The sequence below is a fragment of the Massilia sp. W12 genome, assembly GCF_037300705.1.
In the GTDB taxonomy this organism is placed as follows: domain Bacteria; phylum Pseudomonadota; class Gammaproteobacteria; order Burkholderiales; family Burkholderiaceae_D; genus JACPVY01.
Genome location: NZ_CP147776.1, coordinates 2533765 through 2591435 on the forward strand (window position 1 = coordinate 2533765; position 57671 = coordinate 2591435).

General features: G+C 55.2%; 52 protein-coding genes and 1 pseudogene. 17 read left to right on the top strand and 36 right to left on the bottom strand.

Annotation, left to right across the window (positions count from 1 at the left end; genetic code table 11):
- The first annotated feature begins 283 nt into the window (after positions 1-283).
- The 9 genes and pseudogenes from V8J88_RS10240 to V8J88_RS10280 all read left to right on the top strand — a co-directional run.
- On the top strand, positions 284-2137 hold the full coding sequence (locus V8J88_RS10240; RefSeq protein WP_338849380.1) for a thiamine pyrophosphate-binding protein: 1854 nt from the start codon (positions 284-286) through the stop codon (positions 2135-2137).
- A 59-nt stretch (positions 2138-2196) separates the two neighbouring features.
- Complete coding sequence (locus tag V8J88_RS10245; protein ID WP_338849382.1) at positions 2197-3003, top strand: citryl-CoA lyase; 807 nt, start codon at positions 2197-2199, stop codon at positions 3001-3003.
- Position 3004: 1 nt separating this feature from the next.
- On the top strand, positions 3005-3805 hold the full coding sequence (locus V8J88_RS10250; protein ID WP_338849383.1) for a hypothetical protein: 801 nt from the start codon (positions 3005-3007) through the stop codon (positions 3803-3805).
- 111 nt (positions 3806-3916) lie between these two features.
- Positions 3917-5176 (top strand): sulfotransferase, encoded by a 1260-nt coding sequence (locus V8J88_RS10255; RefSeq protein WP_338849384.1) that lies wholly within the window; start codon positions 3917-3919, stop codon positions 5174-5176.
- Positions 5177-5247: 71 nt separating this feature from the next.
- Positions 5248-5883 (top strand): adenylyl-sulfate kinase, encoded by a 636-nt coding sequence (gene cysC, locus V8J88_RS10260; RefSeq protein WP_338849385.1) that lies wholly within the window; start codon positions 5248-5250, stop codon positions 5881-5883.
- Positions 5884-6024: 141 nt separating this feature from the next.
- Positions 6025-8163: a TonB-dependent receptor gene (locus V8J88_RS10265; protein WP_338849386.1), complete on the top strand. Its 2139-nt coding sequence runs from the start codon at positions 6025-6027 to the stop codon at positions 8161-8163.
- Positions 8164-8466: 303 nt separating this feature from the next.
- The gene (locus V8J88_RS10270; protein WP_338849387.1) at positions 8467-9615 is read left to right on the top strand and encodes an ABC transporter substrate binding protein; all 1149 of its coding nucleotides are present in this window, start codon (positions 8467-8469) and stop codon (positions 9613-9615) included.
- 271 nt (positions 9616-9886) lie between these two features.
- Positions 9887-11065: a cytochrome P450 gene (locus V8J88_RS10275; RefSeq protein WP_338849388.1), complete on the top strand. Its 1179-nt coding sequence runs from the start codon at positions 9887-9889 to the stop codon at positions 11063-11065.
- Between the two features lie 352 nt (positions 11066-11417).
- Positions 11418-11728, top strand: a pseudogene (locus V8J88_RS10280) (transposase); the annotation flags it as partial.
- A 262-nt stretch (positions 11729-11990) separates the two neighbouring features.
- Here the strand turns inward: V8J88_RS10280 and guaA are convergent.
- From guaA to guaB, 3 genes are all read right to left on the bottom strand, one after another.
- Complete coding sequence (guaA, locus tag V8J88_RS10285; protein WP_338849389.1) at positions 11991-13589, bottom strand: glutamine-hydrolyzing GMP synthase; 1599 nt, start codon at positions 13587-13589, stop codon at positions 11991-11993.
- Positions 13590-13625: 36 nt separating this feature from the next.
- Positions 13626-14651: a diguanylate cyclase gene (locus V8J88_RS10290; protein WP_338849390.1), complete on the bottom strand. Its 1026-nt coding sequence runs from the start codon at positions 14649-14651 to the stop codon at positions 13626-13628.
- A gap of 86 nt (positions 14652-14737) precedes the next feature.
- Complete coding sequence (gene guaB, locus V8J88_RS10295; RefSeq protein ID WP_338849392.1) at positions 14738-16198, bottom strand: IMP dehydrogenase; 1461 nt, start codon at positions 16196-16198, stop codon at positions 14738-14740.
- A 53-nt stretch (positions 16199-16251) separates the two neighbouring features.
- Here guaB and V8J88_RS10300 point away from each other — a divergent pair, with 53 nt between their 5' ends.
- Complete coding sequence (locus V8J88_RS10300) at positions 16252-16902, top strand: DUF4124 domain-containing protein (protein WP_338849393.1); 651 nt, start codon at positions 16252-16254, stop codon at positions 16900-16902.
- A gap of 3 nt (positions 16903-16905) precedes the next feature.
- Here V8J88_RS10300 and V8J88_RS10305 read toward each other — a convergent pair whose 3' ends face one another.
- Positions 16906-17250: an RnfH family protein gene (locus V8J88_RS10305; protein WP_338849395.1), complete on the bottom strand. Its 345-nt coding sequence runs from the start codon at positions 17248-17250 to the stop codon at positions 16906-16908.
- A gap of 14 nt (positions 17251-17264) precedes the next feature.
- Positions 17265-17696, bottom strand: coding sequence for a type II toxin-antitoxin system RatA family toxin (locus V8J88_RS10310; RefSeq protein ID WP_338849396.1), 432 nt, complete (start codon positions 17694-17696; stop codon positions 17265-17267).
- A gap of 194 nt (positions 17697-17890) precedes the next feature.
- On the opposite strand from V8J88_RS10310, the gene smpB reads away from it, so the two are divergent.
- Positions 17891-18340 carry an SsrA-binding protein SmpB gene (gene smpB / locus V8J88_RS10315; protein ID WP_338849397.1) on the top strand — a complete coding sequence of 150 codons (450 nt, stop codon included), beginning with the start codon at positions 17891-17893 and terminating at the stop codon, positions 18338-18340.
- 66 nt (positions 18341-18406) lie between these two features.
- Here the strand turns inward: smpB and V8J88_RS10320 are convergent, their stop codons facing one another.
- The 3 genes from V8J88_RS10320 to ppsA form a co-directional block, all read right to left on the bottom strand.
- Complete coding sequence (locus V8J88_RS10320; protein WP_338849399.1) at positions 18407-19315, bottom strand: stomatin-like protein; 909 nt, start codon at positions 19313-19315, stop codon at positions 18407-18409.
- A 46-nt stretch (positions 19316-19361) separates the two neighbouring features.
- Entirely contained in the window at positions 19362-19811 is a 450-nt protein-coding gene (locus tag V8J88_RS10325) for an NfeD family protein (RefSeq protein WP_338849401.1), read from the bottom strand.
- Between the two features lie 122 nt (positions 19812-19933).
- On the bottom strand, positions 19934-22342 hold the full coding sequence (gene ppsA / locus V8J88_RS10330; RefSeq protein WP_338849402.1) for a phosphoenolpyruvate synthase: 2409 nt from the start codon (positions 22340-22342) through the stop codon (positions 19934-19936).
- A gap of 173 nt (positions 22343-22515) precedes the next feature.
- Here ppsA and V8J88_RS10335 point away from each other — a divergent pair, with 173 nt between their 5' ends.
- On the top strand, positions 22516-23355 hold the full coding sequence (locus V8J88_RS10335) for a pyruvate, water dikinase regulatory protein (RefSeq protein WP_338849404.1): 840 nt from the start codon (positions 22516-22518) through the stop codon (positions 23353-23355).
- A gap of 45 nt (positions 23356-23400) precedes the next feature.
- Here the strand turns inward: V8J88_RS10335 and V8J88_RS10340 are convergent, their stop codons facing one another.
- Both V8J88_RS10340 and V8J88_RS10345 read right to left on the bottom strand, forming a co-directional pair.
- Positions 23401-23589 (bottom strand): hypothetical protein, encoded by a 189-nt coding sequence (locus tag V8J88_RS10340; RefSeq protein WP_338849405.1) that lies wholly within the window; start codon positions 23587-23589, stop codon positions 23401-23403.
- A gap of 95 nt (positions 23590-23684) precedes the next feature.
- Positions 23685-23879 carry a hypothetical protein gene (locus V8J88_RS10345; protein WP_338849406.1) on the bottom strand — a complete coding sequence of 65 codons (195 nt, stop codon included), beginning with the start codon at positions 23877-23879 and terminating at the stop codon, positions 23685-23687.
- A 560-nt stretch (positions 23880-24439) separates the two neighbouring features.
- Between V8J88_RS10345 and V8J88_RS10350 the strand changes: the two genes are divergently transcribed.
- Positions 24440-24655 (top strand): hypothetical protein, encoded by a 216-nt coding sequence (locus tag V8J88_RS10350; protein ID WP_338849407.1) that lies wholly within the window; start codon positions 24440-24442, stop codon positions 24653-24655.
- A gap of 328 nt (positions 24656-24983) precedes the next feature.
- Here the strand turns inward: V8J88_RS10350 and V8J88_RS10355 are convergent, their stop codons facing one another.
- From V8J88_RS10355 to V8J88_RS10370, 4 genes are all read right to left on the bottom strand, one after another.
- Positions 24984-25712 (bottom strand): ABC transporter substrate-binding protein, encoded by a 729-nt coding sequence (locus V8J88_RS10355; protein ID WP_338849408.1) that lies wholly within the window; start codon positions 25710-25712, stop codon positions 24984-24986.
- 106 nt (positions 25713-25818) lie between these two features.
- Positions 25819-26835, bottom strand: a complete 1017-nt coding sequence (gene ilvC, locus V8J88_RS10360; protein ID WP_338849409.1) for a ketol-acid reductoisomerase — start codon at positions 26833-26835, stop codon at positions 25819-25821.
- A gap of 51 nt (positions 26836-26886) precedes the next feature.
- On the bottom strand, positions 26887-27378 hold the full coding sequence (ilvN, locus tag V8J88_RS10365; protein ID WP_338849411.1) for an acetolactate synthase small subunit: 492 nt from the start codon (positions 27376-27378) through the stop codon (positions 26887-26889).
- Positions 27378-29105 (bottom strand): acetolactate synthase 3 catalytic subunit, encoded by a 1728-nt coding sequence (locus V8J88_RS10370; protein ID WP_338849412.1) that lies wholly within the window; start codon positions 29103-29105, stop codon positions 27378-27380. The genes ilvN and V8J88_RS10370 overlap by 1 nt, the downstream gene beginning before the upstream one ends.
- Before the next feature lie 613 nt (positions 29106-29718).
- Here V8J88_RS10370 and V8J88_RS10375 point away from each other — a divergent pair.
- Genes V8J88_RS10375 through V8J88_RS10390 form a run of 4 tightly spaced genes read left to right on the top strand, consistent with a single transcriptional unit; the run spans position 29719 to position 32264 of the window.
- The gene (locus V8J88_RS10375) at positions 29719-30285 is read left to right on the top strand and encodes an RNA polymerase sigma factor (RefSeq protein ID WP_338849414.1); all 567 of its coding nucleotides are present in this window, start codon (positions 29719-29721) and stop codon (positions 30283-30285) included.
- Positions 30282-30689, top strand: a complete 408-nt coding sequence (locus V8J88_RS10380; RefSeq protein WP_338849415.1) for a DUF3619 family protein — start codon at positions 30282-30284, stop codon at positions 30687-30689. Before V8J88_RS10375 ends, V8J88_RS10380 begins: the two co-directional genes overlap by 4 nt.
- Before the next feature lie 27 nt (positions 30690-30716).
- Positions 30717-31727 carry a DUF3106 domain-containing protein gene (locus V8J88_RS10385; protein ID WP_338849416.1) on the top strand — a complete coding sequence of 337 codons (1011 nt, stop codon included), beginning with the start codon at positions 30717-30719 and terminating at the stop codon, positions 31725-31727.
- Positions 31728-31733: 6 nt separating this feature from the next.
- A complete protein-coding gene (locus V8J88_RS10390; protein ID WP_338849417.1) occupies positions 31734-32264 on the top strand; it encodes an RDD family protein in 531 nt (176 codons plus the stop codon).
- 11 nt (positions 32265-32275) lie between these two features.
- Here V8J88_RS10390 and V8J88_RS10395 read toward each other — a convergent pair whose 3' ends face one another.
- The 22 genes from V8J88_RS10395 to leuC form a co-directional block, all read right to left on the bottom strand.
- Entirely contained in the window at positions 32276-32626 is a 351-nt protein-coding gene (locus V8J88_RS10395) for a YnfA family protein (protein WP_338849418.1), read from the bottom strand.
- A gap of 2 nt (positions 32627-32628) precedes the next feature.
- Positions 32629-33999, bottom strand: a complete 1371-nt coding sequence (gene ppnN, locus V8J88_RS10400; protein WP_338849419.1) for a nucleotide 5'-monophosphate nucleosidase PpnN — start codon at positions 33997-33999, stop codon at positions 32629-32631.
- Positions 34000-34036: 37 nt separating this feature from the next.
- Positions 34037-35011, bottom strand: coding sequence for a peptide ABC transporter ATP-binding protein (locus V8J88_RS10405; RefSeq protein WP_338849866.1), 975 nt, complete (start codon positions 35009-35011; stop codon positions 34037-34039).
- Entirely contained in the window at positions 35011-36015 is a 1005-nt protein-coding gene (locus V8J88_RS10410) for an oligopeptide/dipeptide ABC transporter ATP-binding protein (RefSeq protein WP_338849420.1), read from the bottom strand. The genes V8J88_RS10405 and V8J88_RS10410 overlap by 1 nt, the downstream gene beginning before the upstream one ends.
- A gap of 13 nt (positions 36016-36028) precedes the next feature.
- Complete coding sequence (locus V8J88_RS10415; RefSeq protein WP_338849421.1) at positions 36029-36937, bottom strand: ABC transporter permease subunit; 909 nt, start codon at positions 36935-36937, stop codon at positions 36029-36031.
- Positions 36934-37944 (bottom strand): ABC transporter permease subunit, encoded by a 1011-nt coding sequence (locus V8J88_RS10420; RefSeq protein WP_338849422.1) that lies wholly within the window; start codon positions 37942-37944, stop codon positions 36934-36936. Before V8J88_RS10420 ends, V8J88_RS10415 begins: the two co-directional genes overlap by 4 nt.
- Positions 37945-38013: 69 nt before the next feature.
- The gene (locus V8J88_RS10425) at positions 38014-39621 is read right to left on the bottom strand and encodes an ABC transporter substrate-binding protein (protein WP_338849423.1); all 1608 of its coding nucleotides are present in this window, start codon (positions 39619-39621) and stop codon (positions 38014-38016) included.
- Positions 39622-39884: 263 nt separating this feature from the next.
- Positions 39885-41402, bottom strand: coding sequence for an amidophosphoribosyltransferase (purF, locus tag V8J88_RS10430; RefSeq protein WP_338849425.1), 1518 nt, complete (start codon positions 41400-41402; stop codon positions 39885-39887).
- 18 nt (positions 41403-41420) lie between these two features.
- Positions 41421-41909, bottom strand: a complete 489-nt coding sequence (locus tag V8J88_RS10435) for a CvpA family protein (RefSeq protein ID WP_338849426.1) — start codon at positions 41907-41909, stop codon at positions 41421-41423.
- 8 nt (positions 41910-41917) lie between these two features.
- Positions 41918-43066 (bottom strand): SPOR domain-containing protein, encoded by a 1149-nt coding sequence (locus V8J88_RS10440; protein ID WP_338849427.1) that lies wholly within the window; start codon positions 43064-43066, stop codon positions 41918-41920.
- A gap of 24 nt (positions 43067-43090) precedes the next feature.
- Positions 43091-44455 carry a bifunctional tetrahydrofolate synthase/dihydrofolate synthase gene (gene folC / locus V8J88_RS10445; protein ID WP_338849428.1) on the bottom strand — a complete coding sequence of 455 codons (1365 nt, stop codon included), beginning with the start codon at positions 44453-44455 and terminating at the stop codon, positions 43091-43093.
- A 70-nt stretch (positions 44456-44525) separates the two neighbouring features.
- Complete coding sequence (accD, locus tag V8J88_RS10450; RefSeq protein WP_338849429.1) at positions 44526-45401, bottom strand: acetyl-CoA carboxylase, carboxyltransferase subunit beta; 876 nt, start codon at positions 45399-45401, stop codon at positions 44526-44528.
- A gap of 121 nt (positions 45402-45522) precedes the next feature.
- The gene (gene trpA, locus V8J88_RS10455; protein ID WP_338849430.1) at positions 45523-46320 is read right to left on the bottom strand and encodes a tryptophan synthase subunit alpha; all 798 of its coding nucleotides are present in this window, start codon (positions 46318-46320) and stop codon (positions 45523-45525) included.
- A gap of 11 nt (positions 46321-46331) precedes the next feature.
- Positions 46332-47576: a tryptophan synthase subunit beta gene (gene trpB / locus V8J88_RS10460; RefSeq protein ID WP_338849432.1), complete on the bottom strand. Its 1245-nt coding sequence runs from the start codon at positions 47574-47576 to the stop codon at positions 46332-46334.
- Between the two features lie 43 nt (positions 47577-47619).
- A complete protein-coding gene (locus V8J88_RS10465; protein ID WP_338849434.1) occupies positions 47620-48270 on the bottom strand; it encodes a phosphoribosylanthranilate isomerase in 651 nt (216 codons plus the stop codon).
- Positions 48267-49106: a tRNA pseudouridine(38-40) synthase TruA gene (gene truA / locus V8J88_RS10470; RefSeq protein ID WP_338849436.1), complete on the bottom strand. Its 840-nt coding sequence runs from the start codon at positions 49104-49106 to the stop codon at positions 48267-48269. The genes V8J88_RS10465 and truA overlap by 4 nt, the downstream gene beginning before the upstream one ends.
- Positions 49107-49188: 82 nt before the next feature.
- Positions 49189-52365 carry a FimV/HubP family polar landmark protein gene (locus tag V8J88_RS10475; RefSeq protein WP_338849437.1) on the bottom strand — a complete coding sequence of 1059 codons (3177 nt, stop codon included), beginning with the start codon at positions 52363-52365 and terminating at the stop codon, positions 49189-49191.
- Between the two features lie 343 nt (positions 52366-52708).
- A complete protein-coding gene (gene asd, locus V8J88_RS10480; protein WP_338849867.1) occupies positions 52709-53830 on the bottom strand; it encodes an aspartate-semialdehyde dehydrogenase in 1122 nt (373 codons plus the stop codon).
- A gap of 136 nt (positions 53831-53966) precedes the next feature.
- Complete coding sequence (leuB, locus tag V8J88_RS10485) at positions 53967-55046, bottom strand: 3-isopropylmalate dehydrogenase (protein WP_338849438.1); 1080 nt, start codon at positions 55044-55046, stop codon at positions 53967-53969.
- Positions 55043-55699, bottom strand: coding sequence for a 3-isopropylmalate dehydratase small subunit (leuD, locus tag V8J88_RS10490; protein WP_338849439.1), 657 nt, complete (start codon positions 55697-55699; stop codon positions 55043-55045). The genes leuB and leuD overlap by 4 nt, the downstream gene beginning before the upstream one ends.
- A 36-nt stretch (positions 55700-55735) precedes the next feature.
- The gene (locus V8J88_RS10495; RefSeq protein ID WP_338849440.1) at positions 55736-55867 is read right to left on the bottom strand and encodes an entericidin A/B family lipoprotein; all 132 of its coding nucleotides are present in this window, start codon (positions 55865-55867) and stop codon (positions 55736-55738) included.
- Between the two features lie 14 nt (positions 55868-55881).
- On the bottom strand, positions 55882-57288 hold the full coding sequence (leuC, locus tag V8J88_RS10500) for a 3-isopropylmalate dehydratase large subunit (RefSeq protein WP_338849442.1): 1407 nt from the start codon (positions 57286-57288) through the stop codon (positions 55882-55884).
- Between the last annotated feature and the right edge of the window lie 383 nt (positions 57289-57671).

Genomic DNA, 57671 nt, shown 5'->3' on the forward strand with positions numbered 1-57671 from the left:
GTGACTGCGCGCAAGATAGAAAATGAAGCCGGAACGCAATGCATCAAGTGGATCATGCAAAGCGCGACCGGCTCTGACGCAGCTGCATTGTAAGTGACATCGATGCTGACGAGAGTGATGTTCACAGCAGTACCGGTAGCACAGGGTAGGTGGCTCCGTTGTAACGGCATGCCAACCGACGACCTGCGGCAGCAGTGTACAGTCGCAGCCGGTGGCGTAACGTATAGCAAGGCAAGGCCGAACCCGCTGTTTGCAATGCATTTTATACGTGAAAGGTTTCATCATGAGCAGCCAAGTCACGCCTGCGCCCGCGACCTTGCCATTGACGCTGCCCGCTCCGGCTATCCATGGGGACATCGCCGATTTGCTGGTGTCATATCTTGAACAACTCGGTATTGAGTACATTTTCGGAGTCCCGGGAGGCTCCATTGAACCGCTCTACAACGCCATCGCCCGCAGCACCCGGCGCGGTGGTTTGAAACAGATTCTGGCCCGCAGTGAAGCTGGCGCCGCCTACATGGCCGACGCCTATGCGCGCGAAACCGGTAAAGTCGGGGTCTGCTGCGCCACTTCCGGCCCCGGCGCCACCAATCTCATCACCGGCGTGGCCTGCGCTTTTGACAACAATATTCCGATGCTGGTGATTACCGGCCAACCTGCCCTGCCCTCTTTCGGCAAACATCCATTGCAGGAATCATCCTGCACCGGGGTGAACGTGATCGGCATGTTCCGACATTGCACCCAATACAACTCCCTGGTTTCACACGCCAAGCAGATGGAACCGAAGTTGATCACCGCGCTGCAACGCGCCACCCGTTCGCCCTGCGGCCCTTCACACCTGTCCGTGCCGCGCGATTTATGGCTGGAGCCGAATCCCGACCCGGCCCCGGCCTATGATTTGCCAACGCTGTTGCAACCCTCCTCGCTGGTGGATGATGAAGCGATTGAACGGCTGCGGCAAATGTTGGCCAGCGCCCGCAATCTGGTGTTGCTGATTGGCGGCTGGTGCGGCGAGGCGATCAACGCCATTATGCAGTTTGCTTCCATCAAAGGCGCCGTCTTTGTCACCACGCCGGATGGCAAAGGCCTGGTCAACGCCAATCACCCGCTGTTTCGCGGCGTTTTCGGCTTTGGCGGACACGCAACTGCTGAAGCCACCTTGCGCGACGACTCGGTGGATTTGATTCTGGCCATCGGCGCTTCTATGGGTGAGTGGAACACCAGCGGCTGGTGTGACAGCCTGCTCAATGACCGCCTGGTGCACATTGATGAATCGGAAGACCATCTGGCGCGCACGCCGATGGCGCGCTTTCATCTGCGCGGCAGAATTTCCGCTATTTTCAACCGCTTGCTGGAGCGGATTTACAATGTGCGGCAAGACGCCAAGGTGGAAATTGAACGCCGCCGCGTCAACCGCGAGCAGATCAACGGCCCGTGGGATCCGGAAAGCATCTTGGCTGCGCCAGACAAATACATCAGCAATGACGCACCGATGAAGCCGCAACGCTTGATGCGCGAGCTGGGTTTAATGTTCCCGCCGACTACCCGTTTCCTGGCCGACGCCGGCAACAGTGTGGCCTGGGCCGTACATTATCTGCATCCCTTTGATCGCCGTATTTGCGAACGGCGCATGGGTGGCGGTAATCGCAAACGCACGCAGGGGCGGCGCAAATCGCATGGCGGCTGGCTGCGCATCACCGCCAATTTTGCCCCCATGGGCTGGGCCATCGGCGGCGCCATCGGCACCGCCGCCGGCAATCCACATGTGCCGGTGGTATGCATTACCGGCGATGGCAGCTGGCTCATGAATGGCCAGGAAATTTCCAGCGCAGTGTACGAAAAGCAAACCATTATTTTTATCGTCTTGAATGACCAGGCGCTGGGAATGGTAAAGCACGGCCAACGCCTTGGCGGCGCCGAACAGATTGCATTTGAACTGTGTCCGACAGATTTTGCGCTCATGGCGCGCGCCATGGGCGCACAAGCCTTCACCATTCGCGGCCCGCAAGACTTAGCCGCGCTCGATATGCAAGAAATCTGCAGCCGCAAAGGCCCGACCTTGCTGGATGTCTATATTGATCCGGATGAAGTGCCGCCGATGAATGCCCGGATGCGGGTGTTGGGGGGGAATCAGTAAAGGCGGCTGGTGAAACTACATTATCTTCGCGCTCTGGCGTGTCCAGAAAAGGGATAAAAATGGGCGACATGAAGTTCAAGACAGAAATCTGGAAGGAAAGTGCAGCCGCAGACAATCCATTCACTGCGGAGACTGTGCTTTGCTGCGGATATGACGTGTATGGCGATTTATTGGAAAAAATCGGCTTTTTGGAATACTTATATTTGTTGGTGCGACGTCAAAAACCAAGCCCTGTCGATATTCAAGTATTGCAAATACTATCTGTTGCACTGGGAAACCCTGGCCCGCGCGATCCCTCTGTACATGCCGCAATGTGCTCGGGAGTCGGGAAATCGCCAGCCAGCGCAACGATGTTTGCCGCATTAGCTTGCGGTTCAGGTCAATATGGTGGTGGTCATGAGATACTGCTTTGCATGCAACGCTGGCAGAAACTTGGGCAAGACCTGACAGCTTGGCAAAACCAATTAAGCGCCCCTCCGCCGCGCGCACGCGAATTGGTATGGCCCGATCCTGAGCACCCGCCAGGTTTTTGCGCACATGATAAAACATGCGCTAAACCGGTATTGCAAACAATGCAAGCATTGTGCAAACACCTGCCGCAGGGAAATCTTGCCTGGCTGGCCGTTCATCAGCAAACACTCGAACAATCTGCGCAACGTGCATTTTCAATGTCAGGAGTAGCTGCCGCGACTTTCCATGATCTGGGCTTTGATCAATTTGAAGCAGAAATGATCTATATGCTGCTCCGCTTGCCAGGCGCAATGGCTCATGCACTAGAGCAAAGTCGCCTGACATTCCGTCAATTTCCGTATTTTGAGCTCGAATTGCTCAATGATCCAGGCAATACAGCAGTTCAGGAGAATTGATATGTCACAACATCCACTTGAAGCATGGTGCGGAGCGATTCCGACCAAGATGGGGCAAGCATTTCCTGGTGAGCGCGTGGTTTTTCGAGGGTTTGACTTACATGTTGATTTATTTGACATGTCATGGCTGGAACTCAATCTGTTTGGCATTACTGGAAAGCGCTTCACACAGGCCGAACTGAAAGTTCTGGATTATGTGCTGGCTTGCACCAGCTACCCTGAACCCCGTATTTGGAATAATCGCGTTGCAACCTTGGCAGGAACAGCTCGCACCACCAGCACGCAAGCTATGGCTGCCGCCTGCGCAGCTTCTGAAGCACAATTATTTGGCTTACAAATTCAACATATGTGCGGCGATTTTTTATTCCGCTGCCTGGCCAATAAAAATGCTGGCGGTGATTTGAAAACTTTTCTGCAAGATGAAATTGAAAAGTTTAAATATATTAAAGGATATGGGCGGCCGATTGCCGCGATGAAATTAGATGAACGTATACCTGCGGTGTTTCGTAAAATGCAAGAAGTGGGAATTTCGCCCGGACAATACACCAATCTCGCATACGAAGTCGAAGAATGTCTGCAATCTATCTCGCCGGGCTTTAAAGCAAATTATGCCATTATTGCCTCAGCCATTGTGATGGATCTTGGACTCTCAGTGCGCGAGTTAACTTGTTATATGTTTATAATTTTTGTAGCAGGAATGAGCCCTTGCTATTTAGAAGCACTGGAAAGACCAGAGGGCGCAACGTTTGCTATGAAATGCGATCAAATTGAATATACTGGACCGGGATTAAGGTCGTGGTGACTGCATAAAAACAATTATTGCAATTCTGTTGCAGAATCACATGCTGCCACACTTTTTCAAAAATGCAACCATCGCATGGTTTGCTTCATTTTCTTCTGGACAGGATAGATCATGGATACCACACCCAGCAGCCATTACCATACTGAGGCAGTAAAAAATTTCAACCAGGATGCAAGAAGCAAGGGTTGGATTCCACATCAATTCCAACTTGATGCGCTCATGCAAAAAGCTAGAAATGAAACTGGTCTTCAAAAATTTGAGGATGAAAGTTTTATACCAACGTTGGAAAAATTAATCTACTCACTGAATAAAAGTGCGGAGTTGAATCCATTCGGCGAAATGGTTGTGCTAAGCAGCATCATTGAACCATTAAAAACAAGATTACGCGCAGACGATTGCTTTAAAAAACATCCGGAAATATTGGACTACCCGATTCAAAATCCTATATGCATCATTGGGCCACATCGCTCTGGCACAACCCGCATGCATAGAATGATGGCGACAGATCAGCGCTTACAATTTCTCGCCACTTGGGAAGGCATGAGTCCAGCGCCTTATTTGGATTCTCCCGACCTTGGTCGCGCTCAGCGTTATCAAGAGATCACTCAAGCACTCGGCGGTATGCTCCCCTGTTATGGTGAGGCATTTATTGCTCATCCAATGCACCCTGACTGGCCAGAAGAAGAAATGCTCCTATTGAATACCAGCTTTTTAAGCTTCTCATTTCTTGGTAACTCCTATATTCCTGAATTTTATCAATATTTCTTGCATGCAGAAAAAGACCATGCTTATGCTTACATGGTAAAACTAATGAAACTGATTTCCTGGCAACGCAAGGATCCACCATCCAAACGTTGGCTTTTAAAAAATCCTCAGCATATGTTGGATCTGTGTACAGTTAATAAGTTCTTACCAGATATCAAAATGATATTTCCGCACCGTGATCCATTGAAAACAGTTGGATCAGTTATTTCATTAATGTGGCTTTTTTGCCGTCAAAATACGGATGCGCCACGCCGTTGGCAAATGAAGGAGGTTTGGTGGGATTACTGCCAGCAAAGTGCCCGCCGAGCCATCGAGGCACGTGAAAATTTACCCGCCAATCAACAGTTGGATGTTTATTATCAGGATATCAACCACAATTGGAAAGATGTAATGCATAGGGTATATGAATTTATAGATCTTCCCTTCGATGGCAAAACAGAGGCAGGTTTGCAAGCTTGGTTGCATGAAAGTGAAAAGGAAGCCCATCATGTTGGGCACAGCTACACATTGGAAGAATTCGGCTTAAGTACTGCTGAAGTCGAGTCAGCCATGCAATTTGTACGTACGCGCTACAACACTGCCTATGAAGCTAAAAAAAATCCGTAACAACAGGCGTCCCTCCTGAAAAGATAGGCATACTTGAGCTGTCTCAGTTATGTCCCCAGGGATAAGGAGCAATGAAAATGGATAAAAAACTAACAGATCAAATTCTGGAACAACATGTCAGTCAAGATGTCACATGGCAGCAAAGCAAGGTGCATGCAGAAGAACGCGCCAACCTGCTGCATGTTGAACCTGCGACTGTGTGGCTGACTGGCTTATCTGGCTCAGGAAAGTCAACCCTTGCGTTTGAGCTGGAGAGAAGATTGATTGCTGGCGGGCACTTGGTCTATGTACTGGATGGAGACAATATACGCCACGGTCTCAGTCGTGATCTCGGCTTCTCCCCCCAAGATAGAACTGAGAATATTCGTCGGGTTGCTGAAGTGGCCAAACTTTTCAACGAAGCTGGCATGCTCATTATTACTTCTTTCATCTCCCCATATCGGGAAGATCGCGAATTGGCCCGTGCAATTATTGGTCGGGAGCGTTTCATTGAAACCTATTTGTGCACCAGCTTACAGGTTTGCGAGCAACGTGATCCCAAAGGCTTATATCAAAAAGTGAGGGATGGTAAGATCCAGGAATTTACCGGCATCAGTGCACCATATGAAATTCCAGAATCCCCAGAAGTTACATTGGATACTGGCCGGCTCAGCATAACAGAGAGTGTTGCATGCATTATGCAACAGCTCACTCCCCGTCTACATTGATTCGCTTTCTGTAAGGAGCAATTTTTGCCGGCTTGCAGGCCGGCTTCTTGTTTTATGTTGCAAAAAACCAGCACTGTTGCCCCTTGTATCACGATTCAAGGATACACTGGTCACTTGTCCAACCCCGCCCGGAAGACGATCATGCAGACCCTGACCTACACTAGATTTGCGTTTGCGGTACTTCTCCTGACTCAGTCATATTCTGTGATTGCCCAGCAAAATGATAAATTAACACAGAAAAATGACGAAGAAGAGTTAAGCTTGGTATATGGAGATAAATCAACAGTTTCGATTGCAACCGGCAGCAAACAATCTATCAGGCGGGCGCCAGCAGTCGCATCAGTCATTACAGCTGAAGACATAGCTGCTATGGGGTACCATGAGTTGTGTCAAGTCCTATCAACTGTGCCGGGCATCAGTTGCCAACTTGATGGTTTGGCAACTGCAAACAAAATTGGACTGCGTGGTTTAGGCTTAGGATCTGCAGTAAATACATCAACCTTGCTGCTGCAAAATGGCGTTAACCTTGCCACACAATATTCTGGAGATCGAAATTCGATGGCAGCAGAAATGCCTGTCCGCAGCATAAGCCGTATTGAAATCATACGAGGCCCCGGCTCAGCTTTATATGGTGCAGACGCATATGCCGGCGTCATCAATATTATTACAAAAACAGCTGCAGAAATTCCTGTTGCTGAAATTGGGGTAAATGTCGGCTCTCAAAAAACAAGAGAATTTTGGTGGTTACATGGTGGAAAAATCGGAAAAGTTGAAATTGGCACTTATATTCGAGCAAAAAAAACTAATGGCAATTCTGAAGTCATTACAGCAGATGCAGCAACAAGGAATGATACAATTTTTAAAACTAAAACCAGCAACGCTCCAGGATCATTAAATAATCAATACAAGTCCATGGATCTCGGACTTGATATGGTATACAGTAATTGGCGCGTCAATGTTCAATATCAACTTATAGATGATTTAGGCTCTGGCACAGGCTATAGTTATGCATTGAATAAGCCGAATGAATCAAAAGCCAGAGTTGATCGATTGATTGCCCAACTAAATTGGAATAGCTTAAATTTATTCAATGATTTAACAATAAATACCAATATATCTTATCAAAATTTAAATAATGCATTAACCAGTCAACAGATTAACCTGCTGCCACCTGGCACCAGATTCCCAACCGGCTTGTTCCCTGACGGCATGATTGGTGGCCCGCAGCGCTTTGAACGTCATCTGCGTCTGTCAGCATATATGAATTACACTGGCTGGAAAAATCATTTGCTGCGGATTGGTGGCGGCTGGGATGATCTCGATTTATATAAAACGATTACATTCAAGAATTTCCTGCTCAGCCCGGCTGGCGTTCCGATTCCTACCGGGGAGTTTAAAGATTACGGCTCAATTCAACCGCACATTCTGCCAACCCGCCGTAAGCTTGGCTATTTATACGCTCAGGATGAATGGGAGTTTGCAAAAGATTGGGTATTAACTTCCGGGATCCGCTACGATAATTATTCTGATTTTGGAAAAACAATCAATCCCCGTTTGGCGCTTGTGTGGGATACGACACCGACTTTGACAAATAAGATACTTTTTGGCCGAGCTTTCCGCGCGCCAACATTTAATGAATCTTACGGCATCAATCCGGTCGCCAATGGCAATATCAATCTGAAACCGGAAACTATCAGCACGCTGGAGTGGGCAGGCTCCTGGCAGGCAAGCAATTCCCTGCTCCTTAACATGAATGTTTACCGCTTCAAGCGGAAAAACATCATTGTTGCGATTCCCAATGTAACTGCAGGAACCGGATCGACCTACACCAACTTTGGAAATCAAAATGGCCGCGGTATGGAGCTGGAAGTAAATTGGGACTTCAACCGCAGTTTCCGTCTCACTACCAACTATTCCTACCAACGCACCACCACCGGCGACAGCTTGGAACGTGACATCGGCTATGCGCCGCATCACAAAATTTATGCCCGTGCGGATTGGCGTTTTTCAAATAATTGGCAACTGAATACGCAATTAAATTGGGTGGCTGATCGCGCGCGCGCGGCTGGCGACAACCGCGCGCAAATTGCTGACTATAAAACCGTGGATATGATCTTGCGCACCACACGGCCATTAAACCAATGGGATTTCTCTCTTTCGGTACGAAATTTATTTAATACGAATGCACGAGATCCCAGCTTAGCGCCTGGTTTGGCTTTGCCGAATGACTTGCCGCTGCCACGTCGCACTGCGTACCTGGAAGCTGTTTATAAATTTTAAGGGTCATCACAAAAAGTTTCCCATCGGAATCTTTTTTGCCACATATACTGAAGAAAGCATATAGAGTGCTTGGCGGAAGTCTTGTATTAAAGCCAGTTTGTTGAGGTGGCTTCAATCAGATTGGTGCGATCCCTCACCTTAAATGGAGTGATATGAACACATTCTAGAAACCAGAAAACTTAATTAACAAGAAAAAAACACAGTAGAATAATGATTTTTATCAATGCGGAATATTCTGCGAATGAATCAAATCGGCGTCTCCACTGACCATGAGATGTTTTGACGACAATATGACAGGCGAAAATGGATAAGAGTAATCAAAGATCCAGCTTTTTATGGCTGTTTCTGACAGTTCTCTGCCTGCTGTATACATCTTCCCAAGCGGAGGAATCAAAAACTTTATCCAACATGGTAGCACTTTCCGCTACTGGAATTGATTCGTATTTCATTAATAGCGTAAGACATACTCAACAGCAAAATTCAGTCAACACTGAAAGCACAATCAACATACTTAATTTATTTCCAGCGAAGTATGCCAAAGTTGACTACCAAATAGCACAAGCTGACATAAAGCGACAAATCAATCCAGAAGCGATCGCCGTTGTTTTTCCAGATATCGGCGAGCCGTATCGCTCTATTTTTCTGAAAATTATTGAAGGAATAGAGGATCAATTAAAAACAAAAGTAAAATCTGTTCCTATTCCTGCAAATATGGAATCCGCTGAGCTGAATAATCAATTAAAGCGCAGTGGCGTCAAAGTGGTCATAGCCCTGGGGCAGCGCGGCTATAAATTGGCCACAGGCTTGGATCGGGATATCGGTATTGTGGTGGGAGGCGTATTGACTGTACCTGAGTCAGACCACAATCAATATACTGTTATAAGTTTAACACCAGACCCTAATCTATTATTTTCACAATTAAAAAAATTAATCCCTGGCATTAAACGTGTAATCGTCGTTTATAATCCAAACAATAGCGAATGGTTAATGCGTTTAGCACGTCTTGCCGCCAAAAATCAAGGATTGGAACTGCTTACGATTGAAGCGAAGGATCTTGCTACTGCCGCGCATCAATACGAATCTGTGTTTGCCACAGCCGATGGCCGGTTTGACTCTGTTTGGTTACCACAGGATTCGACAACTGTTGAAGAAAATACTATCATGCCCCTGGTTCTAAAAGAGTCGTGGAATAAAAGTGTCCCCATTTTTTCCAGTAACTTCCTTCATGTAAAAAAAGGGGCCTTATTCGCCTTATATCCAAACAATTTAGAAATGGGAAAATATCTGGCGCAAAATGCGCAGATACTACTTTCTGGAGATAATAGCAAACGAGGCTTGATTCCATTGAAAGATGTGCAAGCTGCTCTCAATACACGAACAGCCACTCGGATTGGCTTGGCAATCGGTCAACAAAAACAAAGAGCATTTGATTTTATTTTTCCTGAACAATAATACTCTCCTCCGCCTTTGCAAAAATTGCTTCATGCAATCCATTCTTTTAATCAATACACATTCATTTCGCCTCAAGCAGTTTGAGGCGTTTTTATCCGCCTCATGTTTGTAGAAAGAACCATACTGAACTGCATATTCGAAGAACGGCTTGTGACACATACACTGTTTACATATCGCAAAAAAGCGGGCTTGACAAGGGAAGACTGTATGATAATAATCAAGATTGAAAAGAGTATTTTCACGCCGCTTATTTCTCATAACAGGATTCACCATGGAAAATTATTATGAAAAAGATGCACCGCTGTATCCTCACTATCAAGTCATGCGGAACAGCAACCCTGTTTTTCTGAATCCAAATGGCAGGGTTTGGGAAATTTATACTTACAAAGAGTGTCTTGAAGTTTTTACCCGTCCCGATCTTTTTTCATCTGAAGTTTATACCGCGCTCGGCTATCCTGAACTACAAACTGTTGCAATGATGGATCCACCGCGCCACACAATGTTACGTAAGCTGATATCAAAAGCTTTTAGTTTAAAATTGGTCAACCAACAAGCGGATCAAATTCAGAATATGACAGACCGCTTAATTGATAAGGTAATCAGCACAGGTGAGATGGATATCGTCAATGACGTGGCGTTTCCACTACCAGTTTCAGTCATTGCCGAGATGCTGGGAATTCCAGTAAATGATCATGATTTATTCAAAAAATGGGCAGCCGCCTGCCTGGTCGTGATCGAAAAAGCCATGGGTCGGATCAAACCGGAACAACATTTGCTCGATATGGTCAAGCAAATGACCGACTACTTGTCTGCAATTGCAATTGAGCGCAGAGCATCGCCACGTGCTGATTTGATCAGTGCACTGGCAAGCGCCATTGTTGACGATGAGTGCTTAACCATTGATGAAATCGCCAATACATGCAAAGTTTTGGTAAATGCCGGTCATGATACAACAAAGCTATTGATAGGCAATGCCATGAATATGTTTTTACAGAATCCGAAGTTAGTGGATCAGGTTATGGCAGATTCTCAGGTTTTCGATATGGCCATTGATGAAATATTACGCTATACATCACCCTCACAATTCATGGCGCGGGTTGTCACCACGGATACTGAGTTGGCGGGACAACAGTTAAAAAAAGGGGATTGGGTCAAACTGTTCCTTGGATCTGCTAACCGCGATCCTAGTTTTTTCTCTGAACCGGATGTCTTTGATATCAATCGCAATCCTAATCGGCATCTGGCATTTGGCTACGGCATTCATTATTGTCTTGGCGCACCATTGGGACGTCTTGAAGCTCGAATTTGCCTGCAAACAATGTTGCGCAGATTGAAAAATATCCGCTTTAATCCGGATAAACCAAAAACACGGTTGTCGGCGCCAGTGCAATTCGGCTGGCAAGTGTTACCGGTTTTATTTGAACCGGCCGCGCCGATTTATAAAGATTAAACTTCTATACCGCCAGTTTGGGCTGTGCTCGTGGCAGTCAAAACAGGAGCATCGTTCCCGTTAATACGGGGACGATGTGAATTGAAAAATCTATATAACAAACATGCTTTGCATAATTGTGTCGTTCATTTGATTGCAGCAAAGATACTGTACGCTTGAACTCCCGAATTCGACAGTTTCCGCCATTTTCCTTTTTTTCCTCAGTCCTTCCTTTAAAAATCAATGATTTAGCTTTTTGAAAGTATGCGTCCAACCGCCCCATCTCCCCAAGCCATCAAAACCCGCGCATGCTGTGTCCATCAAACCGGAGGCGCAAGACGCACAGCAAATCACGCAACACCCGCAGGGAAGAATGGCTCGCACACATACATGCGTGGCGCTTGAGCGGGCAGACACTAACCGCGTATTGCCGTCCTCCGGTTTGCAAAAAGCCGTGATGTATAGCCTGTGCCGTTCGGCTTCGAGGGTGCGCTATGCGCGCAGCGGTGATTTGCCGATTGACAACAATGCGGCGGAAAACGCCTTGCGCCCGGTCGACATCGGACGCAAGAACTGGCTGTTTTACGGCACAGAGCGCGCCGGCCATCACGCCTCCAGCATTCTGTCATTACTCAACACAGAGAAACTCAACGGCCTTGATCCTTACGCCTGGTTGCTTGATACGCTCAACAAATTGCCTACTTGGCCAGCCAGTCGTCTGGATGAGTTATTGCCGCTTGTGCCGCACCTCAAATGTAAGCAAGTAGATGTGGGCGCATTGGGCGCTTACCTTACCTTAATAGCATGTAACCCTGTTTCAATCCCAGTTTTACCTGCGTGGACACAAAAGCGCGCCCACGCTACCTATTTCTCAAGGAACGCTAATTTACGTCGCCTGTGGCAGACTAAATTTCAGAGGAAGTTCATCTTTTTACACAATGCAAAATCACTCCCACTCAATCGTCGCCGGCGGCTTGCCCGAGATGTCATACACCACGCGATTAATCCCCCGCACTTCATTAATGATGCGATTCGACACGCGGCCAAGCAATTCATGCGGCAGGTGCGCCCAGTGCGCTGTCATAAAATCTTGCGTTTGCACCGCGCGCAGCGCCACCACGTATTCGTAAGTGCGGCCATCGCCCATCACGCCGACGGATTTCACCGGCAGGAAGACGGCAAAGGCCTGGCTGGTGGCGTCGTACCAGTTTTGCGGCAGGCTCTCGCCGCCCAGCGGCAAATCCACCTTGGTGTTGCGCAATTCCTGGATGAAAATCGCGTCCGCTTCGCGCAGCAGGTCGGCGTATTCTTTTTTGATTTCGCCCAGAATGCGCACGCCCAGACCCGGGCCGGGGAATGGATGGCGGTACACCATTTCATGCGGCAGGCCCAGCGCCACGCCCAGTTGGCGCACTTCGTCTTTGAACAGTTCGCGCAGGGGTTCCAGCAATTCAAATTTCATGCCTTCCGGCAGGCCGCCGACATTGTGGTGGCTCTTGATGGTGTGGCCTTTTTTGCCCTTGCCCGCGCTTTCGATCACGTCCGGATAAATCGTGCCTTGCGCCAGCCATTTGGCGTCAGTCAGCTTGGCGGCTTCGGCATTGAAAACTTCAACAAATTCGCGGCCAATGATTTTGCGCTTTTGCTCGGGGTCGGAAACCCCGGCCAGCTTGCCCAGGAATTGCTGTTCGGCGTCAACGTGGACGATTTTCACGCCCAGGTTTTTGCCAAACATATCCATCACCATCTTGCCTTCATCTTTGCGCAGCAGGCCATGATCGACAAAGACGCAGGTGAGTTGGTCGCCGATGGCGCGGTGGATCAGGGCCGCCGCCACTGAGCTGTCCACGCCGCCGGACAGGCCCAAAATGACTTGATCCTTGCCGACTTTGTTGCGGATCATGTCCACTGCTTCGCTGATGTAATCCGGCATATTCCAGTCGGATTTGCAGCCGCAGATTTCATGCACAAAACGGCTCAGCATGGCTTTGCCCTGCACCGTGTGCGTGACTTCCGGGTGAAATTGCACGGCGTAGAAGCGGCGCGTTTCATCCGCCATTGCGGCGATGGCGCAGCTCGGGGTGGAGCCCATCAGTTTGAAGCCGGGTGGCATTTGGGTGACGTGATCGCCATGGCTCATCCAGACTTTCAACATGCCATGCCCTTCCGGCGTGACGAAGTCGTTGATGTCTTTCAAGAGTGCGGTATGGCCGTGGGCGCGCACTTCAGCGTAGCCGAATTCGCGCACTGTGCCGTGGTCGGCGGCGCCGCCTAATTGCTCGGCCATGGTCAGCATGCCATAGCAGATGCCCAGCACCGGCACGCCCATTTCAAACACCGCTTGTGGCGCGCGTGGCGAGTCGCCTTCCTTGGTGGAGGCCGGGCTGCCGGAGAGAATGATGCCGGCCGCGCCGTAGTTGCGGATGTAATCATCATCCACATCCCATGGCGCCACTTCAGAAAACACGCCGGCTTCGCGCACGCGGCGCGCGATCAGCTGGGTGACTTGGGAACCGAAATCAAGAATCAGGATTTTGGAATGCATGGCGGCTTTCATTTCTAGGTAAAAAATTCGATGCGTTCATCTGGCGGCGCCAACTTTATCGGGGCGCGCTTGCACGATCTGGTTATGTCCGTTCTTTTTGGCGGACAGGCGCGCTTCATCGGCCAGATTGATCAATTCGTCCAGCGTGGCTTGCGGGTAGAGGTCGGTGGAGACGGCGCCCATGGCCAGCTGAAAATACAGGCTGTCATTGCCTGCGGCTTCGGGTTCGGTAATGATGGCCTGGCGCATGCGCGAGGCGATTACCGCCGTGGTTTTATACGAGGCGCCGGGCAAAATGACTAAAAAGGTTTCCTGCTCATAGCGCCCCAGCGCATCGCTGGGACGGATGCAGGAACGCAGGCGGCTGGTGAATTTGAGCAGCACATTGTCTGACATGGCGTGCCCATAGCTTTGCTTGATTTGCTGCCAGGAAGCCAAATCGGCCAGGATCAGGGCCAGCGGTTTGCTTTCGTTGTAGCAGCGTTCCAATTCGGAGGCCAGCATGCGGGTGATGGCGGCGCGGTTCCATGCCCCAAGCAGCGGGTCGATCATGGATTCGCGCCGCAAACTGCGGTTTTTACGTTGCAAATCCTGCTGCAAGGCGGCCATGCCGAGCAGGCGTAACTCACGTTCGGCGCAATTGCCCAGATCGGATAGTAATTGGCGCTCGATAGCGCCGGGTTCGCGCACGGCGTAGCCGATGATGTGCAAGCTGCCGACCAGGGCATGTTCTTCATCAAACAGCGGCTGCATCATATAGCTGCGGATATAGGGTGCGCCCTGCACGGCTTTATGCACCGCCAGGGCCGGCGTTTGCCGCGCGTCCGGGGCGATGATGGCTTCGCCGCTGGCCGGGATGCTGTCGCAAAACGCCAGTTCCAGCGCGGACAAGGGGCCTTGCATGGCCTGGGCGGCGTCTTCCAGACCTTTGATGCGGATAATGCAATTGGCGGCATTGAACAGGTGCTTGCCGATGCGCGCGACGCCTTGCAACTGCGCAAGCAGGATCTCGCCTGGAGTGGCGCTGGACAAACGCAAGCTGGTGGTCGGCAAGTTTTCCATATTCAAGTCCGGCTGTGCCGCCGACAGGCATGCAAGGCCTGCAGGCGGCTGGCGGCGCCAAGACGCCGCCCTGACTTAAGGGTACATCAGTCTGCGCGGTAGTTCGGCGCTTCTTTGGTGATTTGCACATCGTGCACATGCGATTCACGCATGCCGGCGGATGTGATTTCAACAAATTCGGCGCGCGAACGGAACTCTTCCAGTGAGCTGCAACCACAATAACCCATCGAAGAGCGCAGGCCGCCCACCAATTGGTACAGAATCGCCACCACGCTGCCTTTGTATGGCACGCGTCCTTCAATCCCTTCCGGCACCAGTTTTTCCGCATTGCTGGCGGAATCCTGGAAGTAGCGGTCTGCTGAGCCTTCCGACATCGCGCCCAGGCTGCCCATGCCACGGTAGGATTTGTAGCTGCGGCCTTGGTACAAAATCACTTCGCCCGGCGCTTCTTCGGTGCCGGCGAACATCGAGCCCATCATCACGGTCGAGGCGCCGGCGGCGATCGCCTTGGCGATATCGCCGGAGAAACGCACGCCGCCGTCAGCGATGCAGGGCACGCCTGTGCCTTCCAGCGCTTCAGACACATTCGAGATGGCGGAAATTTGCGGCACGCCGACGCCGGCCACGATACGGGTGGTGCAAATCGAGCCGGGACCGATGCCGACTTTGACCGCATCCGCACCGTGTTCCACCAGCGCGCGCGCGGCGGCGGCGGTGGCGATATTGCCGCCGATGACTTGCACATGCGGGAAGCGTTTCTTGACCCATTCAACACGGCTCAACACGCCTTGGGAATGGCCGTGGGCGGTATCGACCACCACCACGTCCACGCCGGCGTTGACCAGCAGCTCGATGCGCTCGTCATTGTCGGGGCCGACGCCAACAGCGGCGCCGACCAGCAGTTTGCCCTGCTGGTCTTTGGAGGCCAGCGGATGTTCGGTCGATTTCTGGATATCTTTGACGGTGATCAGGCCGCGCAACTCAAACGCGTCATTCACCACCAGCACACGCTCTAAGCGGTGTTTATTCATCAAGCGCTTGGCTTCTTCGGTGTCGGCGCCTTCTTTGACGAACACCAGCTTGTCGCGCGGGGTCATTTTGGCGCGCACTTCGGCGTGCAATTCTTCTTCAAAGCGCAAATCGCGGTTGGTGATGATGCCCACCACGGTATTGCCTTCCACCACCGGGAAGCCGGAGATGCCATATTGCGCTGTCAGCGCGATCACTTCGCGGATCGTCATGGTGGGCGGAATCGTGATCGGGTCGCGCAGCACGCCGGATTCAAAACGCTTGACCCGCGCCACTTCGCGCGCTTGTTGTTGCGCAGTCAGGTTTTTGTGAATGATGCCAATCCCGCCTTCCTGGGCGATCGCAATCGCGAGGCGCGATTCAGTCACCGTGTCCATAGCGGCGGAGACCAGCGGGATATTCAGGGAAATATTGCGCGTCAAGCGGGTGCGCAGGGAAGTTTCTTTAGGCAGGATGTTCGAGTAGGCTGGCACGAGCAGCACGTCATCGAAGGTGAGTGCTTTTTGTAAGAGACGCATATGGATTCCTATAAGCGCAAAAGCGAATTATACAGAAAGCTGACAATATCTGCTTGCCGGGCCTTGAATTTAGGGGTATTTTCATAGGGCGCAGCGCCCCGCCCTGCCCGTACACGGCTATCCCGCTGGCGAATTTCGTCTTCATTTCATGGCAAAATAGCGTCAAATTCACCTTATTCCGTGCAAAAATGAACACACTCCCCCGCTTCAAGCATTCCCTCAGCCTGCTCGTCCTGAGCCTGTTTTGCGCTGCCGCGCCGGCGCATGCGCAATATGTCTGGCTGGATGAAAAAGGCGTGAAACAGTTTTCTGATCAACCGCCGCCGGCCTCGGTGCCAAAGAACAAAATTTTGAAAGCGCCCGGCGTGAAGAAAATCGATCCGGCGCCGCAGGGCGATGCCGCGAGCGCGGAAAAACCTGAAGCCGCCAAATCTTCCGCCCCGCCCAGCACGGCTGATCGCAATACCGAATTCAATAAACGCCAAAAGGAAGCGGCGGATAAGGAGAAAAAATCGCAGGAAGAATCCAAGCTGGCGCAAGAGAAAAAGCAAAACTGCCAGCGCATGCGCAATTATCAGCGCACCCTTGAAGATGGCGGCCGCATCAGCGGCCACAATGACAAGGGTGAGAAAATCATCTATGACGAAACGCGGATTGCCGAAGAAAAACGGCGCGTCAGGGAAGCGTTAAGCGATTGCAATTGAGTCTTATGCCGGCGGCCGTTTCTGATTCGGCTGCCATTTTTTGGGGCGCGGCGTATGTTCGGCGCGCCTTCTGCGTGACTCTTTCGGGTCGGCGATCAAGGGGCGGTAAATCTCCACCCGGTCGCCATCCTGCAGCACGGCGCCCGCCGGCTTGAGCTTGCCATACACCCCCAGCTTGAGTTGCTCCACTTCGGTCTCTGGCAGCAGGGCCAGCAAGCCGCTTTGCCGAACCGCGTCTGCAATGCTGCTGCCGGCGGGCAGCAGCAGCGCTTTTTGATGGATTGCCTGCGGCAGCGCATACACGACGCTGATGGCAATCTGAGCCGCCTGGTTTGATACGTCTGACATGGATATTCCTTGATTCATCGATACAATTTTTCTGCGCGTTTGCAAAACGAATCCACAAAACTGTTGGCGATCACGCCAAACACGGGGCCAATCACCTGCTCCAGCAAGCGGCTGGAAAATTCATAGCGCAGCATGAATTCGACCTTGCAGGCGTCTGCGCGCAAGGCGCGGAAATGCCATTGCCCATCCAGGCTTTTAAACGGCCCATCGACTAAGCGCATATGCATGCTGGAATGCGGGGTATTTGTGTTTTCGGTGGTGAAGCTCTGTTGTACGCCGCGATAATGGATGGCGAGTGTGGCGATCAGCCGGTTTTCCTCCGGTCTTTGCACCTGCACCCCGCCGCACCAAGGCAAAAACTCGGGGTAGGATTCAACATCCCCGACTAAACGATACATCTGTTCAGCGCTATAGCCGAGCAGCACCGATTTGTGTACGACTGCCATTGCCTGCTTTCTTCTGATGGGTTATGTCCCATTCGGTTGATCCGGTATTCACTTTACGACAAGCCGCAGGCGCGCCTGCGGTTTGCGTTATCATTGCATTTTGCCCGGGCGCACATGGCGCTTATCTGTCGCCCGCGCCGGGCTGCATGCCCATTTTGCAGAAGTTTAACCCAGCTGCCACGATTTTCCATCTCATGACCATTATTGATAACAGAAAAGCCTTTCACGATTACTTCATCGAAGAAAGGTATGAAGCCGGCCTGGTGTTACAGGGCTGGGAAGTGAAGTCGATCCGCGCCGGGCGGGTGCAGTTAAAAGAAGCGTATGTGATTGTCAACAAGGCTGAAATCTTTTTATTCGGCTGCCATATCAGCCCCTTGAACACGGCCTCCACCCACATTCACCCGGAGCCGGTGCGCACCCGCAAGCTGCTCTTGCATGAGGCGGAAATCTCGAAATTGATCGGCAAGGTTGAGCGCGCCGGCTATACCCTGGTGCCGCTGAATTTGCATTACAAGGGCGGGCGCATCAAGTGCGAAGTCGGCTTGGCCAAGGGCAAAAAGCTGCATGACAAGCGTGAAAGCGAGAAAGAACGCGACAGCAAGCGCGAAGTGGCGCAGGCGATGAAGCAAAACCGGCGCTGAAACATTACCTCGCCACAATAAAAAACGGGGCGCATCGCACCCCGTTTTTTTATGCCATGCGCCCCCTTACTTCTGACTCTTGGCGACTTGCATCGCGGTGGCGATCACGCTGCTGACATCGGTCAGATTGGCCGGCACAATCATGGTGTTATTGGTTTTGGCCAGATTGGCGAAGGCCGCCACGTATTGCTCGGCCACTTTCAAGGCCACGGCCTCGCTGCCGCCTTGCGAACTGATGGCGCGCGCCACCAGATTCAAGGCTTCGGCATTCGCTTGCGCAATCGCGATAATCGCTGCGGCCTGGCCTTGCGCATGATTAATTGCAGCCTGCTTTTCACCTTCTGAGCGGGCAATCGCGGATTCGCGCTCACCGGTTGCGATATTGATTTGCTCTTGCTTGCGGCCTTCAGAGGCGGCGATTAAGGCGCGCTTTTCACGCTCTGCGGTGATTTGCTGCTGCATCGAGTGCAAAATTTCTGCCGGCGGGGTCAGGTCTTTGATTTCATAGCGCAACACCTTGACGCCCCAATTCACCGCCGACTCATCCACCGCCGCCACGACAGCGGAATTGATGTGTTCACGCTCTTCAAAGGTTTTATCCAACTCCATGCGGCCAATCACGGAACGCAAGGTGGTTTGCGCTAATTGCGTAATCGCCAGAATATAATTTGAGGAGCCGTATGAGGCGCGCATCGCGTCTGTCACCTGGAAGTAGAGAATGCCATCCACTTGCAGCTGTGTATTGTCGCGTGTGATACAGACTTGCGGTGGCACATCGAGTGGAATTTCTTTGAGTGAATGCTTGTAGGCGATGCGATCAATGAATGGAATCACAATGTTCAAGCCTGGCCCCAGCGTGCCGTGATAGCGCCCGAGCCGCTCCAGCACCCAGGCATGCTGCTGCGGCACGACCTTGATGGTTTGAATCACAAACACGATTGCGCCCAGCAAAATAACCAAGGCCACGATTTCCATATTTATCCTCCAATGAATTCAGCCCGGCGCAGGCCGGGCCAAAGCGTTATTCCGGAATCACAATCAAACAATTGCCGCGCATTTGCTGAATACGGTAGCGCGCGCCCTCCACCGGCTTGCCTTGCTGCAGCTCGCAATCCCATTCCGCGCCCCGGTAACTGATGCGCGTCACAAAGCGCCCGCCTTCGCAGCGCCAATTCTGCACATGCACGCTTTGCCCCAAATCAAGCGACCAGCTTTCATCCGCATCGTTGCCGCGCCGCGCATGCCAGCCTAAATGGCTGTTATGCAACCAGGCCACGCCGATCACCGCCACCAGCGCCGCCCCCAGCATTTGCACGCTGGGAGGAAAATTGAATGCCGCCAGCACTGCGCCGGCCACCATGCCAAGGGCCAACATCAACAGATAAAAAGTGCCGCTTAATAATTCACAAATCACCAGGAATCCAGCCAGTGCAGCCCAATTGATCCAAGCGCCAACTGCAATACTTTCCATTTCGCCGTCTCCTTCAATTCTCGGCCTCCACAGAGCCAAACTTATACTAGCAGCAAAGGTATAAAACCCGCGTAAAAAAAGCCCCATGCGAACATGGGGCTTGCTGCGTTGTTGCCGTTTTATCAGCGGGCTTTGCCTAATTGCTGCCAGGTTTCCACTACCGTGTCCGGATTAAGCGAAATGGAAGCAATCCCTTCTTCCATCAGCCAGCGTGCGAAATCCGGGTGATCAGACGGGCCTTGACCGCAAATGCCGATGTATTTGCCCTGTGTGCGGCAAGCGGCAATCGCGCGCGACAGCAGTGCGCGCACCGCCGGATCGCGTTCATCAAAATCGGCCGCCAGCAATTCCATGCCGGAGTCACGATCCAGGCCCAAGGTCAGCTGGGTCAGATCATTCGAGCCGATCGAGAAACCGTCAAAGTATTCCAGGAATTGCTCGGCCAGAATGGCGTTGGACGGAATTTCACACATCATGATCAGGCGCAGGCCATTTTCACCACGCACCAAACCATTTTGCGCCAGCAAGTTGACCACTTTTTCAGCCTGTCCCAAGGTCCGGACGAAGGGCACCATGATTTCCACATTGGTCAAGCCCATATCATTGCGCACCCGTTTCATGGCGGCGCATTCCATGGCGAAAGATTCGGCGAAATCCTGCGCCAGATAGCGCGCTGCGCCACGGAAGCCCAGCATTGGATTTTCTTCATCCGGCTCATAGCGCGAGCCGCCGATCAGTTTTTTATATTCATTCGACTTGAAGTCAGACAGGCGCACAATCACCGGCTTGGGCCAGAAAGCGGCGGCGATGGTGGCCACGCCTTCGGTCAGCTTATCGACGTAGAATGCGCGCGGGGAAGCGTGGCCGCGCGCCACCGATTCGACCGCTTTCTTCAGATCAGCATCCACGTTCGGATATTCCAGAATCGCTTTCGGATGCACGCCAATATTGTTGTTGATGATGAATTCCAGACGCGCCAAGCCCACCCCGCCATTCGGGATATTCTGGAAATCAAAGGCCAATTGCGGATTGCCCACATTCATCATGATCTTGACCGGCAATTCCGGCAGCACGCCGCGTTCGACTTCGCTGACTTCGGTTTCCAGCAAGCCGTCGTAAATCCGGCCCTCATCGCCTTCCGCGCAGGACACCGTGACCAGTGCGCCATCGCTTAAGACTTCAGTGGCGTCGCCACATCCCACCACAGCCGGCACACCCAATTCACGCGCAATAATCGCCGCATGGCAAGTGCGACCGCCACGGTTGGTGACAATCGCCGCCGCCCGCTTCATCACCGGCTCCCAGTTCGGGTCGGTCATATCCGCCACCAGCACATCGCCCGGCTGCACGCGCTCCATTTCAGAGGGGTCGTGAATCACACGCACGGGGCCGGCGCCGATTTTCTGGCCGATGGCGCGGCCCGAGACCAGCACTGTGCCGCTACCCTTGAGCTTAAAGCGTTGTTGTGCGTCGCCTTTTTGCTGCGACTTCACCGTTTCCGGGCGCGCCTGCAGAATATAGAGCTTGCCATCGCGGCCATCCTTACCCCATTCGATATCCATCGGGCGGGCGTAATGCTTTTCAATGATCATGGCGTACTTGGCCAGTTCCACCACTTCATCATCATTGAGCGAATAGCGGTTGCGCAACTCCAGCGGCACGTCCACCGTCTTGACGCTGCGACCGGCCTTGGCTTCCTGCGTGAATTCCATCTTGATCAGCTTGGAACCGATATTGCGCCGGATCACCGACGCCTTGCCGGCGGCCAGCATCGGCTTGTGCACATAAAATTCATCCGGATTCACTGCGCCCTGCACCACCGTTTCGCCCAGGCCATAGCTGGACGTGATGAACACCACATCGTTAAAGCCGGATTCCGTATCCAGTGTGAACATCACGCCGGCGGCGCCCAAATCGGAACGCACCATGCGCTGTACGCCGGCGGAAAGCGCGACATCGGCGTGCTTGAAGCCCTTGTGCACACGATAAGAAATGGCGCGGTCGTTGTAGAGAGAGGCGAAGACATGTTTGATGGCTTCGAGGATATGCTCAATGCCAACCACGTTCAGGAATGTTTCCTGCTGGCCGGCGAAGGAGGCGTCTGGCAAATCTTCCGCCGTGGCCGAGGAGCGCACTGCAAAGCTCATTTCTGCGCTGGAGTCAGCCACCAGGGCTTGATAAAACTGGCGGATTTCCTCTTCCAGGCGCGGCTGGAAAGGCGTGTCGATAATCCATTGGCGGATCTCAGCGCCGGCTTGCGCCAGTGCGCGCACATCGTCCACATTCAAATCAGCCAGGCGCTGATCAATCTTTTCGGCGATGCTGGGGCCATCACTGCGATAGGCCAGGAAATCGCGGAAGGCGGCCGCCGTGGTGGCGAAACCGCCCGGCACCCGCACGCCGCTGGCTGCAAGTTGACTGATCATTTCGCCCAAAGAGGCGTTTTTTCCGCCTACGCGCTCGACATCCGTCATTCTGAGCGCATCAAAGGAAGCCACATACGTGCCATCCGTCAGTGCTGCGTTTGTCATGATTACCCTTAGAGTGTGAAAAGAAATCTGTACGCGCAGCGCAGCCCGTGCTTTTTTTCTGGTTTTTATGACAACAGCGGGCTAAATTGCTTCAATGAGCGCCATTTTACAACCTGCAGCGCGGAATTACAGTGCACAATGCAGACTTTGCAAGGCTTCAAGCGGAATTGATCATGAGCACCCCACACCAGACAGGCGCCACGCGCACGGTTTTTTTTGTCTCAGACGGCACCGGGATCACGGCAGAAACCTTTGGTCATGCTGTACTTACCCAGTTTGAGTTACGTTTTCGCGAAATCCGCCTCCCCTTCATCGACAGCATAGACAAAGCGCATGAAGCGGTGCGGCGCATCAATGAGGCGCAGCAGCGTGATGGTTTGCCGCCGCTGTGTTTTTCCACCCTGGTCAAAGCAGAACTGTCGGAAGTGGTGCGCAAATCCAACAGCGTCTATATGGATTTGATCCAGACCTTTGTCGGCCCGCTGGAACAGGAATTGGGCGTCAAGTCCACCCACACGATAGGCCGCTCACACAATATTTCTGACAGCGACGCGTATAAAAACCGCATTGAGGCGATCAATTTTTCGCTGGCGCACGATGATGGCCAGTCGAATAAGAATTTGCAGGAGGCGGATGTGATTCTGGTGGGCGTTTCGCGTTGCGGCAAAACCCCGACCAGCTTGTATCTGGCGATGCAATATGGCATCAAGGCGGCCAATTATCCTTTGGTGCCGGACGACTTTGAGCGCGGCCGCCTGCCATCTGTGCTGCCGCAGTTCAAACACAAGATTTTCGGTTTGTCGATCACGCCCTCGCGACTGTCTGAAATCCGCAATGAGCGCCTGCCCGGCAGCAAATATGCGACCCTGGAAAATTGCCGCTACGAAGTGAATGAGGCGGAAGCCTTGATGAAGCGCGAAGGGATACGCTGGCTTTCCAGCACAGCTAAGTCGATTGAAGAGATTTCCACCACCATCTTGCAAGAAATCAGGATGGATAAGCACCAGTATTGAGCGGAATCAAGCTGACTGCAGCATCTGCAGTCAGCTTGTAAAGCCTTAGGTCTGGCAAAGCGGCAGACTTGGGCAAGTCTGCATGCAGTGATCAAACCACGGGCCTGGCGCCACAATGCTGCAATAGTCGATACAACAGCCGGCATTGTCTTCGGCATGCGCCAGGCTGGCGCCGCTGCCAAAGCCCACTGCGGCCAAGAGCAGACAGGCGGCTAATTTTTTGTGCAAACGCATATTCTCTCCCTCACTTGGATTTTATTGCCAAAATGAAAATCAGCTGGATAAACTGCGCCATATCCAGCTGATAGCGTATCAGTGCCGCCCCAAGATCACTGCAGGCAGCCGCCGCGTTGCAGGCAGTCGCTCATGCAGGCGTTGTAAGCGCTGCCGCCGTTCGGATATGCGTCACGGCAATCCGCTTTGCAGCAATAATATTGTCCCGGCGGATAAGCCCAGGCCAGACTGGCGGAAGCACCCAATGCCAACAGAAACACTGCAACTTTTTTATTCAATTTCACAAACATTTTCATCTCCTTATAAGCGGCTTTGATAGATAAATGGCGCAGCCGCCTTACGCGCCATGTTTCCGAATAAATGCATTCCCGGTTTATTCACTGCACATAATCACCATTCATAGGCGATGGCATTTCCCCTCAAATGAGATCCGGTGACTGATAAAATATCTTGGCGCCACAATAATCTTTCGATGCATCATCAGCATGGCTGCTGGTGGAAGCCTCGCATGCGTTCTTGGCTGTTTACGGGATGACGATGTCAAGACGCAAAAAACGCGAGCGGATACCCCTCATAACAGGCTGTGACGAGGTGAATTAACTATATTCAATCGCTGATCCTCACGCCGTCATTTCCACATGTCTTGAGCGGGAATCCAGCCTTGTGCAATCAGCTTGCTTGACTGTTGATCGATCAAGGCCGTTCAGCTCTTTGACGACAGCTTCTTTCGTGGAAATGGCGATGCAGGGGCTGAATAGTCACCTGCGGCTTAACTCACCTTCAGTATCGATGTCTATTTCAAAGCATGCACAAATAAAGTCAGCATTTGCATTTAGTTCTGCATATTAGCATGCAAAAAAACCTGCAACAGCGTTTTATTCAGGAAAAAGGCGCAAAAAAAACTGCGGTTATTATTTTGATCAAAAAAAGGGAAAGATTATTTCACCCCGAAATGGCGCTAATTCAAGTTCATGAAATGTACACATTCGCAGTTCATAAATGCACTACTTACAAAATAAAAGAAATGCATAACAACAACACTACTGCAAGAAATAATCTTCAATGACATTCTTTTGTATTTTTTCAAACACCTTCCAATCCCAATTTTTATCTACTGCAAAATAAACAGGCGGCGCCACATTGCATCACGCCAGACAATACGTATTTATTCAGCCGCGCAACCTTACATCGTCATTCTTTTGGCGGGAATCCGGTTCTGCGCAAATAAGCGCCGTTTGAACTCCGCACAGCCGATAGATTTCCGCCCTCGGCTAATGGATGTATGAACGGACTCTATGCTGGAATGACGATGCCGCGGCTGCACAGTCACGACAAAAAAGAGAAACCCACATCCTGCACTGACATAAAATACAGATTTGCAATCAAATTACCAACTACCGGTACTTCTTCTCAATCGCCTCCACTGTGCCATCTCTTTCCATTTCCCGCAAAATCGCATTCCATTGCGTGATCTTGTCCTGCGGCATCTTGATATTGCAAGCCAGGTACATGCTGGTGTGCCGGAAATTAAATAAAGGCACAATTTTGCCTTGCAATTGATGACTTTTAATCAGCCAATGACCGGCCAATTCGCCGGTAGCCCAATAATCGAAGCGTTTTGACAACAATTTGCGCAGATTGTCGCTGTCGCTGGCAGCCAGATCGACCTGCAAGCCCTGCAATTTCAAGTATTCGCCAACCGCATCGGTTTGATAACCGCCCATCACATAAGGTTTTAAGTCTTCAAACTTGTGTGGCCGCCGCTTGTCATCGGCGCGCGCAAACACCGTCCAATTGTTTTGCACCAGGGGGCCGACCCATTTGAACAGGGCTTCACGTTCCGGCGTGCGGGTGGTGGAGAACACGCAGCTGTCATCATGCACCAGGGCCAGCTGGTAGGCGCGGGTCCAGGGATACAGATTGATCTGATAACTTTGTTGCGCACGGCGCATCAGTTCGCGCACTTTGTCCACCGACACCCCGCTCAAGACTTCAGCGCCGCTTTTGAGTTCGCGCATATTGAAGGGAGGATATTCTTCTGTGGTCAGCTGCAGCCCGGCTGCGGACTGCGCCCAGAATGCCAAGCCGCCACAGGCGATCAAAAGCCGCCATTGCACTTGCATGCCAGTCTCCGGTTGTCGAAGATAATTTGATTGTAGAAGTCTGTTGCCGCCGCCTCAAGCAAAAACGGCGGCCATCTGGCCGCCGTTTTGATCTCACGCAAAAATATCAGTTGCGCGATTGATCCACCAGCTTGTTTTTGGCGATCCACGGCATCATTGCGCGCAGCTTGGCGCCGACTTGCTCGATTTCATGCTCGGCAGTCAAGCGGCGGCGTGCGGTCAGGGTCGGCGCGCCAGCCTTGTTTTCCAGAATGAAGCTCTTGGCGTATTCACCGGTCTGGATGTCTTTCAGGGCTTGACGCATGGCGTCCTTGGTTTGCGCGGTGACCACTTTCGGCCCGGTCACGTATTCACCATATTCGGCATTGTTGGAGATCGAGTAATTCATATTGGCAATGCCGCCTTCATAAATCAGATCGACGATCAATTTCAGCTCGTGCAGGCATTCAAAGTAAGCCATTTCCGGCGCATAACCGGCTTCCACCAGGGTTTCAAAGCCGGCTTTGATCAGCTCCACCGCGCCGCCGCACAGCACGGCCTGTTCGCCAAACAAATCGGTTTCGGTTTCTTCGCGGAAGGTGGTTTCAATGATGCCGGCGCGCCCGCCGCCATTGGCCATAGCGTAGGACAAGGCGATGTCGCGCGCATGGCCGGATTTGTCTTGATACACCGCCACCAGGTGCGGCACGCCGCCGCCCTGGCTGTAGGTGTTGCGCACGGTATGGCCCGGCGCTTTCGGCGCCACCATGATCACATCCAGATCAGCGCGCGGCGCGACCTGACCGTAATGCACATTGAAACCGTGGGCAAAGGCCAGCACGGCGCCCTGCTTGGCGTGCGGGGCCACGTTTTCCTGATAGACCTGGGCGATGTTTTCATCCGGCAGCAAGATCATGATCACATCCGCTTCGCGCACCGCATCATTGACTTCCGCCACTTTCAGGCCGGCTTTTTCCACCTTGGCCCAGGACGCGCCGCCACGGCGCAGGCCAACAGTGACATTGACGCCGGATTCATGCAGATTTTGCGCATGTGCATGACCTTGCGAACCATAGCCGATGATGGCCACATTTTTGCCCTTGATCAAAGAGAGATCACAATCCTTGTCGTAAAAAACTTTCATTTGTATTCCATTCAAAAATATCTGTTGATGTGCCGTGCGGGTGAGCCTGGCTCACACTTTCAATATGCGTTCGCCGCGTCCGATGCCGGAGCCGCCGGTGCGCACCGTTTCCAAAATCGCGGCGCGGTCGATGGCGTCGATAAAGGCATCCAATTTGCCCTTATTGCCGGTCAGTTCGATGGTGTAGGTTTTTTCGGTGACATCGATGATGCGGCCACGGAAAATGTCGGCGGTGCGCTTCATTTCTTCCCGCTCTTTGCCCACGGCGCGTACTTTGATGAGCATCAGTTCACGTTCAATATGCGCGCCCTCGGTCAAATCCACCACTTTCACCACTTCAATTAAGCGGTTCAAGTGCTTGGTGATTTGCTCGATGATGTCATCTGAGCCGACGGTGACAATCGTCATACGCGACAGGGTGTCGTCCTCAGTCGGGGCCACAGTCAGGGTTTCGATGTTGTAGCCGCGCGCTGAGAACAGCCCCACCACACGCGAGAGCGCGCCGGCTTCGTTTTCCACCAGAATAGAGATGATGTGTCGCATTACAGATCCTCCGAACCGAGCAGCATTTCGGTCAGGCCCTTGCCCGCCTTCACCATGGGCCAGACGTTTTCCGTCTGGTCAGTGATGAAATTCATGAACACCAGACGGTCTTTCATGGCGAAAGCTTCACGCAAAGCGCCTTCGACATCGCCCGGTTTTTCAATATGCATGCCGACATGGCCATAGGCTTCAGCCAGTTTGCAGAAATCCGGCAGGGAATCCATATACGACTCGGCATAACGGCCGCCGTAGTCAATTTGCTGCCATTGCCGCACCATGCCCAGAAAGCGGTTGTTAAGCAGGATGATTTTCGGCGATAAGCGGTATTGCTTACAGGTGGCCAGCTCTTGAATACACATCTGGATTGAACCTTCGCCGGTGATGCAGGCGACGGTTGCGTCCGGATTGGCCAGCTGCACGCCCATGGCGTAAGGCAAGCCGACGCCCATGGTGCCCAGTCCGCCGGAATTGATCCAGCGGCGCGGTTTATCAAAGCCGTAATACTGCGCCGCCCACATCTGGTGCTGGCCGACGTCGGATGTGATGAAGGCGTCGCCCTTGGTCACTTCCCACACTTTTTGCACCACGCTTTGCGGTTTGATCACTTCATCCGAAGGGCTGTAGGCCAGACATTCACGGCTGCGCCACTCTTGAATCTGTTTCCACCAGGCTGACAAAGCGGCCTGATTCGGTTTGCTTTCCGCTGTTTCAAGCTGTGACAGCAATTCCACCAGCACATCTTTGACATTGCCGACAATCGGAATATCGACTTTCACCCGCTTCGAGATGGAAGACGGATCGATGTCAATATGGATGATTTTGCGCGGGTTGCTGGCAAAGTGACGCGGATTGCCGATGACACGGTCATCAAAGCGCGCACCGATTGCGATCAGCACATCGCAATGCTGCATCGCCATATTCGCTTCATATGTGCCGTGCATGCCGGGCATGCCGACAAAATGCGAACTGGAGGCGCGGTAGGCGCCTAAGCCCATCAGCGTGTTGGTGCAGGGAAAGCCGAGCTTGTCCACCAGGCGGTTGAGTTCGCCTGAGGCATTCGCCAAAATCACCCCGCCGCCGGTGTAAATCATGGGGCGTTCCGCTGACAGCAGTAATTGCACCGCTTTGCGGATCTGGCCGGCGTGGCCTTTATCGACCGGACGGTAAGAGCGCATTTCGATTTCCTTGGGATAATCGAAGGCGCATTTATGCATCGTGATGTCTTTGGGAATATCCACTAACACCGGGCCGGGACGGCCTGTTTTGGCGATATAAAACGCTTTTTTCAAGGTCAGCGCCAGGTCGCGCACATCTTTGACCAGGAAGTTATGCTTGACGCAGGGCCGTGTGATGCCCACTGTGTCGCATTCCTGAAAAGCGTCCTGGCCAATCGCATGGCTGGGCACCTGGCCGGAAATCACCACCATCGGAATCGAATCCATATAGGCGGTGGACAAGCCGGTGACGGCATTGGTGACGCCGGGGCCGGAGGTGACAATCGCCACGCCGACCTTTTGCGAGCTGCGCGAGTAGGCGTCAGCCGCATGCACGGCAGCCTGCTCATGCCGCACCAGAATGTGGCGGAATTTGTTTTGTTTGAAGATTGCGTCGTAGATATACAGTACGGCGCCGCCGGGGTAGCCAAAGACGTGCTCAACGCCCTCTTCGGCCAGACAACGCACGACGATTTCCGCGCCCGTTGCCTCGGCATTTGTGTCAAGACTCATTTGTCAGTCCTTTCAAGGTCCATAGGAGATTGATCGGATGCCCTTCCCGGCGAGTGGAGTGTGCCAGCGAGTCTGTCGGCGTCCCTTGGTATGGTTCCCCCTGTCAGTGTTGCACGCAACTGTCGTGCGCCGCCAAAGACATTCAGTTCCGGTTCGTTTCACCGCATCATCAACAGGCAACTGCCAACTCTCGCGCTTGTGACGCGGGTCAAGGCAAAAATGCTCAATATATGAAAAAGCGGGGTCGGATGGCCTGCAACTTTGTGTGCGGCAGACAACCAGACCATGGGGCTTCAAGGATATGAAGCATGACCACGTTACCGCGCCGCAGCATCCCGGTCAAGTCAAATTTGCTGTTTCATGCAAATTCTTTCCAGCACTGTGCAGGCAAGCTCATGCAAAATGCCGCATTTTGCACAGCAGCAAGATGAGCCGGGGGATGGCCCCTGCGCGCACCCGCAGCGCGGCTCACGCTTCGCGCAATCTTGTTGTCCTGCTATGTAATTCACTCTATCGCCAAAGCTTGCAGGTATAATGCGCGGCGGCGCGTCTGGGCGCGCCCGTATTCCTTTTGAACCTTACAGAACACTGCACACTCAAAGCAGTGCATTGCATGGCAACTGATAAAGAACTTTCCGACTTCCTCGAAAGCGTTGAGCGGCGCGCCTTTAAACAGGCGGTGTATGCGGTGCGGCGCGATGAGGCTGCGTTTGACATTGTGCAGGATGCAATGATCAAGCTGGCCGAGAAGTATGGCGACAAACCGGCACAGGAGTTGCCGCTGCTGTTCCAGCGTATTTTGCAAAACACGATTCTGGATTTTTTCCGCCGTGAAAAAGTGCGCAATACCTGGGTCAGCCTGTTTTCCAGCATGGGCGGCGGCGACGAGCATGAAGAGTTCGACGTGCTGGAAACAATTGAAGCCGAGGAAGGCAGTCAGGCCGCCGAATCTGCGGCTGACCATGTGGAAAGAATGCAGGTGTTGGCAATGATTGAGCAGGAAGTGCAAAAACTGCCAGCGCGTCAACGCGAAGCCTTTCTCATGCGTTACTGGCAAGATATGGATTTAGCGGAAACAGCAGCAGCGATGGGCTGCTCAGAGGGCAGTGTGAAAACGCACTGCTCACGCGCCACGCATACGCTGGCGCAAGCGCTGAAAGCGAAAGGAATACATTTATGAACACGCAACAGGAATTCAATGCCGTACTGCGCGTGCGGCAAGCCCTCAATGACGGGCTGGAAGCCATGCCGCAAGCCAAACTCGACCGCTTAGCCCAAGCGCGCCGCGCTGCGCTGGCCCGCAAAAAACCCGATTCCCCTCTTACAATCACGGTGCGCCGCCAAGCGCTGGCGGGCGGCGTGCAATCCGCATTTGACGATTCCATCAGCTGGCTGCGCCGCATGGGTCTGGCGCTGCCGCTGGTGGCCCTGGCGCTCGGTCTGACCGTTCTGTGGCAAGTCGAAGAGCAGCAACATATTTCCGAAATCGCAGAAATCGACGCTGAAGTGCTGGCAGACGAATTGCCGCCTTCCGCTTATCTCGATCACGGTTTTAACGCCTATCTGGCCAAACGTGGAGAATAAGCCATAGTGCCTTTATTCCTGGATTCGATGAAATCTGCTTGTTTGCTTGCGCGCACCAGCCGGGTTTGTCTGCAGACCCTGCTCTGCGCCCTGCCCTTGATGAGCATGGCGCAAAGTGCGGCGCCCAGCCCTGCCGCCAGTACGCCGACGCCCGCCGTTCCTGCCGCCATGCCGGCGGCGTCCGCATCTCTGCCCCCAACTCCCGGCCTGCTGGCCAGTCCTGTCGCCAGCCCCAGCCCCAGCCCGATACCCGCCGGCGCTGCAGCCAAGCCCGGCGCAACGCCAGCCAAGCCGGCCATGCCGCAGAAAAGCCGGCAAGCCACACAACCACCGGCGCCCGGCCCTGCCCTGCTCAATCCGCCGCCGTTAAAACCCGCACCAACGCCGAAAACCACGCCAAAGCCGGCCAAAGCCGCCGCCAGCGTCGCATCCGCCGTGCTGGCCGTGAAAAACCTGCGTTGGCAGGAATTGAGTCCATTGCAAAAGCAAGCCTTGGCCCCACTCGCCGCAGAATGGGACAAGATGGAAGAAACGCGCAAAGGCAAGTGGCTGGAAGTGGCGCAGATCTATCCTTCCAAAAAGCCGGAAGAGCAGGCCCGGATTCAGCAGCGCATGCGCGAGTGGGTTAAATTAAGCCCGGAACAACGCAGAATCGCGCGTGAAAATTATGCCCGCGCGAAAAAAATCGCGTCCCAGAACAAGAGCGAGCAATGGCAGCAATATCAGCAATTGCCGGAAGAGCAAAAGAAAAAGCTGGTGCAAGAAACCAGGCCGGCGGCGAAGCGCCTGACCAATCTGCCTGAGCCGAATCACAAGCCGCAGTCGGAAGTGCCGGTGAAAAAATCGCTGGATAAAGCCCGGCTTGCGCCGAAAAAAGTCAGCCCGACGCCAACGCCAGGCGCGGCAGCGACTGCGCCGCCGCTCTCGCCCACCCCGGTTCCGCTCGCCACCGCGCCCTTGACTGCGCCGCCAGCGCCACCGCTTGCGGCGACGGCAAGCCCGACCGCAGCGCCCGCAGCCACCCCTCCTGCCAAATAATCGGATATGAGCACTGTAACTCCCACCCTGCCGGCGCCAAGTTTGCGCCGGCGCTTGATGTGCATGGTGTATGAAAGTTTTCTATTGCTGGCGGTGATTTTTGTCGCTGCCGCGCTATTCGATATTCTCACCAACAGCCGGCATGCTTTATTGCACCGGCACGCGCGTGAAGCCTGGCTGTTTCTGGTGATCGGCGCGTATTTCATCGTGTTTTGGCGCAAAGGCGGGCAAACGCTGGCGATGCAAACCTGGCGTATCAAATTGACGGATCAATATGGCCAGCCGCCGCGCTTGCTGCAGTTAGTGCTGCGCTATGTTTTATGCTGGATGTGGTTTATGCCGGCGTTTTTGCTGGGACAATTGTTCCCGGCCCCTTTGCTGCCTACTTTATGGCTGCTGCCTGCCGGTTTTTTGCTGTGGGGATGTCTGGCGTTTTTGGATAAAGAGCGCCGCTTCATGCACGACAGACTGGCCGGCACGCGCCTGCTCTTGATGCCGTCGATCAAAGCGGGCGCGACAATCGAAGAACAGTCTTGACTTGCACTTGATCAGGATTGCGCTGGTTGCAGCGCAATCAATGCCATGCCCAGCAAGGCAATCATGGCCCCGGCCACATCCCACTTGCTCAACAACACCCCATCCACCCAGCGCAGCCAAAGCAAGGCCACGCCGATATACACCCCGCCATAGGCCGCATACACGCGCGCGGCGGCATTCGGATGCAAGCTCAGCAACCAGGCAAAGGCTGCCAGCGCCAGCGCGGCGGGAAACAGCAGCAACGCAGACTTGCCCTGTTTGCAGACCAGCCAAGTGAGATAGCAGCCGGCAATTTCAGCCAAAGCGCTCAGCCCGAACAGGCCCAGCGTTTTGGCGAAATGCCAGCAGGCTTGCAGCGTCACAATTATTTGACGACGCGATAACAGGGTTGATACGCCTTGCCCGGCAATTTCATGCGGTGCTGTTTGACAAAGGAAGTCAGTAAAGCATCCATATGCTCCATCAACTCACTGTCGCCATGGATTTCAAAGATGCCGTGCCGCTCGATCTCTGCAATCCCGTCCGCTTTCACATTCCCCGCCACCACGCCGGAGAAGGCGCGGCGCAGATTGGCGGCCAATTGGTGGCTTTCCTGGTTTTTATGCAAACGCAGGCTGCGCATATTGGCGTGATTTGGAATAAAGGGGCGCTGGAATTCCGGATCGATTTTCAAACGCCAGTTGAAATAATAAGCATCGCCAATGCTCTTGCGGTATTCGCGCACGACTTTGATGCCTTCCACCATTTCCACGGCCACGGCTTCAGGATCATTGATGATGATTTTGTAGCGCGCCTGTGCTGCCGGCCCCAGCGTGGCGCCGATAAAGGCGTGAATTTGCTCGAAATACGCGCGGCTGTCCTCCGGCCCGGTAAACAGCAGCGGGAATGGCATATCGGCGTTTTCGGGATGCAGCAAAATGCCCAGGATATACAAAATCTCTTCTGCTGTGCCGGCCCCGCCGGGGAACACGATGATGCCATGCCCTAAGCGGACAAAACCTTCCAGCCGTTTTTCAATGTCCGGCATGATCACCAGATCATTCACAATCGGATTGGGCGATTCGGCGGCGATGATGCCAGGCTCAGACAAACCGATATAACGCCCGCCCTGCAAGCGCTGCTTGGCGTGACCGATGGTGGCGCCTTTCATCGGCCCTTTCATCGCGCCAGGGCCGCAGCCGGTGCAAATATCCAAACCGCGCAAACCTAACTGATAGCCGACTTTCTTGGTGTAGTTGTATTCATCACGGCTGATCGAATGCCCGCCCCAGCACACCACCAGATTCGGGTTAAGCATAGGCTTGAGCAGATTCGCATTGCGCAAGATATGAAACACCGCATCGGTAATGCCTTCTGTGGTGTTCAAATCAAAGCGGTGATTGTCATTGATCTGGTCGCTGACATAGATGATGTCGCGCAATACGGCGAATAAATGCTCGTGAATCCCCTTGATCATCTTGCCTTCGACAAAGGCCAGCGCCGGCGCGCCTTTCAGATCGAGTTTGATGCCGCGTTCGCGCTGCAAAATCGAAACCTGAAAACCGGCATAGCGTTCCAGCAACTCGCGGCCATCGTCGATTGTGCTGCCGCAGTTCAAGACCGCCAGCGCGCAGTTACGGAAAATCGTATATAAACCGCTCTGACTGGTGTCGAGCAATTTATTGACTTCGGCTTTGGACAAGACTTCAAGCTGGCCTTCGGGCGCAATCAGCGCATCCATCACTGCGTTTTCCATAATTCCTGTCCTGTCAGAATGCGCCTTGCCGGCGCTATTAAGCGATTTCAGCAATCCGATGGCATGCCACCTTGCGCCCCTCAAACGTTTGCAATGCCGGGGCCTGCGCGCGGCAGACCTCAGTGGCATGCGGGCAACGTGAACTGAAGGCGCACCCCGGCGGCGGCCGCAAGGGCGATGGCAATTCCCCTTTCAGGATAATCTTTTGTTGGCGTTGTGTCGGATCAATTCGCGGCGTACTGGCTAACAGCGCCCGTGTATAGGGATGCAAGGGGCGCTGGAACACTTCCTCCTTGCTGCCATGCTCGACCGCCTTGCCCAGATACATCACCAGCACATCATTGGCGATGTGTTCAACCACCGCCAGATTATGCGAAATGAAGAGGTAGGCCACGCCGCGCTGCTCTTGCAAATCCATCAAGAGATTCAAGACCTGTGCCTGGATCGAGACGTCGAGCGCGGAGACCGGTTCATCGGCCACAATCACGCGCGGATCAGTCATCAGGGCGCGCGCAATCGCCACACGCTGACGCTGACCGCCGGAGAACATATGCGGATAGCGTGCATAAAATTCGGGGCGCAAACCAACTTGATGCATCATGGCCAGCGCTTTTTCGCGCCGCTCCGGTTTGGATAAACTGGTGTTGATGTACAGCGGTTCTTCCAGCATATCGCCGATTTTCTTACGCGGATTCAAGCTGGCGTAAGGATTTTGAAACACCATTTGCACCATTGGCCGCAAACGCTTTAATTCTGCGCTGCTGGCGTGGGCAATATCAGCGCCGTCCATCCACAATTGGCCCGAAGTCGGCTTTTCAATCATCGTGATCTGGCGAGCCAGGGTCGATTTGCCGCAACCGGACTCGCCCACCACCGCCAGCGTGCGGCCAGCCACCAGTTGAAAAGATATCCCATCCAGCGCACGCGCGGTGGCTTTGGGCTTGAACATGCCTTGCGCCACGCTGTAGTGACGCGCCAGGTCTTTGGCTTCCATTAACACATTATCTTGCATCATGCCGCTCCCATCTGTTGCACCGGCTGGCCACTTTCATTCAAGGGGAAATGGCAGCGCACACTCACACCCTCTTTGCCGGTGAGCTGCGTCAATGCAGGACGGCTGTCGCGGCAACTCTGCTGAGCGTAACGGCAACGCGGATTGAGCAGGCAGCCGCCAGGGCGGTCAAACGCGCCCGGCACCACGCCTGGAATGGTTTGCAGGCGTGCGGCGCCCAGATTGTGTTCCGGCAAGGCCGCCAGCAACGCCTGGGTATAGGGATGGCGCGGGGTATTGAAAATTTCCGGCACACGCCCGGTTTCCAAGACTTGCCCGGCATACATCACCACCACCCGGTGCGCGGTTTGCGCCACCACGCTCAAGTCGTGGGTGATCAGCATCAGCGCCATATTGGTTTCTTTTTGCAATTGCAACAGCAATTCCAGCATTTGCGCCTGTACTGTCACGTCGAGCGCCGTAGTCGGTTCATCCGCAATCAGGAGTTTGGGATTGCAGGCGATTGCAATCGCCACCATCACGCGCTGACTCATACCGCCGGAGAGTTGATGCGGATAAGCGTCGAGCCGGCGTTCGGCGTCGGGGATATCCACTTTTTTCAACAATTCCAGGGCGCGCGCGCGCAGCGCTTTTTTGCTGCCGCCTTCATGCACGCGCAGGGTTTCGATCAATTGATCTGCAATCGTGAAACAAGGATTGAGACTCGTCATCGGGTCTTGGAAAATCATCGCGATATCCTTGCCCAGCATGGCGCGCCGCTCTTTATCCTTCATCGTCAGCAAATCGCGGCCATTAAAACGCATGCGCTGCGCCGCCACTCTGCCGGGGAAGTCAATCAAGCCCATCAGGGCCAGCGAGGTAACGCTTTTGCCTGAACCGGATTCACCCACGATGCCGACCACTTCGCCCGGTGCAATCTGCAAATCCAGATTGTCCACGGCGGTGAAAGGTTTGGCTTGCGAGCCGAATTCGACCCGCAGTTTTTCAATTTCCAACAATGCCATCTTTGTCTCCGCTTCAGCGCTTTAACTTCGGGTCCAGCGCATCGCGCAAGCCGTCGCCCATTAAATTGATCGCCAGCACCGAGATCAAAATCGCCAGGCCGGGGAAAGTCACCACCCACCAGGCGCTTTGAATGAATTCCAGCGCGGAAGCCAGCATGGCGCCCCATTCCGGTGTCGGCGGCTGTGCGCCCATGCCCAAAAAGCCCAGTGCGGCAGCATCTAAAATCGCGGCGGAAAAGCCCAGCGTGGCTTGCACGATCAGCGGCGCGGAGCAGTTCGGCAGCACGCAATTGAACATCAAGCGCAGCGTGCCGGCGCCGGCGATGCGCGAGGCGTTGACATAGTCGCGCGAAAGTTCGGCAATCACCGCTGCGCGCGTCAAGCGCACATAATGCGGCATCATCACAATCGCAATCGCATACATGGTGTTGGCCAGACCCGGCCCTAAAATCGCCACCACCGCCACCGCCAGCAACAAACTGGGCAGGGCCAGCATTACGTCCATCAAACGCAAAATAGCGATTTCCGTGACGCCACGGTAAAAGCCGGCCACCAGGCCCAGCACGATGCCGACCGAGACCGAAAGCGAAACCGAGACAAAGCCGATGAACAGGGACAAACGGGCGCCGTGAATCAAGCGCGACAGGATATCGCGCCCGACCGGATCGGTGCCGAGCAGAAATTCGCGGCTGCCGCCTTCCACCCAGGCCGGCGGGCGCAAGGTGGCATCACGATATTGTTCAATCGGCGAATGTGGCGCCAGCACGTCGGCAAACACTGCCAACAACACCAGCAAAGTAACCACCGCCAAACCAATGATGGCGCCACGGTTCTGGCTGAAGTAACTCCAGAATTCGCGCAGCGGATGCGGTGGCGCGGGAACAGGCGCTGCCGCCTGGGAATTGTCGATTTGCGTACTCATGAGTGATGCCGGATACGAGGATTGATAATGCCGTACAGGATGTCAACCACCAGATTGACCACAATGATCAAGGTGGCGGAAAGCAAAATGCCGCCCTGCACTACCGGATAATCGCGCCGGTGAATCGCCTCCACCAGCCATTTCCCCACGCCCGGCCAGGAGAAAATAGTTTCCGTCAAAATCGCGCCGGCCAGCAGGGTGCCGACTTGCAAGCCGATAATCGTCACCACCGGAATCAAGGCGTTGCGCAGCGCATGCACCCACACCACGCGGGCGCGCGAAAGGCCTTTGGCGCGCGCGGTGCGCACATAGTCTTCGCGCAACACTTCCAGCATGGCCGAGCGTGTCATGCGCGCAATCACCGCCAGCGGGATGGTGCCCAGCGCGATGGTGGGCAGAATCAAATGCGACAAGGCCGATTTGAACGCGCCTTCCTGGTCAGAGCGCCAGGCGTCAATCAACATCAAGCCGGTTTGCGGCGGGATGTCGTACAAAATCGAGATGCGGCCTGACACCGGCGTCCAGCCCAGCGTCACGGAAAACAGCAGAATCAACAGTAAAGCCCACCAGAAAATCGGCATCGAATAGCCGGTCAGCGAGACCCCCATCACGGAATAATCCCAGAAGGTATTGCGTTTCAAGGCGGCCAGAATACCCGCCGGCAAACCGATCAAAAGCGCGAAGGTGATCGCACACAATGACAGTTCCAGGGTGGCTGGAAACAGTTTCAAAAACTCTTTCATCACCGGCTCATGGGTGGAGATCGAGTTGCCAAGATCGCCGCGCGCCACTTTGCCGATGTAATTCAGATATTGCTGATACATGGGTTGATCCAGGCCAAACTCATGCATCAAGCGGGCATAGCGTTCCGGGTCCATACCGCGCTCGCCGGATAACGCTTCAACCGCGTTGCCCGGAATCATATGGATCAGTGCGAACACCATTAAGGTAATGCCGATAAATGTCGGGATCACCACCCCGATCCGGCGTAACAAAAAAACAAACATACGGACTGTCCCGTTTCTCGCAGAAAAAACAGCGGCGCGCCAAAACGGCGCGCCGCAGCCAGGATACGATTATTTCAAATCGACTTGGTGGAAGTAGTGGTGGGCGGTGGAGTCCATCTTGAAGCCGACCACATTTTTACGCACCGGGGTGAAACGCACCGAGTGGGCGATTGTGATCCAGGGCGCTTCTTCTTTCGCCACTTCCTGCGCTTTTTCATACAGACGGGTGCGCTCAGCCTGCTTCGGCGTCTTGGCCGCTTTGGTGATCAGATCATCAAATTCTTTATGACACCAGCGCGCATAGTTGCCGCCGCCTTTCACCGCGTCGCAACCCAGCAGGGTGGCGAGGAAGTTATCCGGATCGCCATTGTCGCCCGACCAGCCGCTCATCGCGACTTGATGTTCGCCCTTCTTGGCGCGCTTGAGGTACTCGCCCCATTCATAGGTCACCAGCTTGGTTTTCACGCCGATCTTGGCCCAGTCAGCCTGGATCAGCTCAGCCATGCGCTTGCCGTCCGGATTGTGCGGACGGGTCACCGGCAGATACCACAGTTCGACTTCCAAGCCGTTCGGATAGCCGGCTTTGGCCAGCAATTCCTTGGCCTTGGCGATGTCCAGCGGATAGTCTTTGACCTTGTCGTTATACGACCACATGGTGGGCGGAATCGGGTTCTTGGCGGCTTGGCCTGCGCCCTGATACACCGCTTTCAAAATGCTTTGCTTGTCCACTGCCATATTCAAGGCTTGGCGCACCAGCTTGTTGTCAAACGGTTTTTTCTCGGTATTGAAAGCGATATAGCCGACATTCATGCCCTGTTGCGTTTGCAGCACGATGTTCGGATCTTTTTTCATTTGCTCCAGATCAGCCGGCTTGGGCAGAGCCATCACATGGCATTCGCCGGCCTTGAGCTTGGCGTAACGCACAGAGGCGTCGGTGCCGATTGCGTAAATCAGATTGTCGATCTTTGGCCGGCCTGCCCAGTGCTGGTCAAACGCCTTGTAGCGGATCACCGCATCTTTTTGATACGAGACAAATTGGAAGGGGCCAGTGCCGACCGGTTCGCGGTCGATCACTTCAGGGGTGCCGGCGGCTTTCATTTTCTCAGCGTATTCCGCCGACAGAATCGAGGCGAAATCCATTGCCATATTGGCGATGAAAGGGGCATTCGGTTGTTTTAAGACAAAACGCACGGTGTAATCGTCCACTTTTTCAAGCCGCTCGACGATCGTGTTCATGCCCATGTCTTCAAAATAGGCATAGGTGGTGCCGGGGGTGGTCTTACCCAGCGGATGCTTGGGGTCAGCCATGCGATTGTAGGAAAACAGCACGTCATCGGCATTGAAATCGCGGCTGGGCTTGAATTTGGCGGTGCTGTGGAATTTCACGCCTTTGCGCAGCTTGAAGGTGTAGGTTTTGCCGTCTTCGGATTCGCTCCAGGATTCCGCCAAACCAGGCACAACCTTGGTGGTGCCCAATTCAAACTGCACCAGACGGTTATACATCGGCACTGAGGAGGCGTCAGCATTGGTGCCGGAGGTGTAATACTGCGGATTGAAACCTTCCGGGCTGCCTTCCGAGCAGTACACCAGGGTCTTGGCGGCTTGTGCTTGTGCCGGGGCGGCAAAGGCGCAAGCAATGGCCAGCAGGCCGGTCTTGATCATCAGTGCTGTTTTCATGGTTTGCGGATTCCTTGTGGTTGCTTTATCTCTTGTTGCTTGTCTTGCCAAAGGGGGAGTGTCGCCTGGCGCAGGGAAATCAGCGCGCGCCAGGTGACAAACCCGGTATTCTGGCGCAAAAACTTGGCTTTGGGGCAAAATTTCCCCACTTGGTTGCGAAAATTTGGGTTTGGTTTCCTGCCTGTGCAAATTTCCTGATTTTGTTCAGTCTTTTTTGCACAGGCAAGAATTTTCAGCGGCGCTTTGATTGGAAGTGCAATCGCTTATTCATTGCCATTGCGGTTCAGATTCAGCTGCGAGCGGGCCGCATCTTCCAGTTGCGGCGGCGGATTTTTGCGCGCCACTTCCAGCCGGTCCAGATATTCGCGCGTCACATCGCCGGTGACATACGAGCCATCAAAGCAAGAGGTGTCAAAACGGGTAATCGCCGGATTGACGCTGGAAATCGAACGCTTCAACGCTTCGATATCCTGATACACCAGCGCGTCAGCGGTGATTTCCGCTGCGATCTCAACTTCAGTGCGGCCATGCGCAATCAATTCGCCACGGGTCGGCATATCGATCCCGTACACATTCGGGTAGCGCACCGGCGGCGCGGCAGAGGCGATGATCACGCGGCGTGCGCCGGCTTCGCGCGCCATTTGCACGATCTCTCGGCTGGTGGTGCCGCGCACCACCGAATCATCCACCAGCAACACGCTCTTGCCCTTGAATTCCGAGCTGATGGTGTTGAGTTTCTGACGCACCGATTTTCTGCGAATCGCCTGTCCCGGCATCAGGAAAGTGCGGCCAATGTAGCGGTTTTTGATCAGCCCTTCGCGATAATCCAGATTCAATTCCTGCGCCAATTGCATGGCCGAGGGACGGGAAGAATCCGGAATCGGCATCACCACATCAATTTCCCCGGCGCGCAAATCCTGCTTCACCTTGTGCGCCAGAAATTCACCCATTTTCAAGCGCGTGGCGTACACCGAAGCGCCATCCAGCACGGAATCGGGACGCGCGAAATACACATATTCAAAGGCGCAGGGGTTCAGGCTGGGGTTTTCCGCACATTGCTGGGAATACAGCTTGCCCTCATTTGAAATAAACACCGCTTCGCCCGGCTGCACATCGCGCAGGAAACGGAAACCGGCCCCATCCAGCGCCACCGATTCACTCGCCACCATATATTCAATGCTGTGCTCGGTTTCCAGAATGCCCAGGCACAGGGGACGGATGCCAAGCGGGTCGCGGAAGGCCAGCAAGCCCATGCCGGCGATTTGCGCCACCGCCGCATACGCGCCTTTGACGCGCTGATGCAAAATACTGACCGCCTTGAACAGGGCCGCAGGGTCAGGCGTGTAGCCGCTGGTGGCTTGCTGGATTTCGTGCGCCAGCACATTCAACAAGACTTCCGAATCAGAATCGGTGTTGATGTGGCGGCGGTCGATTTTGAACATCTCGCGCTTTAACTGCTCCCAGTTGGTCAGATTGCCGTTATGCGCCAAGGTGATGCCAAATGGCGCATTCACGTAAAACGGCTGCGCTTCTTCTTCTGACGGCGTGCCGGCAGTGGGATAGCGCACATGGCCAATGCCGGATGTGCCAAGCAGGGAGCGCATATTGCGGGTGCGGAAGACATCGCGCACCAGACCATTCGCCTTGTGCATGGCAAAGGCATTGCCATGATTGGTGGCGATGCCCGCAGCGTCCTGCCCGCGATGCTGCAGCAACAAGAGCGCGTCATAGATGAGTTGATTGACTGGATTATGTGAAACTACACCGACTATGCCACACATGGTGGACTCCTCAACAAATTAAAATCGGACATGGCGCGTCAAATCGCCGGGTAAAAATGGCAGCATCACGAGCGCGGCGGATTCCGCCAGCGGACTCAAGGTCGCATTTTTCCAAAAATCCTGTTTCGGAACCGCAGTCATGCCAAACAGAATGACTGCCGTCAACACAATCAGTACACCACGGGTCGCACCGAAAAACATGCCCAGAAACCGGTCTGCCGGTTTCATGCCACCCGCTTCAATCATCGACTCCACCGCCAGGCCCAGCAGCCAGGCCAGCAGACGCACGCTGATAAATAAAATCACAAACGCCGCAATCAGCCGCAAAATCGCGCCTGGAATCATGTCCGGCAGCATCTCCGCAAAGCCGGCGGCAAAGGCGTTGGCCAGCACAAAGGCCGCCACCCAGCCGCACACCGAAATCACTTCCTTGGCCAAACCGCGCATGACGCTGATGACGACCGAACAAATCATGATAAACAACACCAGATAATCGAAGATCGTCATGCCAGCCATCATTGCGCCACATCCACCCGTTTCGCATCCAGCCCCAGCGCGCGCAGCTTGGCGCGCATACGGTCGGCCTCCTCCTGGCTGGTGAAAGGCCCAACCCGGATACGGCTGGTTTCACCATTCGCAGTCTGCACTTTTTGCACGCTGCTGCGAATCCCTGCCCCGCTGAGTTTTTGCTGCAACTCAGCAACTTTTTCGGCTGAATTCAAGGCCGCCACTTGCAGCAAGTGGCGTTGTTTGGATTCCGGCTTGGCTGCGGCTTCCGCCTTCGGCGCAGCTTCTTCGCGCCCTTCCAGAATCGCCATCGCGCGCGCCGCCTCATCATCGCGCGCGGCTTTTTTGGCGGGTTTTTCCAGCGCTTTCTCAGGCGCTTTTTCGGCAGTTTTTTCCGGCGCTTTTTCGTGCTGCGCTTTTTCCGCGTGTTTGTCCTGGCTCTGCGCTTTCTCATGCCCTTTTTCAGGCGCTTTGTCGCTGGCCTTATCGTGTGCTTTGTCGTGCGGCTTGTCGGCAGCCGGCTTGTCAATGCGCGCCTTGTCAGTGCTTTTCTCGGTATGTTTTTCCTGCGTCTTGTCGCGAGCAGGCGTCTTTTCTTCCGGTTTGGGCTTGCGCATCGCCGCCGGATCGACTATTTCCTCATCCGCATCCAGGCTTTCGCCTGCTTTTACCGTTTTGGGCGGGGTTTTGAGCGGCGCCGTGGCCGGGGGCGGACTGGCTGCCGCCAGCTGCGGCCCGGTTGCAGCAGGCAAAGCGGAACTGGCGCTGGCGACTGCGGCGGCGGAGCCGGCAGCCGCCGCAGCGGATGAGGCAGCAGAGGATGAAGCTGCAGCGGGCGCGGCAGCGGCGCTCTCTTTATCGCGGGAAGGAATCTGGATCGCCACATCTGACGCCAGCGGTTTGGGTTCGGATTTGAGCACCATGGGCAAAACCACCACCACCGCCAAAACCAGGGCGATGGCGCCGATCAAGCGCCGGCGCGCACGTTTTTTTTCCGGCAACACCGGATCAAAGGCATCGCCATCGCGGCTGGCGCTGTTGGCGCGGCGACGGCCGGCATCGCGCTTGAAGCTGGCCGAATCTTCCTCCGCGCGTGAGTGGAAATCGCGCTGCTCTTGCTTGGCTTCTTGCCTGGCAAACAGTGATAACAAGCCCATGCTGTCGATACTCTCGGATAGTGTTCAGGCAGGGGGTGACCGGCGCGCCGCCATGACGGCGCCTACGGTCAGGAATGACCCAAAGACCACTATTCTATCATTCTCCCCTGCCCGTTCACACGCTGTGCGCCAGGCGGATACGGCATTCTCATGCCGGATCACGGCAGAATCCGGCAGTTGCTCCGGCAGCGCGGCGGCGGACAGCTCCGGGGCCGCGCAACCGGTTTGGCGCAAATGCGCCAATAAATCCTGCGTGCCGGCGGCGCGCGCATAGTCCAGCGGGGTCAGATGCCAGTAATCGACGCGTCCTTGCATCTGTTTGAAAATGCCGGCGATGTCTTTATCGGCCATCGCCCCGAACACCGCATGGGTGAAGCGGAAAAAGCCCATTTGATCCATGCTGTGCGCCAATGTGGCGGCGGCATGCGGATTGTGCGCCACATCCAGCACCACTACCGGACGTCCTGGCAAAACCTGGAAACGGCCAGCCAGCTCAACCATGGCCAGGCCATTGCGCACGTCCTGCGCGCCCAAAGGCAGACGGGTGCGCAATGCCTCCAAAGCCGCCAATGCGGCGCAGGCGTTGAATAATTGATTGGCGCCGCGCAAGCCGGGATAGGCCAGGCTGTTGCGGCGCAAGCTGCGCCCGGCGTAATTCCACTGCAGCTTATCGCCGTTGTAATTGAAGTCGCGCCCGAACAGCCATAAATCGGCCCCGATCGCCTGGGCATGCTCGATCAGGCTTTGCGGCGGTTGCGGATCGCTGCAAATCGCGGTGCGCGCGGCGCGGAAAATGCCGGCTTTCTCAAAACCGATCAATTCGCGCGTATCGCCCAGATAAGCGGTGTGATCAATATCAATCGAGGTGACGATGGAGACATCAGCGTCCACCACATTCACCGCATCCAGGCGCCCGCCCAGGCCGACTTCCAAAATCACCGCATCCAGTTCTGCGCGCGCCAAAATCCACAGAATGGCCAGGGTGGTGAATTCAAAATACGATAAAAACACCTCGCCGCGCGCCGCTTCCACTGCCAAAAACGCCTGGCGCATGGTTTCATCATCAACTTGCTGCGCATTGATGCGGCAACGTTCGGTGAATTCGAGGAAGTGCGGCTTGATATACAAGCCGGTGCGGTAGCCGCCCTGTCGCAAAATCGATTCCAGCATGGCGCAGGTTGATCCCTTGCCATTGGTGCCGGCCACCATCAACACCGGGCAGGCGAACTGCACGCCCAATTTCGCGTACACCGCCGCCACGCGCGTTAAACCAAGCTCGATTTTGCTTTCAGGATGGCGCGCCTCCAAAATCTGCAGACATTGCGCCAGGCTGGCGTCGGCGGGAATGCGGCTGGATGCGGGGCTGTTGGGCAGACTGTCTTGGCTCATGCTCATGTTCTTGCGTAAAAAACAAATGCGCTGCCGTTATCGCGGCAGCGCATCCTGGGAAACAGATCAATCAACCGGCAAGCGCTTCAACCGGCTGGTTTTGCAACAAGGCCAGCAGATGCGCGATTTCCTCACGCATCTTGCGGCGGTCAACAATCATATCCACCGCACCCTTTTGCAAAAGGAATTCGGCGCGCTGGAAACCTTCCGGCAATTTTTCGCGCACTGTGTTTTCGATCACGCGCGGGCCGGCAAAACCGATCAGGGCCTTGGGTTCGGCAATCACCACATCGCCCATAAAGGCGAAGGAAGCGGACACCCCGCCCATGGTCGGGTCGGTCAGAATGCTGATAAAGGGCAGCTTCTTTTCTGACAACTTGGTCAGCATGGCGGTGGTTTTCGCCATTTGCATAAGCGAGAGCAAGCCTTCTTGCATGCGCGCGCCGCCGGTGGCGGTAATGCAAATGAAAGGCACTTTTTGCTCCAGCGCGACTTGCGCGCCGCGCACAAAGCGCTCACCCACCACCGAGCCCATGGAGCCGCCCATGAATTCAAATTCAAAGCAGGACACCACCACCGGCAAAGCCATGATCGCGCCGCCCATCACCACCAGGGCGTCGGTTTCGCCGGTGGCTTCGAGCGCGTCTTTCAAGCGGTCGGGGTATTTTTTGCTGTCTTTGAATTTCAGGGTGTCAACCGGCAGGATTTCCTGGCCGATTTCATAACGCCCTTCAGCGTCGAGCAAGGCGTCAAGCCGCTCGCGCGCGCGGATGCGCATATGGTGATCGCATTTGGGACAAACATGCAGATTTGATTCCAGGTCGGTGCGGTACAACACTGCTTCACATGAGGGACACTTGACCCACAAGCCTTCCGGCACCGATTTGCGGTTGCCCGAGTCGCTGCGCTGAATGCGCGGCGGCAACAGTTTTTCTAACCAGCTCATCTTTTCTCCTGTTACGGCAGGGCGTTCGCCCCGAATGGCGCAAGTGTAGCGGTTTGTGGCGGAAATGTCGAATCTTGATTCAAAAATTCAAGAAATGCCTTGACATTTCCGCCATTCATGCTTATTCGTCAATTGCCTGACGAATGCCTGCAATAAATTCACGCACTGTAGCGGCATGTGCGCCGGCCTGGGCCTGCTCCAGCAATTCAATAATACGGCTGCCGATCACCACCGCGTCGGCGACTTGCGCCACGGCACGCGCGGAAGCCGCATCGCGAATACCGAAACCGACGCCGATCGGCACTTTAACGTGGGCGCGGATGCGCGGCAGCATGGCCGCCACCGCCTCAGTGTTCAAGGCGCGCGAACCGGTGACCCCGGTCAGCGACACATAATACACATAGCCGGCGCCGTGTTCAGCCACCTGGGCGATGCGCTCATCGCTTGAAGTCGGGGCCAGCAAAAACACTGCGTCCAGCCCTTTTTCGCGCATGGCGGCAGTGAATTCTTCGCACTCTTCCGGCGGATAATCCACCACCAGCACGCCATCCACCCCGGCTTGCGCGGCAGCCGCCACGAATGGCGCCACGCCCATGCGCTCAATCGGGTTGGCGTAGCCCATCAAAACCACCGGCGTGCTTTGATTCTGCGCGCGGAATTGCTGCACCATCTGCAGCACCTGGCGCAGACTGACGCCTTTGGCCAGGGCGCGCTCTGAGGCGCGCTGAATCACCGGGCCATCGGCCATCGGGTCGGAAAACGGCACCCCCAGCTCAATGATATCCGCCCCGCCCGCCACCAGGGCATGCATCAGATCCAAGGTCAATTCCGGCGCGGGATCGCCGGCGGTGATAAATGGAATCAAGGCTTTTTTACCCTGCGCCTGCAAATTTGCAAAACATGCTTGTATGCGTGACATGTCGGCCCCTTTCAAGCGAAATTCAAACCGGCGCGCGCAGCCACGGTATGCATATCTTTATCGCCGCGCCCGGACAGGCAGACCAGAATCACTTTCTCGCGCGGCAAGGTGCGCGCCAGCTTGGCGGCATACGCCAGCGCATGGCTGGATTCAAGCGCGGGAATAATGCCTTCAATCCGGCAGCAGTCATGGAAGGCGGCCAAGGCTTCTTCATCGGTGATGCCGACATACTGCGCGCGCCCGCTGTCTTTGAGCCAGGCGTGCTCCGGCCCCACACCCGGATAATCCAGGCCGGCGGAGACCGAATGGGTTTCAATCACCTGCCCGTTTTCGTCTTGCAATAAATAGGTGCGGTTGCCGTGTAACACACCGGGCGTGCCGGCGCTCAACGAGGCCGCATGGCGACCGCTTTGTATGCCATCGCCAGCCGCTTCCACCCCGATCAATTGCGCGCCGCTCTCGATATACGGATAGAAAATCCCCATCGCGTTGGAGCCGCCGCCAACGCAGGCCAGCACATAATCCGGCTGGCGTCCGGCGACTTCCGGCATCTGCTGCAGGCATTCCTCGCCGATCACTGATTGAAAATCGCGCACCATCTTCGGATAGGGATGGGGGCCTGCCACCGTGCCGATGATGTAGAACGTGTTTTCCACATTCGTCACCCAATCGCGCATGGCTTCGTTCAAGGCGTCTTTCAAGGTTTTTGAACCTGATTCCACCGGAACCACTTCAGCGCCCAACAATTTCATGCGATACACATTTTGCGCCTGCCGCTTGACGTCTTCGCTGCCCATATACACCACGCATTGCAAACCAAAGCGGGCGCAAATGGTGGCGGTGGCCACGCCATGCTGGCCGGCGCCGGTTTCCGCAATCACGCGTGGTTTGCCCATACGCTTGGCCAACAAAGCCTGGCCGATCACATTATTGATTTTGTGCGCGCCGGTGTGGTTCAAATCTTCGCGCTTGAAATAGATTTGCGCACCGCCGGCCAGCTCAGACCAACGGCGGGCATGGTAAATCGGCGAGGGCCGGCCCACAAAATGCTTTAACTCGTAACGGAATTCAGCCAGAAATTCAGGATCTTGCGCGAAATGCGCATACGCATCGCGCAATTCCTGCAAGGCGTAAGTCAGGGTTTCAGAAACGAAGCTGCCGCCAAATTGGCCGAAATGGCCACGTGCGTCAGGCAGATTCCAGTGTGGATTGTTATGCAGCGGTGCGGAGCCTGCCGCCATGTTTTTATCAGTCATGATGTCTTCCTGTGAGGCGCCAGGCGATCAGCCCGGCCTTGGCTCAAATTGCTTGCCGCGCGCAGGCAATAAATTCCTGCATTAATGCGGCGTCTTTGATGCCCTTTGCCGCCTCGACGCCGGAACTGACGTCAAGCGCAAACGGGCGCACAGTGCGGACTGCGCCAGCTGCGTTTTGCACGCTCAAGCCACCACTCAAAACGGCCCGAGGAGCGAGATCTTTTGGAATGATAGACCAATCAAAAACCTTTCCAGCGCCACCATAGGATTCAGTATGCGTATCCAGCAGCAGCGCACTGAACCAGGGGCTGGCCGCTTTCAACTCGGTTTCTGATTGTAGCAAATCATGCGCGGAATTGTCTGGGCGCACGCGAAAAGCGCGCATGAAGGGACGGCCAGCCGCTTGCGCCAGCGCAGCCGCCTGCTGCGGCGTTTCATCGCCATGCAGCTGCAACATGCCAACCGGTGCGCGCGCCAGCACCGCGCAGGCCTGCTCCGGCGTGGCGTTGACGAATAAGCCCACGGTTTGCACAAAGGGCGGAACGGCTTGCAGCAAGCTGCGCGCCTGCTCCGGATTGACATAACGCGGACTTTTTTCATAAAACACAAAACCCAAGGCGTCAGCGCCGGCGGCAACCGCCGCCAATACATCTTCCACCCGGGTCAGGCCGCAGATTTTGATTCTGGTTTTCATCCCGCGACTCCATGCAAAAACGGTAATTCGGCATAGTCTTCCATCGGCAAGCCCCATGCCGGGTCATAATTGATTTGCGCCAGATACAGTCCGTCCGGCATGAAAGTTGGCGCGGCGCGGCTGCGATCGCCCGCCGCCAACACCTCGCCCAGCCAGGGCGCCGGTTTGGCGCCGCTGCCGACATAAATCAAAGAGCCGACGATATTGCGCACCATATGATGCAAAAAGGCCGAGGCGCGCAAGGTGAAGACAAACATATCGCCGATTTGGCGGATGCGCACTTCATGCATTTCCTTGACCGGCGTTTTGGCTTGGCAACCGGCGGCGCGGAATGCGGAAAAATCGTGCGTACCCAATAAACAGGCGGCGGCTTCTTGCATGCGCTGCAAATCAAGCGGGCGGAACACCCAGCCGGCGCGCCCGGCCAGAATCGGACTGCGCACTTTATTGTTGAACAGTAAATAATGATAGGTGCGCGAAGTGGCGGCAAAGCGTGCATGGAATTCGCGCCCGTCCGCCAGCGCCAGCGGCACTTCACAGGCCCAGCGCACCGCAATGCTCTTGGGCAAAAACGCATTCACCCCATTCACCCAGGAGTAATCGCTGCGCGCCAGATCCGTATCAAAATGCACCACCTGCTGCAGCGCGTGCACCCCGGCATCCGTGCGACCGGCGCAGGTGGTATGTAATTGGCGTGTGGAAAATTGTGCTAAAGCCGCTTCCAGCACATCCTGCACTGTATTTTGATGCGGCTGCGATTGATAGCCTTGCCAGGATGAGCCGTCATATTGCAGGCCCAGCACGATGCGGCGCATCGCCGCTGCTTCTTGATTCATTGTTCTCACCAAAGAAAACGGGCGACTATGCGCCCGTTGTTTTTCTTGCAAAAACAGGCAGGGCAAGCCCTGCCCTGCCTTCTTACGCCAATTTGGCGCGCATAGCCTTTGCTTTTTCGACTTGTTCCGGAGAACCGCCCTTGATCACTTCATCGATCAATTCGCGTGCGCCTTCCTTGTCGCCAATTTCCTGATAGGCAATCGCCAGATCCAGCTTGGTTTCCATTTCCATTTGCGCAGAACTCATTTCACCGTCGCCAGCGCTCAAATCGTCCAATGCCGCCGGGGCATCTTCCTGCTTGAGATCAAGGTCCAGCGCGCCCAGGTCAAATTCCTCGGTCTCCATATTAGCGAGTGGCGGCGGGGCATCGGCTTGCGGCGCATCCAGGCTGGCCAGTTCGTCCAGCATGCCAGCCAATTCAGCATCATCCGCACTGACCGGCGCTGCCGCATGCATGGTTTCCTGCTCAGCGCCAAAATCCAGATCCGGCACACTGTCAAGGCTCATGCCGGCTTCTGCCGCAGCCAATTCCGCCGCCAGATCCAATTCAGGCACATCCGCTGCAGCTGCATCCACTTGCGGCAGATCGAGCGAGAGACCGAGATCCGGCAAGGGGTCGAGTTGCGGCGCAGCAGCCGGGGCCGCCGGAGCGTGCGCAATAATCGTGGCGTCCTCATCGAAATCCGGCAAATCCAGATCCATGGAAGCGGCGTCAAATTTGGCGGTGGCTTGCATGTCTTCCAGCGGAGCCGGTGCAGGGGCCGGCGCCGGCGCATCCAGATTGAAGTCGCCAAAATCAAAATCGTCCACTTCTGCAGCCGGGGCCGGCGCTGCGACTGCTTGCGGGGCCTCGGTCGGGAAGTCCAGATCCACCGCAGACAGATCCGGCATGGCCGGGGCTGCAACCGGAGCGGCAGCGGCGGCGGCTGGCGGCGGCGCAAAATTCAAGCCGCCCAGATCAAAGTCGAGCACATCCTCTTCAGCCGGGGCCGGCGCAGCCGTTGGTGCTGGCGCCGGGGCCGGGGCCTGCGCGCCCAGATCCAGATCCAGGGCGCTCAGTTGATCCGCTGCGTCTTCAGGCAAATCAAAATTGAAATCATCTTCCGCCGCCGCCGCAGGGGCCGGAGCCGGGGCCGGGCCGGGTTGCTGAGTGCTGACCAACAGCGCTTCCGGATCCAGATCTTCCAGCGGCTCAGTGGACGAGGCCAGGATCGGGTCGGGCTTGGCCGCTGGCGCATCGCCGGTGGCGTACATCGGATTATTCGGATCAATCGATTGACCCAGCGCAGCAGCTTGCGCCCAGTCATCGCCCTCACCCTGGGTCAGCGAATACAATTCGCCGGCCTGCACTTCAAATGCGCGGGTGTCTTTGCGGCTGGCGTAGATTTCCAGCAGTTTCAGACGGACAGCAGTGCGTTCCGGTTGCGAGCGCAGGGCTTCCTTGAGGATTTCCTCGGCTTGCACATCGCGGCCATAGGCGATGTACACATCCGCTTCTGCGACCGGATCGACTTCATTGGCGTCGAGCTGGCTGGCGGACGGCGCGAAATTCGAGTTGAACACACTGTTATTGGTGTCCACGCTCTGTCCGCCGGTCTGGCCGAACATGGAATTGGCCACCATGCTGGACTCGCCCAGCATGCTGGATTCAAATTTGGATTGTTCTGCTTCACGACGGCGACGGATGCCCAGGAAGGCCAGACCGCCGGCCAGCAGACCGCCGGCAGCCAGCACCGGCCAGAACAGCGCATTATCAGTCAGGCTCTCAAAGAAACCCGGTTCCGGCGGCGGAGGCGGCGGCGGCGGAACAATGGTTTTCTTCTTCATCGGCGCCGGGCTGGGCGTGACGCTGGGTGTCGGTGTGGCTTGTGCATCCGCCGGCGCGCTGGCGGCGGCAGATGCCATGGATGCCGCAGCGGAGGCCGCAGCTGACGCCGCCGGGGTCGGCGTGGCGAGCGCCGAAGCGCTGGCGGAAGGCTTGATTTCCGGCTTGACTTCGGCCTTGACTTCCTGCTTCACCTCAGGCTTGACGGCAGGCGTCGGGCTGGGAGCCGGGGTTGGCGTCGGACTTGGCTTGGCCGCCGGCGTCGGGCTTGGCGTCGGCGTCGGCGTGGCGCTGGCCTTGGCCGAAGCGGAAGGCTTGACTTCCGGCTTCTTGCTTTGTTCCGCCAGCGCCTTGTTCTTCACTTCCACCAGTTTATTCAACTCGGCGATATTCTTTTCCAGCTCGGAGACGCGCGCCTTAGCCTCTGCCAATTGCTTGTTCTGCGCAATCTTGTCCTCATCCGCCGGCTTGCCGGCCTTGGACAATTTGAGTTTGTCGGCTGCTTCGCTGGTGGCGGTCGGACGTTCTTCAATCTTGGCGCCGATCTTGCCGCTGCCGGATTGCTTGACATCCGCGCCTTTGGCCGGGGCCGCTTCGACCTGGCCGGCGAGTTTATTGCGATAGCTGTTGAAATCATCGGCTTGCGCCAGCACCAGACTGCGCGCTTCGGCTTGCGGAATGGCTTTGGCTGCATCAGCGTCTGGCACATTCAAAATCTGGCCGGAACGCAAACGGTTCATATTGTTGCCGACAAAGGCATTGGTGTTGGCGCGATACAGCGCAGCCAGCATTTGATCCAGGGAAATCCCTTCGGGCTTCAACTCACGCGCAATCTTGCCCAGCGTGTCGCCCTTTTTCACTTCGTAGTTGTCGCCGGTTTTGGCGGCTGTCTTGCCTTCTTCCTTGGCTGGCGCGGCCGCTGTGCTGTCAGCAGCTTGTTCAGGCGCTTTTTCCGCTGCCGGTTTCACTGCTTTGCCGCGACCTTTGCCGAGGGGCTTCTTGCCGCTGTCCGCCGCTGCGGCGGTGCTGGCCGGACTTGCCGCCGCCACTGCGGTGGCCGCGCTCTTACCCTTATCCGCGCCGGAGGCGATTTGCGCGCTCTGCGTGGTCTTCAGGTCGGCGGGATCCAGCAGGAAGGTGTATTCACGCACGATGCGGCCATTGCTGCTGGAGAGTTCCAACAGCATATCCACAAATGGCTCATTCACCGGCTGCGACGAAGAAATGCGGATGAAATTGCGGCTGCCGCGCTGATCGACGGCAAAGCGCAATGACAACAAAGCGGGATTGAATTCGATATTGGCCTGTTTATATGCTTCGGCAGGGGCCAGCTTGGCGGCCAGGCTGCCTACTTCATCAGGCGTGACTGCAGTCAACTCGATTTCCGCATTCAGGGGCTGGCCCAGAGCGGAAAGTACTGTCAACTTGCCCAAGCCTGCTGCTTGCGCACTGGAGAGCATCAGCGCAGAGGCAACAGCAGCGCTGAGCGTATTCTTGGCGATAGAGAGAAACTTTGGGCGAGTATTAGAGTGCATTTTTCGTGGCATGGAATGAATACTGTTCGGATAAAATTGCACAAGTGCAACTTTATTTTTTCATTATTTCTCGGACTTTCAAAATATCATCATGGACTTGGCCATGCAAGCTGATCCAACCTCTTAACATCCGCAAAATGCAAAGCCGCCTGCAAAAGTCCTGCAGGCGGCTGATTTGCGTTGCAGAATGACAACGCCCGATTGTCTCATCATCCGGGCTATATTGTCAGTTCATACACATTCATTTTTCGAGAATAATCCGCAACATACGGCGCAGCGGTTCAGCCGCGCCCCACAATAATTGATCGCCGACGGTGAAAGCGGACAGATATTCGCCGCCCATTTGCATCTTGCGCAGACGGCCCACCGGGATCGTCAGCGTACCTGTCACCGCCGCCGGGGTCAGATCGCGCATCGAGGCTTCACGCGTGTTCGGCACCAGTTTCACCCAATCATTATGGGAAGCGATGATGCCGTGCAATTCATCCAGCGGCACATCTTTCTTGAGTTTGATGGTCAGCGCTTGCGAATGGCAGCGCATGGCGCCGATGCGCACGCACAGGCCATCCATCGGAATCAGGCCATCGCCGGCGGTGCGTCCCAGAATCTTATTGGTTTCCGCGCCGCCCTTCCATTCCTCACGCGAAACGCCATTGCCCAGATCTTTATCAATCCAGGGAATCAGATTGCCGGCCAGCGGCACGCCGAAATTCTTGATTTCCTGCTCATTCAACCCATGTTGCGTTTGCAGCACCTGGCGGTCGATTTCCAGAATCGCCGAAGCCGGATCATCCAACAGCGGCTTGACGCTGGCGTTGATCGTGCCGAACTGGGTCAGCAATTCGCGCATGTGTTGCGCGCCGCCGCCGGACGCGGCTTGATAGGTCATGCTGCTGGCCCACTCCACCAGATCTTGCGCAAACAAACCGCCCAGACCCATCAGCATGCAAGACACGGTGCAATTGCCGCCGATGAAATTTTTGCCGCCGGCGGCCAGCGCATTTTTGATCACTTGCAAATTCACCGGATCGAGAATGATCACGGCGTCATCCGCCATGCGCAGTGAGGATGCGGCGTCAATCCAATAGCCATCCCAGCCGGCAGCGCGCAGCTGCGGATAGACTTCATTGGTGTAATCGCCGCCCTGGCAGGTAATAATGATGTCGCATTTCTTGAGTGTCCCGATATCATTGGCATCCTGCAAAGTGGTTTCATTTTTCGCCAGCGCAGGCGCTTTACCGCCCTTGTTCGAGGTCGAAAAGAAAACCGGTTCAATCAGGTCGAAATCGCCTTCTTGCTGCATGCGCTGCATCAGCACCGAACCGACCATGCCACGCCAACCTACCAAGCCAACCAATTTCATCATCATTTCCTTAATTCCAGACCAGCCTCACTGGTCCTGCCTGATCACAATGCGGGTGAGGCCCGCTGAGTTGCGGGAGATCCAGACGCCACACCCCCTGTGCGCGCCCGGCCCGCTTGAATTGTTGCGCCGCCATTCAGGCTGCGCTCCGCAATGCCGCCAACACCGCTTCGCCCATACCGCGCGTGCCGACTTTTTGCATGCCCGGCTCGTAAATATCCGCCGTGCGCACGCCTTGCGCCAAGACTTGCTTGACCGCCCGCTCAATCCGCTGCGCCGCTTCTTCCTGGTTGAAGGTGTAACGCAACATCATGGCCGCTGACAAAATCGTGGCCAGCGGATTGGCCACATCACGCCCGGCGATGTCCGGCGCCGAGCCATGCGAAGGCTCATACAAGCCTTTATTATTTTCATCCAGGGAAGCGGAAGGCAGCATGCCGATGGAGCCGGTCAACATCGCCGCCGCATCAGACAAGATGTCGCCAAACATATTGCCGGTGACAATCACATCAAAGTTTTTCGGTGCGCGCACCAGCTGCATCGCAGCATTATCAACATACATGTGATCCAGTTTGACATCAGGATATTGCAACCCTGTGTCTGTCACGATTTCCTTCCAGAATTGGAAGGTTTCCAGCACATTCGCCTTGTCCACGCTGGTCAAACGGCCTTGCCGCTTTTGCGCCGCCTGGAACGCGACATGTGCGATGCGGCGGATCTCGCCTTCCGCATAACGCATGGTGTCAAAGCCTTCGCGCTGGCCGGCAAACTGGCCATCGGGACAGGTGCGCACCCCGCGCGGTTTGCCGAAATAAATATCGCCGGTCAATTCGCGCACAATCAGAATATCCAGTCCCGAGACCACTTCCGGCTTCAGGGTGGAGGCATTCGCCAGTTCAGGATACAAAATCGCCGGACGCAAATTGGCAAACAGATTCAATTCGCGGCGCAAGCCTAAAATCGCCTGCTCCGGGCGCAAGGGACGCTCCAAATTATCGTATTTCCAATCGCCGACCGCGCCGAACAACACCGCATCCGCCTGTTTGGCCAAGGCCAGGGTGGCTTGCGGCAGCGGATGGCCATGCGCTTCATAGCCGGCGCCGCCGACTGCCGCCTGTTCCAGCTCAAGCGGCAATTCAAGCGCCTGCAAAACCTTGACTGCCTGCGCGACAATTTCCGGGCCGATGCCGTCGCCTGGCAAAATCGCTATCTTCATACTGCCTCCAGGGTTTTGGCCAGCCAGGGATGTTGGGCTAAACGCTGCGCTTCAAACGCGCGGATCTTATCGGCGTGCTGCAACGTCAGGCCGATATCATCGAGGCCATTCAAGAGACAATATTTGCGGAAGGCGTCCACCTCAAAACCATGCACCAGAGCGCCATCGGCTTGCCGCACCTGTTGCTGTTGCAGATCAATCACCAGCTGCATGCCGGGGGTGGCTTGCACTTGCTGGAATAACTGTTCAATCACCGCCTCCGGCAACACCACCGGCAACAATCCGTTTTTAAAGCAGTTATTGAAAAAGATATCGGCAAAGCTGGGGGCCAGCACAGCGGCAAACCCATATTGCTGCAGCGCCCAGGGGGCGTGTTCGCGCGAGGAGCCGCAACCGAAGTTTTTGCGCGTCAAGAGCACTGAGGCGCCCTGATAGCGCGCCTGATTCAAGACAAAATCAGGATTCGGCTGGCGCTGGGCCACCGGCACACCCGGCTCGCCCGGATCCAGATAACGCCAGGAATCGAACAGATTTTCGCCAAAACCGGTGCGCAAAATCGACTTCAAAAACTGCTTGGGAATGATGGCGTCGGTATCGACATTGGCGCGATCCAGCGGCGCCACCAAACCTTGATGTACAGTGAATTTTTCCATATCAAACCTGTTGCAGGGACGTATTACGTCCTTGGGTCATTTCTTGCCGACGCCCTCAACCGCCTCGCCGACTTTCTTCACATCCTTGCCTATGCCTTGCACGGTATTACAGGCTGATAGCGATAGCACCAGCAAAATCAGCCAAGCGTAAGTTTTGGATTTCATCATTCCTCCTGCATGATTCACGCCAGGAACTGGCGCACATCGACAAAATGTCCTGCGATGCCGGCGGCGGCGGCCATTTGCGGCGACACCAGATGGGTGCGACTGCCCGCACCCTGCCGGCCTTCAAAATTACGGTTCGAGGTGGAGGCGCAACGCTCGCCCGGCTCCAGGCGGTCAGCGTTCATCGCCAGACACATCGAACAACCCGGTTCGCGCCACTCAAAGCCGGCGGCGCGGAAAATTTCATCCAAGCCTTCCTGCTCGGCTTGCGCCTTGACCAGACCGGAACCCGGCACCACCAGGGCCAGCTTGACATGCGCAGCCAGACGGCGGCCACGCACCACGGCGGCGGCGGCGCGCAAATCTTCGATCCGGGAATTGGTGCAGGAACCGATAAAAACTTTATCGATTTTGATATCAGTCAAGGCGGTGCGCGGCGCCAGTCCCATATACGCCAGCGCTTTGCTGATCGCTTCACGCCGCACCGGGTCGGATTCTTCCTCGGGGGCCGGGGTGCGTCCCTCGACCGGAGCCACCATATCAGGCGAAGTGCCCCAGGTGATGTGCGGGGCGATGCTGGCGGCGTCGAGTGTGACCACGCGGTCAAATTGCGCATCAGCATCAGAATGCAGGGTGCGCCAATACGCCACCGCCTGTTCCCACATCGCGCCGCTTGGCGCAAACGGGCGGCCCTGGAAATAATCAATCGTGGTTTGATCCACTGCAATCATGCCCGCGCGCGCGCCGGCTTCAATCGCCATATTGCATACCGTCATGCGCCCTTCCATCGACAGCGCGGCAATTGCGGATCCGCCAAATTCAATCGCATAACCGGTTCCGCCATCGGCGCCGATATGGCCAATCACAGCTAACACCAGGTCTTTCGCCGTGACGCCCGCGCCCAGTACGCCATCAATGCGCACCAGCATGGATTTGGATTTTTTGGCGATCAGGGTTTGCGTCGCCAGCACATGCTCAACTTCAGAAGTGCCGATGCCATGCGCTAAGCAGGCGAACGCGCCATGGGTCGAGGTGTGGGAATCGCCGCACACCACGGTCATGCCCGGCAGCGTCGCGCCCTGCTCCGGCCCGATCACATGCACAATGCCCTGGCGCTTGTCATTCATATCAAAATAGGTCAAGCCGAATTCACGCGCGTTTTTATCCAGTGTTTCGACTTGCAGGCGGGAGGTCGGGTCGGCAATGCCGGCGCGCCGGTCAGTGGTTGGCACATTATGATCAGCCACCACCAGATTGGCGGAATTACGCCAGGGGCTGCGCCCGGCCAGTTTTAAGCCTTCAAAGGCTTGCGGGCTGGTCACTTCGTGCAGCAAATGACGGTCAATATAGATAATCGAAGCGCCATCCTCACCTTGGTGCACCAGATGGGAATCCCAGAGTTTGTCGTAAAGCGTCTTAGCCATGGTTTCGTCGGTTGGCGGCGTTTGCACACCGCAGTTCACTATGAATGCATTATGCCACAGCGCGCGCATCGCGCTTTTCGCGTGGTTTTTCCAGTATAGGCCAGTTCATGTTTGCACAGAAACGGCCTGTACGCTTTCAATTCTCAGCCGGGGGTAGGCTGAGCCGCTTAAAAGCAAGGCAGAACGCCCGCCAGCCCGGTGGGCCGGCACTGCATGCCAGGGGGTGGTCGCATGCGTGGAAAACAGCCGGTCTGTGATGCTGACTGACTGTATTACTGATGGGCAATATCGAATCGATAATACCACAAGAGAACCGCAATGCCAGGAAAATTGTGCGCTGCAATGAAAATGCGGGGAAAAGGGAGTTTTGCGTGCTGCCGCGC

What these genes read in the sequence shown, in the direction of transcription:
- V8J88_RS10240 (WP_338849380.1), top strand. Translation starts at nt 284, where the DNA reads ATGAGCAGCCAAGTCACGCCTGCGCCCGCGACCTTGCCATTGACGCTG.
- V8J88_RS10245 (WP_338849382.1), top strand. Translation starts at nt 2,197, where the DNA reads ATGGGCGACATGAAGTTCAAGACAGAAATCTGGAAGGAAAGTGCAGCC.
- V8J88_RS10250 (WP_338849383.1), top strand. Translation starts at nt 3,005, where the DNA reads ATGTCACAACATCCACTTGAAGCATGGTGCGGAGCGATTCCGACCAAG.
- V8J88_RS10255 (WP_338849384.1), top strand. Translation starts at nt 3,917, where the DNA reads ATGGATACCACACCCAGCAGCCATTACCATACTGAGGCAGTAAAAAAT.
- cysC (WP_338849385.1), top strand. Translation starts at nt 5,248, where the DNA reads ATGAAAATGGATAAAAAACTAACAGATCAAATTCTGGAACAACATGTC.
- V8J88_RS10265 (WP_338849386.1), top strand. Translation starts at nt 6,025, where the DNA reads ATGCAGACCCTGACCTACACTAGATTTGCGTTTGCGGTACTTCTCCTG.
- V8J88_RS10270 (WP_338849387.1), top strand. Translation starts at nt 8,467, where the DNA reads ATGGATAAGAGTAATCAAAGATCCAGCTTTTTATGGCTGTTTCTGACA.
- V8J88_RS10275 (WP_338849388.1), top strand. Translation starts at nt 9,887, where the DNA reads ATGGAAAATTATTATGAAAAAGATGCACCGCTGTATCCTCACTATCAA.
- guaA (WP_338849389.1), bottom strand. Translation starts at nt 13,589, where the DNA reads ATGCATTCCAAAATCCTGATTCTTGATTTCGGTTCCCAAGTCACCCAG.
- V8J88_RS10290 (WP_338849390.1), bottom strand. Translation starts at nt 14,651, where the DNA reads ATGGAAAACTTGCCGACCACCAGCTTGCGTTTGTCCAGCGCCACTCCA.
- guaB (WP_338849392.1), bottom strand. Translation starts at nt 16,198, where the DNA reads ATGCGTCTCTTACAAAAAGCACTCACCTTCGATGACGTGCTGCTCGTG.
- V8J88_RS10305 (WP_338849395.1), bottom strand. Translation starts at nt 17,250, where the DNA reads ATGTCAGACGTATCAAACCAGGCGGCTCAGATTGCCATCAGCGTCGTG.
- V8J88_RS10310 (WP_338849396.1), bottom strand. Translation starts at nt 17,696, where the DNA reads ATGGCAGTCGTACACAAATCGGTGCTGCTCGGCTATAGCGCTGAACAG.
- smpB (WP_338849397.1), top strand. Translation starts at nt 17,891, where the DNA reads ATGACCATTATTGATAACAGAAAAGCCTTTCACGATTACTTCATCGAA.
- V8J88_RS10320 (WP_338849399.1), bottom strand. Translation starts at nt 19,315, where the DNA reads ATGGAAATCGTGGCCTTGGTTATTTTGCTGGGCGCAATCGTGTTTGTG.
- V8J88_RS10325 (WP_338849401.1), bottom strand. Translation starts at nt 19,811, where the DNA reads ATGGAAAGTATTGCAGTTGGCGCTTGGATCAATTGGGCTGCACTGGCT.
- ppsA (WP_338849402.1), bottom strand. Translation starts at nt 22,342, where the DNA reads ATGACAAACGCAGCACTGACGGATGGCACGTATGTGGCTTCCTTTGAT.
- V8J88_RS10335 (WP_338849404.1), top strand. Translation starts at nt 22,516, where the DNA reads ATGAGCACCCCACACCAGACAGGCGCCACGCGCACGGTTTTTTTTGTC.
- V8J88_RS10340 (WP_338849405.1), bottom strand. Translation starts at nt 23,589, where the DNA reads ATGCGTTTGCACAAAAAATTAGCCGCCTGTCTGCTCTTGGCCGCAGTG.
- V8J88_RS10345 (WP_338849406.1), bottom strand. Translation starts at nt 23,879, where the DNA reads ATGTTTGTGAAATTGAATAAAAAAGTTGCAGTGTTTCTGTTGGCATTG.
- V8J88_RS10350 (WP_338849407.1), top strand. Translation starts at nt 24,440, where the DNA reads ATGCAAAAAAACCTGCAACAGCGTTTTATTCAGGAAAAAGGCGCAAAA.
- V8J88_RS10355 (WP_338849408.1), bottom strand. Translation starts at nt 25,712, where the DNA reads ATGCAAGTGCAATGGCGGCTTTTGATCGCCTGTGGCGGCTTGGCATTC.
- ilvC (WP_338849409.1), bottom strand. Translation starts at nt 26,835, where the DNA reads ATGAAAGTTTTTTACGACAAGGATTGTGATCTCTCTTTGATCAAGGGC.
- ilvN (WP_338849411.1), bottom strand. Translation starts at nt 27,378, where the DNA reads ATGCGACACATCATCTCTATTCTGGTGGAAAACGAAGCCGGCGCGCTC.
- V8J88_RS10370 (WP_338849412.1), bottom strand. Translation starts at nt 29,105, where the DNA reads ATGAGTCTTGACACAAATGCCGAGGCAACGGGCGCGGAAATCGTCGTG.
- V8J88_RS10375 (WP_338849414.1), top strand. Translation starts at nt 29,719, where the DNA reads ATGGCAACTGATAAAGAACTTTCCGACTTCCTCGAAAGCGTTGAGCGG.
- V8J88_RS10380 (WP_338849415.1), top strand. Translation starts at nt 30,282, where the DNA reads ATGAACACGCAACAGGAATTCAATGCCGTACTGCGCGTGCGGCAAGCC.
- V8J88_RS10385 (WP_338849416.1), top strand. Translation starts at nt 30,717, where the DNA reads ATGAAATCTGCTTGTTTGCTTGCGCGCACCAGCCGGGTTTGTCTGCAG.
- V8J88_RS10390 (WP_338849417.1), top strand. Translation starts at nt 31,734, where the DNA reads ATGAGCACTGTAACTCCCACCCTGCCGGCGCCAAGTTTGCGCCGGCGC.
- ppnN (WP_338849419.1), bottom strand. Translation starts at nt 33,999, where the DNA reads ATGGAAAACGCAGTGATGGATGCGCTGATTGCGCCCGAAGGCCAGCTT.
- V8J88_RS10405 (WP_338849866.1), bottom strand. Translation starts at nt 35,011, where the DNA reads ATGCAAGATAATGTGTTAATGGAAGCCAAAGACCTGGCGCGTCACTAC.
- V8J88_RS10410 (WP_338849420.1), bottom strand. Translation starts at nt 36,015, where the DNA reads ATGGCATTGTTGGAAATTGAAAAACTGCGGGTCGAATTCGGCTCGCAA.
- V8J88_RS10415 (WP_338849421.1), bottom strand. Translation starts at nt 36,937, where the DNA reads ATGAGTACGCAAATCGACAATTCCCAGGCGGCAGCGCCTGTTCCCGCG.
- V8J88_RS10420 (WP_338849422.1), bottom strand. Translation starts at nt 37,944, where the DNA reads ATGTTTGTTTTTTTGTTACGCCGGATCGGGGTGGTGATCCCGACATTT.
- V8J88_RS10425 (WP_338849423.1), bottom strand. Translation starts at nt 39,621, where the DNA reads ATGAAAACAGCACTGATGATCAAGACCGGCCTGCTGGCCATTGCTTGC.
- purF (WP_338849425.1), bottom strand. Translation starts at nt 41,402, where the DNA reads ATGTGTGGCATAGTCGGTGTAGTTTCACATAATCCAGTCAATCAACTC.
- V8J88_RS10435 (WP_338849426.1), bottom strand. Translation starts at nt 41,909, where the DNA reads ATGACGATCTTCGATTATCTGGTGTTGTTTATCATGATTTGTTCGGTC.
- V8J88_RS10440 (WP_338849427.1), bottom strand. Translation starts at nt 43,066, where the DNA reads ATGGGCTTGTTATCACTGTTTGCCAGGCAAGAAGCCAAGCAAGAGCAG.
- folC (WP_338849428.1), bottom strand. Translation starts at nt 44,455, where the DNA reads ATGAGCCAAGACAGTCTGCCCAACAGCCCCGCATCCAGCCGCATTCCC.
- accD (WP_338849429.1), bottom strand. Translation starts at nt 45,401, where the DNA reads ATGAGCTGGTTAGAAAAACTGTTGCCGCCGCGCATTCAGCGCAGCGAC.
- trpA (WP_338849430.1), bottom strand. Translation starts at nt 46,320, where the DNA reads ATGTCACGCATACAAGCATGTTTTGCAAATTTGCAGGCGCAGGGTAAA.
- trpB (WP_338849432.1), bottom strand. Translation starts at nt 47,576, where the DNA reads ATGACTGATAAAAACATGGCGGCAGGCTCCGCACCGCTGCATAACAAT.
- V8J88_RS10465 (WP_338849434.1), bottom strand. Translation starts at nt 48,270, where the DNA reads ATGAAAACCAGAATCAAAATCTGCGGCCTGACCCGGGTGGAAGATGTA.
- truA (WP_338849436.1), bottom strand. Translation starts at nt 49,106, where the DNA reads ATGAATCAAGAAGCAGCGGCGATGCGCCGCATCGTGCTGGGCCTGCAA.
- asd (WP_338849867.1), bottom strand. Translation starts at nt 53,830, where the DNA reads ATGAAATTGGTTGGCTTGGTAGGTTGGCGTGGCATGGTCGGTTCGGTG.
- leuB (WP_338849438.1), bottom strand. Translation starts at nt 55,046, where the DNA reads ATGAAGATAGCGATTTTGCCAGGCGACGGCATCGGCCCGGAAATTGTC.
- leuD (WP_338849439.1), bottom strand. Translation starts at nt 55,699, where the DNA reads ATGGAAAAATTCACTGTACATCAAGGTTTGGTGGCGCCGCTGGATCGC.
- V8J88_RS10495 (WP_338849440.1), bottom strand. Translation starts at nt 55,867, where the DNA reads ATGATGAAATCCAAAACTTACGCTTGGCTGATTTTGCTGGTGCTATCG.
- leuC (WP_338849442.1), bottom strand. Translation starts at nt 57,288, where the DNA reads ATGGCTAAGACGCTTTACGACAAACTCTGGGATTCCCATCTGGTGCAC.